Source organism: Blastococcus sp. TF02A-35 (assembly GCF_004571075.1).
Lineage (GTDB): Bacteria > Actinomycetota > Actinomycetes > Mycobacteriales > Geodermatophilaceae > Blastococcus.
In genome coordinates, this window is record NZ_SPQP01000035.1 from 1 (window position 1) to 40,932 (window position 40,932).

General features: G+C 72.3%; 35 protein-coding genes and 1 pseudogene. 14 read left to right on the plus strand and 22 right to left on the minus strand.

What is annotated here, in order from left to right; genetic code table 11:
- Positions 1-268: relaxase domain-containing protein (locus E4P43_RS15260; RefSeq protein ID WP_167759205.1), on the minus strand; the 268-nt coding region annotated here is incomplete at its 3' end.
- A 683-nt stretch (positions 269-951) separates the two neighbouring features.
- On the opposite strand from E4P43_RS15260, the gene E4P43_RS15265 reads away from it, so the two are divergent.
- On the plus strand, positions 952-1,308 hold the full coding sequence (locus E4P43_RS15265) for a VOC family protein (RefSeq protein WP_135146321.1): 357 nt from the start codon (positions 952-954) through the stop codon (positions 1,306-1,308).
- A 152-nt stretch (positions 1,309-1,460) separates the two neighbouring features.
- Here the strand turns inward: E4P43_RS15265 and E4P43_RS15270 are convergent, their stop codons facing one another.
- The 4 genes from E4P43_RS15270 to E4P43_RS15285 all read right to left on the minus strand — a co-directional run bounded on the left by E4P43_RS15270 (position 1,461) and on the right by E4P43_RS15285 (position 4,437).
- Positions 1,461-1,892: a DUF6196 family protein gene (locus tag E4P43_RS15270; RefSeq protein ID WP_135146322.1), complete on the minus strand. Its 432-nt coding sequence runs from the start codon at positions 1,890-1,892 to the stop codon at positions 1,461-1,463.
- Positions 1,893-1,981: 89 nt separating this feature from the next.
- The gene (locus E4P43_RS15275; protein WP_280791007.1) at positions 1,982-2,617 is read right to left on the minus strand and encodes a LysE family translocator; all 636 of its coding nucleotides are present in this window, start codon (positions 2,615-2,617) and stop codon (positions 1,982-1,984) included.
- A gap of 323 nt (positions 2,618-2,940) precedes the next feature.
- Entirely contained in the window at positions 2,941-3,846 is a 906-nt protein-coding gene (locus E4P43_RS15280; RefSeq protein ID WP_135146324.1) for a metallophosphoesterase, read from the minus strand.
- Between the two features lie 63 nt (positions 3,847-3,909).
- Positions 3,910-4,437, minus strand: a complete 528-nt coding sequence (locus tag E4P43_RS15285; RefSeq protein WP_209313902.1) for a hypothetical protein — start codon at positions 4,435-4,437, stop codon at positions 3,910-3,912.
- A gap of 172 nt (positions 4,438-4,609) precedes the next feature.
- Between E4P43_RS15285 and E4P43_RS15290 the strand changes: the two genes are divergently transcribed.
- The gene (locus tag E4P43_RS15290) at positions 4,610-6,031 is read left to right on the plus strand and encodes a PLP-dependent aminotransferase family protein (RefSeq protein WP_135146325.1); all 1,422 of its coding nucleotides are present in this window, start codon (positions 4,610-4,612) and stop codon (positions 6,029-6,031) included.
- 692 nt (positions 6,032-6,723) lie between these two features.
- Here E4P43_RS15290 and E4P43_RS15300 read toward each other — a convergent pair.
- Positions 6,724-7,290 (minus strand): TetR family transcriptional regulator, encoded by a 567-nt coding sequence (locus E4P43_RS15300; protein ID WP_135146326.1) that lies wholly within the window; start codon positions 7,288-7,290, stop codon positions 6,724-6,726.
- A 98-nt stretch (positions 7,291-7,388) separates the two neighbouring features.
- Here E4P43_RS15300 and E4P43_RS15305 point away from each other — a divergent pair, with 98 nt between their 5' ends.
- Positions 7,389-8,042: an HXXEE domain-containing protein gene (locus E4P43_RS15305; protein ID WP_135146327.1), complete on the plus strand. Its 654-nt coding sequence runs from the start codon at positions 7,389-7,391 to the stop codon at positions 8,040-8,042.
- A gap of 420 nt (positions 8,043-8,462) precedes the next feature.
- Here the strand turns inward: E4P43_RS15305 and E4P43_RS15315 are convergent, their stop codons facing one another.
- Complete coding sequence (locus tag E4P43_RS15315) at positions 8,463-8,771, minus strand: chorismate mutase (protein WP_135146329.1); 309 nt, start codon at positions 8,769-8,771, stop codon at positions 8,463-8,465.
- A gap of 514 nt (positions 8,772-9,285) precedes the next feature.
- Between E4P43_RS15315 and E4P43_RS15320 the strand changes: the two genes are divergently transcribed.
- The 7 genes from E4P43_RS15320 (at position 9,286) to E4P43_RS15345 (ending at position 16,574) form a co-directional block, all read left to right on the plus strand.
- The gene (locus E4P43_RS15320; protein WP_245159159.1) at positions 9,286-11,061 is read left to right on the plus strand and encodes an anthranilate synthase family protein; all 1,776 of its coding nucleotides are present in this window, start codon (positions 9,286-9,288) and stop codon (positions 11,059-11,061) included.
- Between the two features lie 400 nt (positions 11,062-11,461).
- Entirely contained in the window at positions 11,462-11,920 is a 459-nt protein-coding gene (locus tag E4P43_RS15325) for a helix-turn-helix domain-containing protein (protein ID WP_135146331.1), read from the plus strand.
- Between the two features lies 1 nt (position 11,921).
- Positions 11,922-12,239 carry a hypothetical protein gene (locus E4P43_RS20255; RefSeq protein WP_209313903.1) on the plus strand — a complete coding sequence of 106 codons (318 nt, stop codon included), beginning with the start codon at positions 11,922-11,924 and terminating at the stop codon, positions 12,237-12,239.
- Positions 12,206-12,475: a hypothetical protein gene (locus E4P43_RS20260; protein WP_209313904.1), complete on the plus strand. Its 270-nt coding sequence runs from the start codon at positions 12,206-12,208 to the stop codon at positions 12,473-12,475. The genes E4P43_RS20255 and E4P43_RS20260 overlap by 34 nt, the downstream gene beginning before the upstream one ends.
- A gap of 368 nt (positions 12,476-12,843) precedes the next feature.
- On the plus strand, positions 12,844-13,083 hold the full coding sequence (locus tag E4P43_RS15335; protein WP_245159160.1) for a hypothetical protein: 240 nt from the start codon (positions 12,844-12,846) through the stop codon (positions 13,081-13,083).
- 2 nt (positions 13,084-13,085) lie between these two features.
- A complete protein-coding gene (yaaA, locus tag E4P43_RS15340) occupies positions 13,086-13,829 on the plus strand; it encodes a peroxide stress protein YaaA (protein ID WP_135146332.1) in 744 nt (247 codons plus the stop codon).
- Positions 13,830-13,970: 141 nt separating this feature from the next.
- Complete coding sequence (locus tag E4P43_RS15345; protein ID WP_135146333.1) at positions 13,971-16,574, plus strand: SpoIIE family protein phosphatase; 2,604 nt, start codon at positions 13,971-13,973, stop codon at positions 16,572-16,574.
- A gap of 31 nt (positions 16,575-16,605) precedes the next feature.
- Here the strand turns inward: E4P43_RS15345 and E4P43_RS15350 are convergent, their stop codons facing one another.
- Complete coding sequence (locus tag E4P43_RS15350) at positions 16,606-18,297, minus strand: DEAD/DEAH box helicase (protein WP_209313905.1); 1,692 nt, start codon at positions 18,295-18,297, stop codon at positions 16,606-16,608.
- Positions 18,298-18,359: 62 nt separating this feature from the next.
- Here E4P43_RS15350 and E4P43_RS15355 point away from each other — a divergent pair, with 62 nt between their 5' ends.
- Positions 18,360-19,775, plus strand: a complete 1,416-nt coding sequence (locus E4P43_RS15355; protein ID WP_135146335.1) for an amidase — start codon at positions 18,360-18,362, stop codon at positions 19,773-19,775.
- Positions 19,776-19,963: 188 nt separating this feature from the next.
- On the opposite strand, the gene E4P43_RS15360 is transcribed toward E4P43_RS15355, so the two are convergent.
- Entirely contained in the window at positions 19,964-24,952 is a 4,989-nt protein-coding gene (locus tag E4P43_RS15360; protein ID WP_135146336.1) for an NAD-glutamate dehydrogenase, read from the minus strand.
- 71 nt (positions 24,953-25,023) lie between these two features.
- Positions 25,024-25,392 carry a phage holin family protein gene (locus E4P43_RS15365; RefSeq protein WP_135146337.1) on the minus strand — a complete coding sequence of 123 codons (369 nt, stop codon included), beginning with the start codon at positions 25,390-25,392 and terminating at the stop codon, positions 25,024-25,026.
- A 160-nt stretch (positions 25,393-25,552) separates the two neighbouring features.
- On the opposite strand from E4P43_RS15365, the gene E4P43_RS15370 reads away from it, so the two are divergent.
- Both E4P43_RS15370 and E4P43_RS15375 read left to right on the plus strand, forming a co-directional pair.
- Positions 25,553-26,746, plus strand: a complete 1,194-nt coding sequence (locus tag E4P43_RS15370) for an ATP-binding protein (protein ID WP_135146338.1) — start codon at positions 25,553-25,555, stop codon at positions 26,744-26,746.
- Between the two features lie 36 nt (positions 26,747-26,782).
- The gene (locus E4P43_RS15375) at positions 26,783-27,532 is read left to right on the plus strand and encodes a ZIP family zinc transporter (RefSeq protein ID WP_135146339.1); all 750 of its coding nucleotides are present in this window, start codon (positions 26,783-26,785) and stop codon (positions 27,530-27,532) included.
- A gap of 10 nt (positions 27,533-27,542) precedes the next feature.
- On the opposite strand, the gene E4P43_RS15380 is transcribed toward E4P43_RS15375, so the two are convergent.
- Complete coding sequence (locus E4P43_RS15380; protein ID WP_167759206.1) at positions 27,543-29,306, minus strand: SpoIIE family protein phosphatase; 1,764 nt, start codon at positions 29,304-29,306, stop codon at positions 27,543-27,545.
- Positions 29,307-29,521: 215 nt separating this feature from the next.
- Between E4P43_RS15380 and E4P43_RS15385 the strand changes: the two genes are divergently transcribed.
- Positions 29,522-29,983, plus strand: coding sequence for an ATP-binding protein (locus E4P43_RS15385; protein ID WP_135146341.1), 462 nt, complete (start codon positions 29,522-29,524; stop codon positions 29,981-29,983).
- An 86-nt stretch (positions 29,984-30,069) separates the two neighbouring features.
- On the opposite strand, the gene E4P43_RS15390 is transcribed toward E4P43_RS15385, so the two are convergent.
- The 11 genes and pseudogenes from E4P43_RS15390 to E4P43_RS15440 all read right to left on the minus strand — a co-directional run.
- The gene (locus E4P43_RS15390; RefSeq protein WP_135146342.1) at positions 30,070-30,561 is read right to left on the minus strand and encodes a hypothetical protein; all 492 of its coding nucleotides are present in this window, start codon (positions 30,559-30,561) and stop codon (positions 30,070-30,072) included.
- A complete protein-coding gene (locus E4P43_RS15395) occupies positions 30,558-30,920 on the minus strand; it encodes a response regulator (protein WP_135146343.1) in 363 nt (120 codons plus the stop codon). The genes E4P43_RS15390 and E4P43_RS15395 overlap by 4 nt, the downstream gene beginning before the upstream one ends.
- Positions 30,921-30,949: 29 nt before the next feature.
- On the minus strand, positions 30,950-31,465 hold the full coding sequence (locus E4P43_RS15400; RefSeq protein ID WP_135146344.1) for a chemotaxis protein CheX: 516 nt from the start codon (positions 31,463-31,465) through the stop codon (positions 30,950-30,952).
- Positions 31,462-31,845 (minus strand): response regulator, encoded by a 384-nt coding sequence (locus tag E4P43_RS15405; RefSeq protein WP_135146345.1) that lies wholly within the window; start codon positions 31,843-31,845, stop codon positions 31,462-31,464. The genes E4P43_RS15400 and E4P43_RS15405 overlap by 4 nt, the downstream gene beginning before the upstream one ends.
- 1 nt (position 31,846) lies before the next feature.
- A complete protein-coding gene (locus tag E4P43_RS15410) occupies positions 31,847-32,671 on the minus strand; it encodes a protein-glutamate O-methyltransferase CheR (RefSeq protein ID WP_135146346.1) in 825 nt (274 codons plus the stop codon).
- Complete coding sequence (locus E4P43_RS15415; protein WP_245159161.1) at positions 32,668-33,753, minus strand: chemotaxis response regulator protein-glutamate methylesterase; 1,086 nt, start codon at positions 33,751-33,753, stop codon at positions 32,668-32,670. Before E4P43_RS15415 ends, E4P43_RS15410 begins: the two co-directional genes overlap by 4 nt.
- 466 nt (positions 33,754-34,219) lie before the next feature.
- Positions 34,220-35,122 carry a hypothetical protein gene (locus tag E4P43_RS15420; protein WP_135146348.1) on the minus strand — a complete coding sequence of 301 codons (903 nt, stop codon included), beginning with the start codon at positions 35,120-35,122 and terminating at the stop codon, positions 34,220-34,222.
- Between the two features lie 161 nt (positions 35,123-35,283).
- On the minus strand, positions 35,284-35,730 hold the full coding sequence (locus tag E4P43_RS15425) for a chemotaxis protein CheW (RefSeq protein ID WP_135146349.1): 447 nt from the start codon (positions 35,728-35,730) through the stop codon (positions 35,284-35,286).
- Between the two features lies 1 nt (position 35,731).
- Positions 35,732-38,164 (minus strand): chemotaxis protein CheA, encoded by a 2,433-nt coding sequence (locus E4P43_RS15430; protein WP_135146350.1) that lies wholly within the window; start codon positions 38,162-38,164, stop codon positions 35,732-35,734.
- 246 nt (positions 38,165-38,410) lie between these two features.
- The gene (locus E4P43_RS15435; protein WP_135146351.1) at positions 38,411-40,027 is read right to left on the minus strand and encodes a methyl-accepting chemotaxis protein; all 1,617 of its coding nucleotides are present in this window, start codon (positions 40,025-40,027) and stop codon (positions 38,411-38,413) included.
- Between the two features lie 244 nt (positions 40,028-40,271).
- A pseudogene (locus tag E4P43_RS15440) lies at positions 40,272-40,673 on the minus strand (methyl-accepting chemotaxis protein); the annotation flags it as partial.
- Positions 40,674-40,932 lie beyond the last annotated feature (259 nt).

Here is a 40,932-nt window from a genome sequence, read left to right on the forward strand (position 1 = left end):
GGCCGTTGACTACCACTTCGACGAAGCGCACCGCCCGCTCGTCGGTGCGCAGCCGCCCCCGTGGGTTGCCGGTGTCCGGGTCGCGGCCGGCCACCCAGGCCTCGTAGCCCTCGCCCGCCAGCGGCGCCCGCTCCGCCACCCGCCCGTCGCAGGCCACGAAGCGGCGGGCCATGCCCGTGCCCTCGGTCAGGTAGTAGTCGTCGGCCCGGCCCCGATCTGCCTCCAGGTACTGTCGCGCAGCGGCTGGCGATCCGGCGTAGACCTTCATTCCACCGCGCATTCTCAACGCCACCCAACAATGACCAACAGGTCACCCCTAGAAACGGCAATGGGCCCCGCGAAGCGAGGCCCGGACTACCCATATTGGTAGCATGCGTGCCGTTCTTAGGTGAAGGCCTGAGCTTGTCAGCAAAAGGCCGGAGTAGCAGGCGTGAAGTCGTCGCAGGCGCCATGGCGTAGACCGTTTATGGCGATTGTCGATTGAGAGAAGGTCGCGTTCTTCCCGGCTAGAGGCGTTGATGACGATCAGCTCCGCGATGCACCGGCTCGCGTCACGCGGCCCCTGCGACACGGTGGCGTGGATGTTGAGCGGCTGCCGGACGACGAGGCTGTCGCCGTCCGGCAGGTTGTCCCGATTGTCCTCCCCGTGCGGGAAGGTTCAACGAGCGAGTCTTACGGGACGGTGGACGAGGGGCACCTGCTCTGTCCTGCGGTGTTCCCGGCTGGGGTTCGGTTTGCGGGACGGGCTCTTGTTGGGAGGTGTCAGAGCACTTGGACCAGGCGGCCCCGTCCGCGCGGAGCGCGCCGCCGTTGGTGGCTGTGGCGACCGGACTGGCGAGGTAGGTGATCAGACTCGCCAGCTCGGCGGGCTGAAGCGCCGGATGAGCGAGGTGATGTTGCCCGTGGCGACGGCGTCCTGCATCTTCTCGACAGCCCCTGCAGCTCCGCGACATGGCGGACGGCGGACGCAACGCCGGGACGTGGCGTGAGGACGAATTCGGCGAAGACGCCGACGACCCCAACGCGCCCGGTGACGAAGAATGCATGATCTTGTCCGGCGACGGCGCCCAACGCCTGCTGCTTATCGAGGTGCCAGACGGCAATCAGATCAGGAACCGTCTGCACCTGGACCTCAAGCCCGCCGAGGGCACCCGCGACGAGGAACTCCAGCGACTGCTGGACCTGGGAGCCCGGACCGTCGCCGACCGCCGCCGCCCCGACGGGTCTGGGTGGGTCGTGCTCGCCGACCCAGAGGGCAACGAGTTCTGCATCCTCCGCAGCGACGCTGAGCGTGCCGCCTCACAGTGAGCGTCGATGACGTGTCACTTGCCGTGCCGATCTGCTGGCGATGACGGGCCACCGTTACCAGTCAGGGATCCCCTGCGAGACACCGGCGACTGGTTGATCCGGTCCGCTTGAACGTCGCCGTAGCGGGTTGGTCCGTTGCACCGAGGGTGGCCCTATTGATCTTGGCGGAGCTCGTCGAGCACCTGCCGAGCCTGATCGCGGAGGTGAGCGGGGCAGCCCCAGTAGTCGTAGATGCCGCCGCGCGCGCTGTTCTGGCCGCAGACGACGAAGACACCGGTGCCCAGGCGGCGTTTGAGCTCGCTGGCGAGCCATCCGACGAATCCGCTGTTGTCGAGGTCGAGCGGGAAGTGGAAAGAGAAGAGCGCGAACGGTTCGGCAGCATCCGCGGCTGCGGGCGCCAGCCATGACCAGCTGTCCCGGTCTCTGACGACGGCAAGCAGATTCGCGCTCAGCGTCGGCGGCTCATCGAGCGGAGCCTCTTGAAAAGACCACGCACCCTCGAGCACCACCACGTCAGACGCCGAGAGGACTGTCTTCAGCCGTCGCTCGGTCTCCTCGGGCGTTTCCTGGCTCACGCTGACCACGTTGCTCCTCCTGTCTGGTGGTAGGGATTGATGCGATGAATACGCAATCCGCTGTGTTGGTCATTGACGGCCTCGCAGCCCCGTGACTGTCAGGTCGTCGCTGGACGCGCCCCGTCGGTGGCGAGCTTCATCGCCAGGGCGGCTAGCACGCCGCCCATGAGATAGCGCTGCATACGCATCCAGGTCGGCCTGGCCGACAAGAATTGGCCGAGGCTACCCGCGAAGACCACGATCACCGCGTTGACGCTGAGCGCGATGACGATCTGCGTGCCGCCGAGCACGAGGCTTTGCAGCACCACTGGCGGACCGCTGGGTTCGATGAACTGCGGCAGCAGCGAGATGTAGAGGATCGCGATCTTGGGGTTGAGCAAATTCGTGAACAGACCCATGGCGAACAATCGACGGGGCCGGTCGATGGGGAGTTCGCGGGGCACGAAGGCGTTTGGGCCGCCGGGCCGCATGGCCTGCCAGGCCAGGTAGAGCAAGTAGGCCGCGCCGGCCAGCTTCAGCACCGTGTAGGCGGCGGGCACGACGACGAAGACCGTGGCCAGTCCGGCGGCGGCCGCGGCGAGGTACACGAGGAAACCAGCCGCCACCCCCAGAAGGGAGATCAGCCCAGCACGCCGGCCCTGGGTGATCGACCTCGACACCAGGTAGATCATGTTCGGGCCTGGAGTGAGGACCAAGCCCAACGCCACGAGCCCGATCCCAAGCACCGCTGACATCGACACCACGTAGCGTTACGTCCTCTCGAGGTTGTGCAGCCGTGTGCAGGAGCAGGCGCCTGCACACGGCTCCAGGCAAGCGATTTTCGCCGCCGAACATGTGGCCGTTCCGGATGTCGACAGCTACACCCGCACACAAGGTGCTTGGAGGGGAAGGGCGCGCGGCCAGTTGTCGGCCGCTGAACGCATCGGCACGAGCTGCGTCCCAGGCGGGCACATCCTGTAGGAGTTCGACGGCTGGATGCATGACCGGCCCGACCGTCTTCGTGGCTGCTTCATCGTCCGAGGACCTCGCCGGGTGGCGTCGGTCAGTGAGAAAGGCCTCAACTGGTCGGTTCGGTGGGCGCTCGCGCGTCATCGGGCTCCTCCTCGTGGTCGAGGTACTGCCAAGTCCGGCCATCGGCGAGGTACACCTCGGCACCGGCGTCGGAATCGCGGCCATGCAGAACGTGGAACATCGGGCCGGCTCGGTCGTCGAGATCTACGACGGTGGCGGACGCGCCGCGCACGGCTCGAACAACTCCGCGCGGTGCGGTGAGATCGATGCGGGTGACGACGCCGGGTGTCACCCAGACCGGGATGCCAGCGAGGAACCCAGCGATTTGTGCGTGGACATGCCCGCACAGGACCGCGCGGACGTCTGAGCCGCGTAGGACGTCGGCCAGTGCCGATGGGTTTCGCAGGCTGGCGGCGGCCCACTCGGGGGACACGCTGAGAGGCGGGTGGTGGAACGTCACGACCGTGCCCGCGGGCGCTGGCTCCACGAGGACGTCTCGCAGCCACTCGAGCTGCACGCGTTCGAGCCGGCCAGCGACCTCGCCGGGGACCAGGCTGTCCAATGTGATCACGCGCAGACCGTCGGTACGGCTGGTGGCCGCGCTGACCTGAGCGGCGGCCGGCGCACGCTGGCCGATGTCGCGGCCGCCGGCGTCGAGGTGTCCTGTGCCGAGCACGGCGGTGAACGCGTCTCTGTCGTCATGGTTCCCGACACACCATGCCTGCGCGGCACTCCGGTCTCTGGCGAAGGCCCCGACCAGGTCCCGGGCGTCGGCGCAGCCCTCGGGAGAACCGTCGTCGGCGATGTCTCCGCTCACGACGATCAGGTCCAGATCGGTCAGGCGGCGGCAATCGCGCAGCAGGTTCTTCAACACCGCTCGGGGGTCCACGCCGTGGGTGTCCGGCCCGGGCTGCCGAGGTATGTGCAGATCGGATAAATGCAGCAGTCGCATGGGTGCTACTCCTACGTGGATGACCGGGTGGCGTGCGCTCGACCGCGCAGCGACGGTGTGGGCTCAGCCTCGCCGGCTCACGGTGAGGACAGGCAGGGAGCGCTGTATCAGCGGGCCGACTCCTACGGCATAGAGCACGGTGCCGGCGCCGACGACTCCTCCAAGCAGCCAGCCGATGGCCAGGACGGTCACTTCCAGGGTGGTGCGGACCGCGCGCACCGACCCGCCGTAGCGGCCAACCCATCCGGTCATGAGACCGTCGCGCGGCCCCGGCCCCAGTCCGGCGCCGATGTAGCAGGCCGAGGCGAGCCCGTTGCCGAGGATCCCGGCCAGCAGGACCGCCCAGCGGACAGGCGATGCATGCGGCTCGGGGAGCAGGACGAGACTGGCGTCGATGGCCACACCAATGACCACGACATTGCTGATCGTGCCGATGCCCGGTTGTTGGCGCAGGGGGATCCATAGCAACAGCACCGCGCCGGCGACGAGGATGGTGATGACTCCCAGGCTCCAGCCCGTCTGCCGCGCAAGACCTTGGTGGAACACGCCCCACGGATTGAGCCCCAGGCCGGCGCGGACCATCAATGCCACGCTCACGCCGTAGAGAACCAGCCCCAGGTACAGCTGCGTTAGCCGTCGACCGAGTCGATGGCTCCCCCCAGGCCGCAACATGGCCTCTACTGAGGCTCTCGGGCTGTACACGTGATGATCTTGCGGCGTATCTGGCCCTCTTTTCCATGGCCATTTGAGCCATAGTGGCTCCATGTTATCGCCGTCGTCTCGTGTATCCGCCGCGGAAGTGGCCCGCTTGCTCGGCGCATGGGAGGGGTCGGGGGCGGCCTACGCCGTCCTAGCTACCCGGCTGCGGGGACTGCTGCTGGACGGCCGCTTGCCGCTGGGTGCCCGGTTGCCCTCGGAACGCGAGCTCACCGCGGCGCTACCAGTGAGCAGGACGACCGTCAGCGCTGCCTATGAGCAGCTGCGCGCAGAGGGAGTGCTGGTCAGCCGTCGCGGCGCGGGGAGCTGGCTCACCCTCCCCGATGGTGTCCGCGGGCTGACCGAGATGACCGACCGACCACGACTGCTCGACTTCAGTCGGGCAGCGCCAACGGCTCCGCTCGGCGTCCTGCACGAGGCCATGACCGCTGCGGTCACAGCCCTGCCGGCCTACCTGCCCGACCCGGGATACGAGCTGGTGGGCCTGCCACAGCTCCGGGCCGCCATCGCCGAGAGCTATCGACGAAGGGGGCTGCCCACCGATGGCGACCAGATTCTGGTCACCAGCGGAGCCCAGCACGGCCTCGCCCTGGTGCTGCGGACCCTGCTCGATGCCGGTGACCGAGTGCTCGTGGACAGCCCCACCTATCCGAATGCGCTGCTCGCTATCGCCCAGGCCGGCGGCCGGACGCTTCCGGTCGCCCTGCCGGCGGACGGCTGGGACTTCGACGCACTCGTTGCCGGCGTCCGTCAAGGGACGCCCAAGCTGGCCTACCTGGTGCCCGACTTCCACAACCCCACCGGAGCGCTCCTCGACGCCGCGGGACGCGCCCGCCTGGTCGAGACATTGCGCGCCACCCGCACCCTGGCGATCGTCGACGAGACCCTGGTCGATCTGCGTCTGGACGGGCCCACCCTGCCGCCACCAGTCGCCGCGCTGGACGACACCGCAATCACGCTCGGCTCGATGAGCAAGAGCTGCTGGGGCGGCCTGCGGATCGGCTGGGTCCGCGCCCAACCAGCGATGATCTCCCGGCTGGCAGCCGCGCGACCCGGCACCGACCTCGGCACACCGGTGCTGGAGCAACTCGCGGCCACCTACCTGCTCGACCGTCTCGACCAGGTCACCGCACCGCACCGCGCAGGACTTCGCGAACGCCGTGACGTCCTCACTCGCCTGCTCACCGCCCACCTGCCCGACTGGCGATGGACCGCTCCGCACGGCGGCCTCGTCCTCTGGGTGCACCTGCCTCTGAGCAGCACCGCGCTGGCCATGGCCGCCCAGCACGGGGGGCTGCTGCTGACACCAGGTACAAAATTCGGGTCAGCAGTGAACCTCGACTCCTGGCTGCGGCTGCCTTTCACTCAACCCATCGACACGCTGCGCGAGGCAGTGGACCGGCTCAGCGGAGCCAGTCGTGGCCTTCCAGAACAAGCCAGCCCGACGGCAGCACCACTCACCATCTGACAAGAGTGGCAAAGCCCGCCGGTGTCTCTCCGTAGGCCTAAACGTTGCCAGGCGTTGGCACACCGTCTCGTCACCGCCTTCGTGGGCCGCGACCCGGGTCAAGTCGCCTTTCCGCCCTACCTTCAGCGCTCGGAGCACTTCCGCGGCCTGTTCTCCTGATCCGGCGGCGGGGGCGTTGCCGGTCGCCCGCGACGTCGCAGGTCGCCCGAGAACGACACCGTCGTCGTGGCGGGTCGAGCCGGGGTGCTGCTGAACTCCGCCACGGAGCGCCACGGGCGCGCCTGAACCCGGAGAGTCAACGAGAACGTCAACCACACCCGAAGGTGCGCCATGAACGGCCGGAAGCTGTCGACATTCGCTGACGGACGCGACATCGCGATGAAGGTGCCGCCGGCGCAGTGGACGGCGACTGTGGCCGTCTACCGGGACACTTTGGGCCCCCAGGAACTGGACGACCCTTTCACCTCCGGCCCCCAGTCGCGGTCGGCTTCGCCTTCGGGTCCAACCGGCTGTGGACCGAACGCGTACCGGGGATGAGTCAAGCCGAACTCTGGCTGCAGGTGACCACTGTCGACGCCGCTGGACAGCGACTCAGCGTTCACGGTCGCCAGCCCGGCCGGCATTGTCCACCTGGGTTCCGAGCCGCACATCGAGTGATGAGCCGCCCGGTCACCCCTCCCGTGCGGAATCGGTCATGGCCGCTTTGCGGTCATGTAGTGCTGCACCGTGGGAGCCAGCCATGCGATGAGCTCGTCCTGACCGATGGCGGTCACCGGACCTAGACGCAGGACAAACCGGGTAAAGGCCGCGCCGAGAATTGTGGCCGCGACCAAGCCCGCGCGGGCGGGCGCCTGCGCGGACACCGGGGCAAACGGGGCAATGACGGGGGCTACCTGCTGCGCGAAGACGGCGCGCATGCGCTCAGCAGCTGACTCGTTCGTTGAGGCCGCGCGCAGCAATGCCGTCAGCGTCTCGTCCTCTTCCCACCGCTGCAGGAAGTGACCGACGAGAATTCGGGCGGCCTGTGCCGCCGCGACCCCGACCAGGTCCGGCAGCCGCAGGTCGAACTCGGCCGCTGCGGCGAATAGGCGCTCCTTGGACCCGTAGTACCGCATCACCATGGCTGGATCGATGTCGGCGTCCGCGGCGATGGCTCGGATGGTGGCCCGCTCGTATCCGTCGGCGGCGAACCGGTCGCGAGCAGCCTCAAGGATCGCGGCACGCGTGGTATCGGAGCGGCGGGGAGCCGGGGATGTCATGGGGTCCAGCCTATGCCAACAGGCGTTGACACGGGGACCATCACTCCATATCGTAGTCAACATCTGTTGGCATACAGCTGTTGACTAGGAGTCCTGACATGTCCGCGCTCGTTCCTCGGTCGCGTTCTGGCCCGCCCTCCGAGGCAGTGCTCGGCCGGCGGGATCTTCTTTCTGCCGCGGTTGTCGCCGTCGCAATCACCGGATTCAGTGGCTGGGTGCTGATGTCGCTGCCTCTGCAGGCCGCCGGCATCCTGGTTGCGGCTTCGTGGCTGGCATTCGCCGGATGGCTGAGGACGACCTATGTGCATCCGGTGCGGTCCCGAAAGGTCATCGCCACCTACCTCTGCGCGGTGGCTTTCCAGCTTGTCCACATGTCCGAGGAGTACCTAGGTGGCTTCCCCCACGAGATCGTCGATCTGTTCGACTCACCGCGGCCGTGGAGTGAGGAGGCCTTCCTGCTCACGTTCGTCTTTGGGTTCGGAGCCCTGTGGTGCCTGGGCGCTGCTGGCGCGCTCTACAGGATCCGCATCGCCAACTACATTCTCTGGTTCTACGCCGTGGGGGCTGGCCTGCTGAATGCCATCTCGCACTTCGTGTTTCCGATGATCCGCGGCGGCTACTTTCCGGGGGTCTACACCGCTGCTGGTCACCTCGTGTTGAGCTTGTTGCTCATCCGCTTCCTGGTGCAGGAGGCTGCGCAGCTGAAGACCGCATCGGTGGCCGAGCCGGCCCAGAAGAGCGCGGACCGTTGAAGATGCTTTCGCAGCGATGCGACGTCGTAGTCGTGGGGGCTGGACCCACGGGGCTCACCCTGGCCTGCACCTTGCGCAGGCCAGGAGTCGATGTCCTGATCCTCGACCGGAGCATCGACAGCACTGCCACGTCGCGGGCAGCGGTCCTCCATGTCCGCACACGAGAGCTTCTTGAAGACCTGCAGGTCAGCCCATAGCTGGTGAAGGAAAGGTCTTGGCCAACCGCGATCAGGCACCATGAATTCTTCTCGTCGAGGAAGCCGGCGGTCGCTTCGCCGATCCCACCGGTGGACGTGCGAGCGATCACGGCCGCAACCTTCATTCCAACGCCATCCTGCACAGCCAGCTACTCGCTTCACTGCACTACCCGGGGCTGGCACCACGGTCCCGATAAACCCAAGGCCGGACCCGTCGCGCGTGTTATCGGCCGCGATTCTCGTGGGCGTGCACCCTGAGCTCAAGTTCAATGAACGCGGTGATCAAGGCACGGTAGGTGCGCTCCACGACCTCGGGCGAAGCCCCAGCCGGCACAGCCAATGCGCGGACCCGCGCGATGACCGCTTCGACCCGAGCTGGTGCACGCACAGCATCCTCGTCCTGATCGCGCTTGAGCCTGCCTGCCCTCGCGACCCACCCTTGACGCTCGCCGATCAGCGCAACGATGCGCTCGTCGAGAACGTTGATCGCCTCGCGAATGTCGGTGAGATCAGGGTTGCGGCTCGTGTCCACGTCCGGAGCCTACGAATCCCTCCGCACGCCACGTAAAGTCCTGGCACCAAGCGCGCGACCGCTCCAGCCGTCCCGAGCACCGCACACCCAGCGGCAGCCACGGCAACGACCGGACGGTCCCGGAGGACGACGTGCACATCCGTAGCAGTTTCACCACTGGCTGCGCGCCACGCCGAACCCGCTGAGGAATCCTTCGGGCGTCCAGCGTGTTGCTCGCTCGGGTGCTCGCGTGCCCTCCGGGATGCGGATGCTGGCGTGCGGCAGTCGGTGCCGTACAGTGCCGACGTGCACACAGCCCAGCTGACCTGGTGGCGCGCCTGCTGAGGCGCCCATCCGCAGACCCCTGCACTTCCGCGGCCGCCTCGTTCGAGGCGGCCGTTCGTGTTCTCCACGGGCTGGCTCGGACGGCGGTCTTCTTCCCTGGAGGACCCCCGTGCCCCGCCTGCTACCCCACCTGCTCCACGACCCCGCCGCGCAACCCTTCGCCATCCTGAAATGCGCAGACGGCCCCGGCGTGAAGGTCCTCACCGGCAATGTCGTCGATGTCGAGCGGCTCGCTGACATCCCGCTGCCCGAACCGAGTCCCAAGGCCCCGGGCCCGCAGGTGCTGGCCGCGGTTCCCTACCGGCAGGTGGCCGAACGCGGCTTCGCCTGCCACGACGACGGCGCGCCGCTGCGCTGCCTGGTGGTACACGACTCCGAGGTGCTGACCCTGGACGAGGCACTGGATCTGCTGCCCAATGAGGACCCCGGGGTCAACGGCGGCGACTTCGACGTCGCTGACGACGCCTACGCCGACCTGGTTCGGCGGGTGGTGGCCGAGGAAATCGGCCGGGGCGAGGGAGCCAACTTCGTGCTGCGCCGCGACCACCTCTCCACCGCCTCGGTCCCGCCGGCAAGCACCGCATTGAGGGTGCTGCGCCGACTGCTGGTGGGCGAGCCGGGCGCCTACTGGGCGTTCGCTCTGCACGCCGGTGACCTGACCATGGTCGGGGCGACTCCGGAGCGGCACGTCAGCTGCGCCGGGGGCGAAGTGGTGATGAACCCGATCAGCGGCACCTACCGCTTCCCACCGTCCGGCCCTACCACCGAGGGGCTGCTCACCTTCCTGGTCGACGACAAGGAGGTCGAGGAGCTGTTCATGGTGGTCGACGAGGAGCTCAAGATGATGAGCCGGGTCTGCTCCCGTGGTGGGCAGGTGATCGGTCCGCAGCTTCGGCAGATGAGCGCGCTGGCCCACACGGAGTACCTGCTGCGCGGGAAGAGTGACCTTGACGTTCGCGACGTGCTGCGCGAGACGATGTTCGCCCCCACCGTCACCGGCTCCCCCGTGCAGAACGCCGCGCGGGTGATCGCCCGCCACGAGACCACCGGCCGCGGCTACTACGCAGGCGTGCTGGCACTGATAGGAACCGACGACGCCGGGGCACGCACGCTCGACGCCCCCATCCTCATCCGGACGGCGTACCTGGAACCCACCGGTGTCGTGCGGGTGCCGGTCGGGGCGACCCTGGTCCGGCACTCGGACCCGATCGCCGAGACCGCCGAGACCCACGCCAAGGCGGCCGGGGTGCTGCGGGCCCTGGGCGTGCTGCCCGCGCCGGAGCACCGCCCGGTCCACCGGTTGGCCGACCAGCCCGGAGTCACCGAGGCGCTCGCCCGACGGAATGAACGGCTCGCCCCGTTCTGGGCGCACCCCCAGCACGACCGGCCGGACCCAACATTGGCCGGGCGCAGCGCCCTGGTGGTCGACGCCGAGGACGCGTGGACCCAGATGCTGGCGCACCTGCTTCGCCGACTGGGGATGATCGCCACCGTTCGCCGCTGGGACGAGATCGACCCCGCGGACGACACCGCCGATCTACTGGTCGCCGGCCCCGGACCCGGTGACCCGCGGAACATCGCCTCCCCCCGGATCGCCGCCCTGCACGCCCTCGTGCGCCGGCGCCTCAACACCGGCCGCCCACTGCTCGCGGTGTGTCTCAGCCACCAGGTCCTGGCCGTTCAGCTCGGGCTCACCGTCGTCCCGTTGCCGGTGCCGCACCAAGGCACGCAGCGCAGCATCGACCTTCACGGCCAGCGGGTGCGGGTCGGCTACTACAACACCTTCGCTGCAGCCGTCCCGCCGTCGGGGCTGCCCGGCGTGCTGGTCGCCGCCGAGCCGGGCACCGGCGAGGTGCACGCCCTCCGCGGGCCGAGCTTCGCCTCGGTGCAGTTTCACCTCGAGTCCCTTCTCTCCCCCGACGGCCTTGACGTGCTCACCGGACTCGCCCTCGAGCTGCTGCCGTGACGACACCGGTGACCGCCACCGGCAACTGCCGTGCGCGACGTCTCGAGGGATGGAGTGGATCAACGAGCAGACGTGACGGCCACGAGGGAGTTGGCCCGCAGCACAGGCGTCGCCGCAACGACCACCCCCGACAGCTAAAGGACGTACGGGTCGCCGCCTATGGCCACGTTGCGTCCGTGCCCACGTCTGGCGACGCCGCTGATGGCGCCTTCACTCCAGCGCGCCCGGTCACCCGGCCGGGTCAAGTAGAAGCTGGATTCGGCCGATAGACGCTGCGAACATTGCGTTTACTGCGACTGCTGCGAATACTGCTGACAGGGGTGTCTGGGGTGCTCTCCGGCGCCGACGCAGCACACAGCTGCGGCTCCGCCAACACATTAGGAAGAAGGAGAGGCTGATCATGACGTCGCTGCTTGACCCACCGATCCAGCCCGACGCGACCGATGTGACGACCGCGGCCGACGCGGTGAAGAGCGTCAAGAACTACCTGCGCACCCACACGCACAAGGACGCCGTGCGCCTGGTCGTCGAGGACGAGCACCGGGACACCCTCGTCGTCCCCCGGGCGGCGGTCGAACTCCTCGCCCAAGTCCTCGCGCACATGGCCGCTGGCGAAGGCGTCTCGGTGGTCCCGTCACACGCCGAACTCACCACTCAGCAAGCCGCCGACATGCTCAACGTGAGCCGTCCGTACCTGATCGGTCTGCTCGACCACAGTGAGATCGAATACCGCAAGGTCGGCAGCCACCGCCGGATCAAGGCGGAGTCTCTGCTGCGGTACATGCGCGAGGACGACCGCAGGCGGCGCGCCGCCGCCGACGAACTGACCGCACTCAGCGAGGAGATGGACCTCCCCTGACGTGGCTTCGTTCACTGTCGTCTACGACGCAAATGTGCTCTACCCCAACCTCCTGCGCGACCTGCTGATCCGGGTTGCGCAGGCAGGGCTGGTCCGTGCCCGATGGACCGACGAGATCCTCGATGAGGTCTTCTGGAGCCTGTCCAAGAGCCGGCCCGACCTCGACCCGGAACGACTCGCGCGCACCCGCACGCTCATGAACGAGGCCATCGAGATGCCCTGGTCACCGGCTACGAGCCGCTCGTTGACGTCCTCGACCTCCCCGACCCCGACGACCGGCACGTCTTGGCCGCCGCGATCAAGGTCGGCGCCCAGATAGTCGTCACCAACGACCTGGGGGACTTCCCAACCGAGGCGCTTGCCCCATGGGACATCGAAGCCCGCAGCGCCGACGAGTTTCTGCTCGCGATGGTCGACTTGAACCCGAAGGTCGTCTTCGGCGAGGTCCAGCGCATCGCTGACAGCAAGCGCCGCCCGCCGATGAGCGTCGACGAAGTGCTCACTGCCCTGAGCAACCAGGGCCTCGTCGAGACGGTGACCGCTCTCCGCTCATGACGCACCGGTCGCGGAGTGGCTGGTGCCGGGCCGAGCAGCGGCGCTGCCCCACCGACGTGCCGGCTGGCGTCCGCGAGGTTGCCCTCCGCCCAGTTCTCCCTGTCCGCCCCCATAACCCGCCCCTCTCCGTCGGTTGCGGCCGGGGGAAGGGTGGGCCGGAGGCCCATCCCCGCAGGGGACGCGTCAGCGCCCTTCCGGCGGCCGCAGCCGACGGACAGAATCCGACGGGCATGGGGCGTCGCCGCGCCTGCCTGTCGCTCGCCTCCATGCACCGCAATCAGGATGGCGCCTCGATGGAGCCGGCTCGCTGGGGCACACTTGGGGCACATGATCTTGCTATTGGTACTGATGGGCACTCATTGATTGCGATGTATTCATGCAGGTCAGGCGGCAACTCGTCGTCTTCACACTGGTCGCGCACGCCCGGTCACACCTACTGGGACTACACGCAGCTGCGCTTCCCGCGCCGCGAGGGCATGCGGATCGACTTCGTGCTCGGCTCCCCCGCCCTCGCCTCCCGCGTGGAGCACGCCTTCATCGACCGCGAGGAGCGCAAGGGCAAGGGCGCCAGCGACCACGCGCCGGTGGTCGTCGACCTGGCGGGCTGACGGTGCTGGTCCTCCTCCCCCCGTCGGAGACGAAGGCCCCCGGTGGGGACGGCGCCCCGCTCGACCTGGCGTCGCTCACCGCCCCCGAGCTGACCGACGTCCGGACCTCCGTCGCCGAGGCCCTGGTGAAGCTGGCCGACGACGTCCCCGCGTCCCGTGCCGCGCTCGGCCTGTCGCCGAAGCAGGACGCCGAGATCGCGCGCAACGCCGAGCTGTGGAGCAGCCCGACCCGCCCGGCGGTCGAGCGCTACACCGGCGTGCTCTACGACGCCCTGGACGTCGGGACGCTCACCCGCGCGCAGCGGGCACGGGCGGACCGCAGGCTGGCGGTGGGCTCGGCGCTGTTCGGGCTGGTGTCCGCCGGTGACCGGATCCCGGCCTACCGGATCTCGGCCGGCTCGACGCTGCCCGGGCTGCCGACCCTGCGGGCGCTCTGGAAGCCCGCCCTGGCGCCCGTGCTGGGCGCGGTCGGGGAGCTGGTGGTCGACCTGCGCAGCGGCTCCTACGCGGCGCTGGCCCCGGTCCCCGGCGCGGTGACGGTCTCGGTGCTCAGCGAGCGGCCCGACGGGACCCGCGCGGTGGTGAGCCACTTCAACAAGGCGCACAAGGGCCGGCTGGCCCGCCTGCTGGCGACCACGACCGCCGAGCCGGACGACGTCGGGCGGCTGCGCACGCTGCTCCGGCGGGCGGGGTTGCACGTGGAACACGACGGCGGCACGGCCCTGACGCTCGTGGTGCCCGCCTGACGCCGAGACATGGCTCGCATTACGACCGGTTGGTTGCGCGCAACCTGCCGGTCGTGACATAACTGCCAGGACAGCGCCACTCGAGCAACCGGGTGCATCCGGTCGAGGGACATCCGGGACGCCCGGAGCAGAAGGGCATCGGTGGACGCATCCACGGACCGCACGGTCGCCGCGGGAGCATCTCCCGCCGATCGCGCGGCGGCCTCCTTGCGTCGCGACCGCGACCGGGTCGATGCCGCGCGCCGGATCCTGCCCGCCGGGCACCGCACGGGGCTCGACCGCCTGGCCGAGCTCGCCGCCCGCCTCCTGGGCACCTCCGGCAGCCAGGTGTCCCTGCTCCTCGACGTCCAGCACGTGACCGCCGGCACGGGCGCCGCCGCGGTGGGCACCAGCGGGCCGCTGGAGGAGTCGCTCTGCACGGTCACCGCCGGCCTCCCGGCCGGTGAGGCGCTGGTGGTGACCGACGCCCAGCACGACGAGCGGGTCAACGGCCTCCCCCCGGTCAAGGCCGGCGTCGTCGGGTCCTACCTGGGTACCTCGCTCGTCGACGGGGACGGCCTCCCCCTCGGGGCGCTCTGCGTGTTCGACGCCGAGCCCCGGCCGTGGGCCCCGTCGGAGATCGCCACCCTCCAGCAGCTGGCCGGCTCGGTGATGACCGAGCTGCAGCTCTCCGCACTGCTGCAGCGCTACGAGGACGACCGCGTGCGCTGGGAGCTGGCCACCGAGGCGGGCGGCGTGGGCACCTGGGACTGGAACCAGGTGACCGGCGAGCTGACGTGGGACGAGCAGCTGATCGCCATGTTCGGCTACGAGCCGGGCAGCTTCGGCCGCACGATCGACGCCTTCGACGCCCGGCTGCACCCCGAGGACGCCGAGTGGGTGAGCGACGCGCTCACCCAGGCCGTCGAGACCGCCGGCGTGTACGACGCCACGTACCGGATCCTGCTGCCCTCCGGGGAGACCCGCTGGATCCACGCCCGGGGCCGGTCGGTCGTCGGCCCCGACGGGAGGACGGCGCGCATCCTCGGCACCGCCGTCGACGTGACCGGCGAGCGCGAGGCCGCCACCCTGGTGACCCGGGTCCTGGAGGCGATGCCGGCCGGCTTCTACAGCCTGGACCACGACTGGCGGTTCACCTACGTCAACGCCGTCGCCGAGCGGCTGCTGCAGACCTCCCGGGAGGCGCTGCTCGGCCGGGTCCTGTGGGAGGCCTTCCCCGCCGCGGTGAACAGCATCTTCGAGGACCGCTACCGCGAGGCGGTGCGCACCGGCGAGTCGATCTCCTTCGACGCCTACTACCCCGCACCGCTGGACGGCTGGTACGAGCTGCGCGCCTGGCGCAGCCCCGACGGGCTGTCGGTGTACTTCCTCGAGGTCACCGAGCGCCGGCGCGTCCAGGAGCAGGCCGAGCACGCCGCCCGGCGCCTGGCCCTGCTCGCCGGCGTCAGCGCCGACCTCGCCGGTGCGCTGGACACCGAGGCGGCCACCGCGCACCTCCCGCAGCTGGTCGTGCCCGCGCTGGCCGACTTCTGCATCGTGACCGTCGTCGACTCCGACGGCCGGGCCCGCGACGTCGGCTGCTGGCACGCCGACGAGGCGATGCGGCCGGTCCTCGAGCGGTACACCCAGCTCCGGCTGGACGCGATGCCGCCGGACTCGCCGGCCGCCGTCGCCCTGCGCACCGGCGAGGCCATCCGCCGCGACGGCCGCGAGGTGTCCTCCCTCCTGGCGCCCGGGGAGGCCCGCGAGCTCGCCGCCCGGCTGGCGCCCCGGGAGGCCATCGTGCTGCCCATGCGCGGCCGGAACCGGACCCTCGGCCTGCTGACCGTCTACTACGCCGACGGCACGCCCGCGCGCGAGGACGACGTCGCCACCGCGCAGGACGTCGCGGAGCGGGTGGGCCTGGCTCTGGACAACGCCCGCCTCTACGGCGCCCAGCAGCAGCTCGCGGAGGGCCTGCAGCGCAGCCTGCTCACCGAGCCGCCGGAGCCCGACCACGCCGAGATCGCCGTCCGCTACCTGCCGGCCGCCGAGGCGGCCCGGGTCGGGGGCGACTGGTACGACGCCTTCATGCAGCCGGGCGGGACGACGATGCTGGTCATCGGCGACGTCGTCGGCCACGACACCGAGGCCGCCGCCGCCATGGGGCAGCTGCGCGGGCTGCTGCGCGGCATCGCGACCTACAGCGACGCCGGGCCGGTCGAGGTGCTGCGCGGCCTGGACACCTCGATGACCACGCTGCAGATGCGGACGCTGGCCACCGCGGCCGTGGCCCGCTTCGAGCAGACGCCCGACGAGCTCGCGCGCGGGCTGACCCGGATGCGCTGGGCCAACGCCGGCCACCTGCCGCCGCTGATCATCAACCCCGACGGCAGCGTCGCGGAGCTCGCGGAGTGGAACGGCGACCTGCTGCTCGGCGTCGACGCGGCCAGCCGGCGCCGCGAGTCGGTGATCACCCTCGACCGCGGGTCCACGGTGCTGCTCTACACCGACGGCCTGGTCGAGCGCCGCGACTCCGACCTGGACGAGGGCATCCACCGGCTGCGCGAGGCGCTGATCGAGCTCGCCGGCCTGCCGCTGCAGGAGCTGCTCGACGAGCTCCTGGAGCGCCTGGTGCACGGCCGCCCGGAGGACGACGTCGCGCTCGTCGCCGTCCGGCTGCACCCCCAGGACCGGCCACGGCCGCCCGAGGCCGGCCCCAACCGGGTGCCGCCCACGGTGCCCCCGGAGATCCTCGCCCCCTGAGCCTGCGAAGGGTGGGGAGGCCGGGGTCCTCTCAGGAGCGGTCCCGCCGGATTGTGGCCTTGCGGCCCTTGATCATCGTGGCCTTGAGGGCCTGGATCACCTCGTCGACCGCCGCCTCCGGCACCTCGACCAGGGCGAACCGCTGGTGGATCTCGATCGACCCGACGTCCCGGCCGGTCAGCCCGGTCTCGCCGGTGATGGCACCGACCAGGTCGCCCGGGCGGATCCCGGCCTCCCGGCCCAGGCCCACGAACAGCCGGCCGGCCGGACCGGAGGAGCGCCGCGGCGCACGCCCGGCATCCCGACCGCCGTCGCGGCTCCCACCACGGGTGTCGGGACGGCCACCGGAGTCCTGCCGGAAGGTGACCTGCGGGATCTCCTCGTCGTCGTCTACCCCGTTGCCGGCCTCGTGCGCGAGCTTGACCGCGGCGAGCGCCACCTCCATGAGGTCGAACTCGTCGGCCAGGCTCTCCACCACCACCCGGAAGCGGTCGAGGTCGTCGGTGAGCAGGCTCTCCCGCAGCGCACCACGGGTGAGGTCCAGCCGGCGCGCGCGGAGGTCGGCGACCGTGGGGACCTTCTCCACGGCGATGGGCGATCCGGCGACCTTCTCGATCGTCTTGAGCATCCGGTGCTCGCGCGGCTCGGCCAGCGTGATGGCCACGCCCTCGCGCCCGGCCCGGCCGACCCGGCCGATGCGGTGCACGTAGGACTCCGGCGCCGAGGGGACGTCGTAGTTCACGACGTGCGTGAGCTGCTCGATGTCCAGGCCGCGCGCGGCGACGTCGGTGGCGACCAGCAGGTCCGCCGTGCCGCTGCGCAGCCGGCCCATGACCTTGTCGCGCTGCTCCTGGCTCATCCCGCCGTGCAGCGGCTCGGCCCGGTAGCCGCGGCCGTTGAGCGTGTCGGTGAGGGTGTCGACCTCCTCGCGGGTGCGGCAGAAGACGATCGCCGCCGTCGGCGCCTCGACGTCGAGGATCCGGCCCAGCGCAGCGGGCTTGGCCCCGCGCGGGACCACGTAGGCGGTCTGCCGGACCCGCGGGGGCTCCCCCGCCGACGCCTTCTCGCGGGCGATGGTGATCCGCACGGGGTCCGACAGGTGCCGCCGGGCCAGCGCGTCCAGCCGGCGCGGCATCGTGGCGGAGAACAGGACGGTCTGGTGCTGCTCCGGCGTCTCGTCGAGGATCGCCTCCAGGTCCTCGGCGAAGCCCATGTCGAGCATCTCGTCGGCCTCGTCGAGCACGACGGTGGCGATGTCACCGAGGTCCAGCGCGCCGCGGTTGACCAGGTCGAGGGCGCGGCCGGGGGTGGCGACGACGACGTCCACCCCGGACTCCAGGCTCCGCAGCTGGCGCACGATCGGCGCCCCGCCGTAGACCGGGAGGACGCGGGCACCGAGGTCGCGGCCGTAGCGGTGCAGCGCCTCGGAGACCTGGACGGCGAGCTCGCGAGTGGGCACGAGCACCAGCGCGACGGGGGGCTTCCCGCGGCGGTGGGCCTCCAGCCGCTGGAGCACCGGCAGGGAGAAAGCCGCCGTCTTGCCGGTGCCGGTGGCTGCCTGCCCGAGCAGGTCGCGGCCCTCGCTCAGGGGCGGGATCGCCTCCTGCTGGATGGGCGTGGGCTCCTCGTAGCCGAGGGCGGACAGCGCCTTCAGCAGCTCCGGGCGCAGGCCCAGGGTCTCGAAGGTGGCGTGCTCGCCGGTCGTCGCTCGTTCGTCGGTCATCGCCTCCATCGTTCACCGGTGACCCGGGTCGCGCGCACCCGGGCTTCTGCGAGGCTGGCCCGGTGACCGCCGACGAGCTGTGCACGCGCCCCGCGACCGAGCTGGCCGGCCTGGTGCGCTCCGGGGAGGTGTCCGCCCGCGAGCTGCTGGAGGCGCACCTGGACCGGATCGAGCGGCTGGGCCCGGCGCTCAACGCCGTCGTGACGCTGGACGCCGAGGGCGCCCGGGCGGCCGCGGACGCCGCCGACGCCGCGCAGGCGGCCGGCGAGCCGCTGGGCCCGCTGCACGGCCTGCCGGTGGCGCACAAGGACACGCACGCGACCGGCGGCATGCGGACCACCTGGGGGTCGCCGCTGCACCGGGACACCGTCCCGCTGCGCGACGAGCTCGTCGTGGCCCGGCTGAGGGCGGCGGGCGCGGTCCGGGTCGGCAAGACGAACGTGCCGGAGTTCGCGGCCGGGTCGCACACGGTGAACCCGGTGTTCGGCGCCACGCACAACCCCTACCGGCACGGCCTGTCCGCGGGCGGGTCGAGCGGCGGCGCGGCGGCGGCGCTCGCGGCGGGGCTGGTGCCGCTGGCCGAGGGCAGCGACATGGGCGGCTCGCTGCGGAACCCGGCGGCGTTCTGCAACGTGGTGGGGCTGCGCCCGACCCCCGGGCGGGTGCCGACGTGGCCGGCGCCGATGGCCTGGTCGACGCTGTCGGTGCAGGGCCCGATGGGCCGCACGGTCGCCGACGTGGCGCTGCAGCTCTCGGTGCTCGCCGGCCCGGACCCGCGCGTGCCGATCTCGCTGGCCGAGGACCCGGCCTCGTTCGCCGCGCCCCTGCCCGAGCGGCTGGACGGGCTGCGGGTCGCGTGGGCGCCCGATCTCGGCGGCCGGGTGACGGTGGACCCGGCGGTCACCGAGGTGCTGACGGCGTCCCTGCCGGTGCTCGAGCAGCTGGGCGCGCGGGTCGAGGAGGCGTGCCCGGACCTCTCCGGCGCCGACGAGGTGTTCGGGACGCTGCGGGCCTGGCTGTTCGACGCCACCTTCTCCGACCTGGTGCGCCGCCACCCCGACCAGGTCAAGGAGACGATCCGCTGGAACGCGGCGCTGGGGGCGCGGCTGACCGGCGCCGACCTGGCGCGGGCCGAGCAGCGGCACACCAGGCTGCACGAGCGGGTGGTCGAGTTCTTCACCCGCTACGACGTCCTGCTGGCGCCCACGACGCAGGTGCTGCCGTTCCCGGTGGAGCTGGAGTACCCGACCGAGATCGCCGGGGTGCCGCAGGAGGACTACCTGGCGTGGATGCGCTCGTGCACGCTGCTCTCCCCCACCGGCTGCCCGGCGCTCTCGGTGCCGGGCGGGTTCACGCCGGGCGGGCTGCCGGTGGGGCTGCAGGTCGTGGGGCCGCCGCGCGCCGACCGGCGGGTGCTCGAGGTGGGGCACGCGTTCGAGCGGGCGACCCGGTTCGGCGAGCGCCGCCCACCCCTCTGACCCCTTCTACACCTCTCTAGCGCATGGGATAGAGAGGTGTAGACGCCGTCATAGCCGTCCCGAGGCGCACGCGAGCGACATCCCCGACCCTCGTTAGGGTCGCCCGCGCGTGCGACCCGCGACGAGTTCTACGAAGTCGTGGCGATCAGCCGCTGATGGCCACGAGTTCGTAGAACTCGTCGGCGGGCCTACTTCTTCTCGTCCCCGGGGCGGGCGACGCGGCGGGCCTGGCGGCGCTTGCGCAGCCCGCGCAGGGTCCGCACCGCCACCAGGAGCTCGGCCAGCTCCTGCCGGTCCCCCGCGGTGATGTCGGCGAGCTGGGCGGCCGCGCGGCGCTGGGCGGTGTCCCAGCCCTCCTCCCAGCGGGCCACCAGGTCCGCGGGCGACTCGTCGTCGGAGGTGCGCAGGCCCAGCACGTCCTCCGTGAGCGAGGACTGCTCCATCCCCAGGTCGTCGCGCAGCGAGGCCCGCGCCATCGCCGGCCAGCGCCGGTCCCGCGGCAGGGCGGTCACCTGGTCGCGCAGCGGGGCCAACCCCAGCCGCTCGGCGAGCCGCTGCATGACCTGGCCCGCCAGCGCCACCGGTGCCCCGGTGCGCTCGGTGACGACGGCGAGGTCGAGGGCCGCCGGCAGCAGCGAGGCGACCGACACCCGTGCGGCCAGCTCCTCGGGCACCCCGGCCTCGCCCAGCCGCGCGGCGCGGGCGGCGTACGCCTCGGCCTCCCGGCCCATCAGCCAGCCGCGCAGCCCCGCCTGGACCTCGGCCACCGAGGCGGCGAAGCGAGCGGTCACGTCGGCGAGCGGCGGCGGGGTGTCGGAGGTGAGGTCGGGCTGGCGCAGCAGCCACCGGGTCGCCCGCTCGGCCAGGCGGGTGGCCTCCGTGCGGATCTCCACCTGGACCGCGGCCGGCACGACGTTGTCCAGCGTCCGTGCGGCGTCCCACATGTCGTCGACGCCGAACACCGCCCGGGCCACCGCGTGCGCCCGCACCACGGCCGGGAGCGGGACGCCGGTCTCCTCGGCCAGCCGGAACAGCCCGGTCACGCCGGCGACGTTCACCGCCCGGTTGGTCAGCGCGGTCGCGATGATCTCCCGGCGCAGCGGGTGCCCGGTGACCGCCGCGGGGAAGCGCTCCCGCAGCGGCGCGGGGAAGTACCCGACCAGCAGCGACTCCAGCGCCGGGTCGTCCGGCAGCGACGACTGCAGCACGGCGTCGCCGGCCTGGAGCTTGGCGTAGGCCAGCAGCACCGACAGCTCGGGGCTGGTGAGCGCGTGCCCGTCCCGGCGCCGCTCGGCCAGGCCGCGGTCGTCCGGCAGGGCCTCGACCGCCCGCAGCAGCCGGCCGGAGCGCTCCAGCGACCGGATGAACCGCTCGTGCGCGTCGAGCAGGCTGCGCGCCGAGGCGGTCTCGGTGGCGAGGGTGGCGTTCTGCGCGTGGTTGTCGGTGAGGACGTCGACGGCGACGTCGTCGGCCATCTCGCCCAGCAGGGCCGCGCGCGCCTCGGCGTCCAGAGCGCCGTCGGCCACCGGCCGGTTCAGCGCGATCTTGATGTTGACCTCGTGGTCGGAGGTGTCCACGCCGGCGGAGTTGTCGATGGCGTCGGTGTTCACGCGACCGCCGGCCAGCGCGTACTCCACGCGTCCGCGCTGGGTCAGCCCGAGGTTGCCGCCCTCGCCGACGACCCGGACGCGCAGCTGCCCGCCGTCGACCCGCAGGGCGTCGTTGGCCTTGTCGCCGACCTCGAGGTGGCTCTCCGACGCCGCCTTCACGTAGGTGCCGATGCCGCCGTTGAACAGCAGGTCCACCGGCGCCAGCAGGACCGCCCGCATGAGGTCGACCGGGCTCAGCGAGGTGACGACGTCGGGGAGGCCGAGCGCGGTCCGCATCTGGTCGGACACCGGGATCGACTTGGCGGTGCGCGGCCAGACGCCACCCCCGGCGCTGATGAGCTGCGGGTCGTAGTCCGCCCAGCTCGACCGGGGCAGCTCGAAGAGCCGCTTGCGCTCGGTGAACGAGGTGGCCGCGTCCGGGGTGGGGTCGACGAAGACGTGCCGGTGGTCGAAGGCGGCGACCAGCCGGATGTGCTCGGACAGCAGCATGCCGTTGCCGAAGACGTCGCCGGACATGTCGCCGACGCCGACGACGGTGAAGTCCTGGCGCTGCACGTCCAGGTCCAGCTCGCGGAAGTGCCGGGTCACCGACTCCCACGCGCCGCGGGCGGTGATGCCCATGGCCTTGTGGTCGTAGCCGACCGAGCCGCCGGAGGCGAAGGCGTCGCCGAGCCAGAAGCCGCGCTCCAGCGCCACCTCGTTGGCCAGGTCGGAGAAGGTCGCCGTCCCCTTGTCCGCGGCGACGACGAGGTAGGAGTCCTCGCCGTCGTGCCGGACGACCTTGCTCGGCGGCACCACCTTTCCGTCGACGAGGTTGTCGGTGAGGGCGAGCAGCGCACCGATGAAGATCCGGTAGCAGGCCTGCCCCTCGGCGAGCACCTCGTCGCGGGTGGCGCCCTCGCCCGGCGGGCGCTTGACGACGAACCCGCCCTTGGCGCCGGTCGGCACGATGACGGTGTTCTTCACCATCTGCGCCTTGACCAGCCCGAGGATCTCGGTGCGCAGGTCCTCGCGCCGGTCGGACCAGCGCAGCCCGCCGCGCGCGACCTTGCCGAACCGCAGGTGGACGCCCATGACGCGCGGGCTGCTCACCCACACCTCGTGCTTCGGCCGCGGGTCGGGCAGGTCGGGCACCTCGGCGGGGTCGAGCTTGAGCGCCAGCGCCGGTCGGGTGGCCAGCGACATGGCGTAGTACGTCGTCCGCTGGGTGGCGGTCACCGCCGCGAGCAGCGAGCTCAGCACCCGGTCGGCGTCCAGCGAGGCCACCTCGCCGATCGAGCGGCGCAGCGCCTCGACCAGGTCAGCCTGCCGGCCCTCCCGGCCGTTGACCCGCCCCGGGGAGAATCGGGTCTCGAACAGCGCGACGAGCCGGGCGACGACGCCCGGGTGCGCGGCGAGGGTCTGCTCCACGTAGGACTGGCTGAACGGCAGCCCCGCCTGGCGCAGCCACTGCACGTAGGCGCGCACCACGGCGACCTGCCGCCAGTTGAGGCCGGCCAGCATCACCAGCGCGCCGAGACCGTCGTCCTCGGCCTCGCCGCGCCACACCGCGCCGACGGCCTCGGTGAACCGCTCCGGCAGCGAGCGCAGCAGCGGCAGCTCGACCGGGGGGACGGCGACGCCGAAGTCGTAGATCCAGGTGGGCGGCGCGCCGATCCGGTCGAGCTCGTAGGGCCGCTCGTCGACGACGTCGACGCCCATGTTCTGCAGCATCGGCAGGATCTGGGAGAGCAGCAGCCGCTCGCCGACGCGGTAGACGGTCAGCCGCCGCTCGCCGGGTGCCGCGCCCGGCGCCGTCCAGAGCCGGAGCGCGAGCCCGCCGGGGGCCAGCTCCTCGAGGCGGACGAGGTCCTCCACCGCGCGGTCGGCCGGGAAGTCGTCCTGGTACGCGGCCGGGAACGCGTCGGCGACCCGCGCGAAGACCTTCTCCGCGTCCGCGCCGAACCGGGCGGCGAGGGCGTCGGCCAGCGCGTCGGTCCAGCTGCGGGCGGCCGCGGCGAGCTCGGCCTGCAGCGCCTCGACGTCCACGGGCACCCGCTGCGGCGAGCCCTTCCGGCCGACCGGGAGCCGGACGACGAAGTGCAGCCGGGCGAGCACCGACTCCGTGGAGCGGGCGGTGAACTCGATGCTGGTGCCGCCGAGCCGCTCGAGCAGCGTCTGCTGCATCGCCAGCCGGACCTCGGTGGTGTACCGGTCGCGGGGCAGGTAGACCAGCGCGGACCAGAACCGCCCGGTCGGGTCCTGGCGGAGGAACAGCCGGGTCTGCCGGCGCTCCTGGAGGTGCAGGACCGCCATGGCGACGGGCAGCAGCTCGTCGGCGTCGACCTGCATGAGCTCGTCGCGGGGGTAGGTCTCGAGGACGTCGAGCAGCTCCTTGCCGGTGTGGCTGTCGGCCGGCACCCCCGACCGGGCGATCACCTCGGCCACCCGCCGCCGCACGACCGGGACGTCGAGCACGCTGCTCGTGTAGGCCGAGGTGGGGAACAGCCCGACGAAGCGGTACTGCCGCCGCGCGCCGGAGGCGTCCGGCGGAGCGGTGACGGTGACCAGGTCCAGCCAGGCCCGCCGGTGAACCGTGGCGCGGGTGTCGGCCTTGGTGACGCTGAGCAGGTGGTCGGCCGGCGCCTGGGCCGCCTCGGGGGTGGCGGTGCCACCGCTCATGTCGGCGTCGCTGCGCAGCACACCGAGGCCCGTGCCGGGCACCGCGCGGACGGCGTCGCCGGTCAGGTCCACCTCGCGCGCACCGAGCAGGACGAAGTTGCCGTCGGCCAGCCAGCGCAGCAGCGCGGCGGCCTCCGCCGGGTCGTCGGAGGGGTGGGCCGCCCCGGCCGGGACCGCCATGTGCTCCAGCCGGGCGGCGAGCTCGCGCACCCGCTCGCGCAGGCGGTCGCTGTCCTCGCACACGGACCGGACGTCGTCGAGCACGGTGCGCAGGCCGGCGACGAGGTCCTCGGCGGCCTCGTCGTCCAGCGGCCCGTCGAGGACCACCGCCATCCACGACTCCGCGACCGCGTCCGCGCCGCAGGCCGGGGCGTCGGCGCTGTCGCAGAAGGCCGTGATGCGGCCGCGCAGGTCGCGTCGGACGACGAGCACCGGGTGCACGATGTGGTCCAGGGCGAAGCCCTGGCGGACGACCTCGGCGGTGACGGAGTCGACCAGGTGCGGCATGTCGTCGGTGACCAGCCGCACGACGGCGCGGGCGCGCTCGCCGCCGGGGTGGTGCACGTCGACGGTGGCCGCACCCTTGGGCCGCACCTCGGCCAGCGCGAGGTGGCCGAGCGCGAGCGCGGCCAGCTGCTCCGGCGGGTGCCCGAGGACCTCCTCGGCGGGCTCGCTCCAGTAGTAGCGCCGCAGGAACGCGGGCACGTCCTCGGAACGGCAGCCGGCGGGCAGCGTGCCGGACGGCGCCAGCCCGGCCACGGCGCCCTCCGCCGCCCGGTCGAGCACCTGCCGCTTCTCGTCGCGGGCGGCCTCGAGCGCGGCGAGCTCGGTCAGCGAGCCGGCCGCGGGGGCGCCGTCCCGGTGGCGCACCGGGATCTCCGGGACCACACCGGTGTCATGGGCCATGAAAGGCCACGCTACTGCCCGCTGAGACACCCGTCACGGCGACGCGGCGGGTCCCGGTGAGGCGGGGGCGGTCAGCCCTTCTCGACGATCTGGTCGGCGGCCCAGCCGCCGATCGCGAGCAGCAGGCCGCCCAGGACGGCGGTCACGAAGCCGTCGACGGTGAGCCGGTCGGTGATCGCGGCGGTGATGCCGAGCAGCGCCGCGTTGATGACCAGCAGGAACAGCCCGAGGGTCACCAGCACGAACGGCAGCGACATCAGCCGCAGGATCGGACCGACGACCGCGTTGACGACGGCGAAGATGAGCGCGATCCAGAGGAACGTGCCGACCTCCCCCAGCGGGGCGTCCGGGTTGCCGACGACGGCGACGCCGTCCAGCACGAGGTCGACCAGGTAGAAGACCCCGGCCATGAGCACGACCTTCAACGCGAACCTGAGCACGGGCCCACGCTAGCGCCCAAGATCGCCCGACCGGCCCATCGCGGCGTCTTCGGTCCTCTAGCGTCGTCGCTAGAGAGGCGCAGAGGAACCTCGCGACACGCGCTAGGTGGTTCTACCGATCTCTACGGTGCGGGCTAGAGAACGCCATACGGTGGTCGACATGGATCCCGTCCGGAACCCCTACGCCCCCGGCGCCGGCCAGCGCCCGCCCGAGCTCGCCGGCCGGGACGGCGAGCTGCAGGCCTTCGACGTGGTCCTCGAGCGGATCGCGCACGGCCGCCCCGAGCGCTCGCTGGTGCTCACCGGGCTGCGCGGCGTCGGGAAGACCGTGCTGCTCAACCAGCTGCGGTCGGCGGCCATCTCCCGCGGCTGGGGCACCGGCAAGATCGAGGCCCGGCCCGAGCAGTCGCTGCGCCGGCCGGTCTCCTCGGCGCTGCACATGGCCCTGCGCGAGCTCGGCCCGCGGCACGGCGACCAGGAGTCGGTGGCCGAGGTGCTCGGCGTGGTGAAGGCCTTCGCCCAGCGGGTGGCGCCGGCCGACGCCAAGGTCCGGGACCGCTGGCAGCCGGGGATCGACGTCCCCGCGGCCAGCGGCCGGGCCGACTCCGGCGACATGGAGATCGACCTGGTGGAGCTGCTCAGCGACGCCGCGGGGGTGGCCGCCGACATCGGCAGCGGGATAGCGCTGTTCATCGACGAGATGCAGGACATCCAGCCCGACGACGTCTCGGCGATCTGCGCCGCCTGCCACGAGCTGTCCCAGCAGGGGGCGCCGCTGATCGTCGTCGGCGCGGGCCTCCCCCACCTGCCCGCCGTGCTGAGCGCCTCGAAGAGCTACTCGGAGCGGCTGTTCCGCTACCTGCGCATCGACCGGCTGGAGCGGGAGGCCGCCGACCGGGCGCTCATCGCCCCGGCGGAGCGGGAGGGCGTCGAGTTCGAGCAGGGGGCGCTGGACGCCCTCTACGAGGCCGCCGACGGGTACCCGTACTTCGTGCAGGCCTACGGCAAGGTCACCTGGGACGTCGCGGCCTCCTCCCCCGTCACCGCCGCCGACGTCGCGATGGCGGCGCCCGTCGCCGAGGCGGAGCTGGCCGTCGGGTTCTTCGGCTCCCGCTACGACCGGGCCACCCCGGCCGAGCGCGAGTACATGCACGCGATGGCCGAGCTCGGCGGTCCGGGCGGCGCGGCGGTGGCGACGTCGGAGGTGGCGGTCTCGCTGGGGCGCAAGCCCGCGTCCCTCTCCCCCGCGCGGGACTCGCTGATCAAGAAGGGGCTGGTCTACTCCGCCGAGCGCGGCCAGATCGCCTTCACCGTCCCGCACTTCGGCCGCTACCTGCTGCGCCACCCCGAGTAGCGGTTCGACCCGCGGCTGCTGGGCACCGCACCGCTCGTGCCGGTGTGGGTGGAAGCAGGGCTGTGGGGCCTCCTGGGCGGGGCCGCGTTGGTGCTGGGCGCTGCGGTCGCCTGGTTCGTGCGGGTGCCGCAGGCGGTGGTCGCCGGGGTGATGGCCTTCGGTTCCGGGGTGCTGATCTCCGCGGTCGCGTTCGACCTGGTGGAGGAGGCTGCCGACACCGGCGGGCTGGGCCCGACGGCGGCCGGGTTCCTGGGCGGGGCGGCCGTCTACCTGGCCGCGAACATCGCGCTGGCGAGGCGGGGCGCGCGGCACCGCAAGCGCTCGGAGGACCAGCAGCCCTCGGAGGAGGAGCAGTCCGGCAGCGGCGCGGCGATCGCGGTCGGGGCGCTGTTGGACGGGGTCCCGGAGTCGGTGGTCCTGGGGCTGGGGCTCCTGGCCGGCGGTGGCGTGAGCACCCCGGTGCTCGCCGCCGTGTTCATCTCCAACGTGCCCGAGGGGCTGTCCTCGGCCGCGGGCATGAAGCGCAGCGGGCGCTCGGCGGCCTACGTCTTCGGCGTCTGGGGCGGCATCGCGGTGGCCAGCGGGCTGTCGGCGCTCGTCGGCTACCTCGCGCTGGGCGACGCACCCCCGGAGGCGGTCGCGGTCATCACCGCTGTCGCCGCCGGGGCGATCCTCACGATGGTCGCGGACACGATGATCCCGGAGGCGTTCGAGCGCACCCGCATCTGGACCGGGCTCATCACGACGCTCGGGTTCCTGGTCGCGTTCGCGATCGAGCGGGCCTGACGTCGTCCCCTCAGCGGGGAAGGGGCGGCAGGACCTCCGGACCGGCCTCGGCGGGGCGCTCGCCGACCTGGGGGTGCGCCCGCACCGCGAGCACGGCGACGTCGTCCTCGACGCCCTCGCCCAGCATCTCCGCGAGGAGCCGGTCGCACAGCTCGGTCAGCGTGCAGCCGGCCGAGCGCTCCAGGACGGCGCGCACCTGCGCGCGGCCGTCGTCCAGCGGCAGCCCGCGGCGCTCGAAGAGCCCGTCGGTGAACAGCACCAGCGTGCTGCCGTCGGGCATGGCCGCCACGCCGTCGGCGCGCTGCCCGGACCAGCCGATGCCCAGCGGGGGGCCCACCTGCGCGCTCAGGTCCTCGACCCGGCCGTCGGGGAGCAGCAGCAGCGGGTCCGGATGGCCGGCCGACGCCCAGTTCAGCCGGCGCACACCGGCGGCGCGGTCGGAGTCGTCCTGCTGCACCCGGCAGACCAGCGCGGTGGCCATGGCCGGCACCGCCAGCCCGACGAGCGCGTGGTCGACCCGGCCCAGCAGGGCGGCCGGCTCCTCCTGCCGGTCGAAGGCGATCCCCCGGACCAGGGTCTTGACCTGGCCCATCGCGGCGGCGGCCTCGATGTCGTGGCCCATCACGTCGCCGATCACGACGACGGTGTCGCCGTCGGGCTGCAGGAACGCGTCGTACCAGTCCCCGCCGATCGAGACGCCCTGCGTCGCGGGCCGGTAGCGCACCGCCAGCTCGAGGTGGTCGGGCTGGACCGGCGGCGAGAGCAGGCTCAGCTGCAGCCGCTCGGCGACCTGGTGGTTGAGCGAGACCAGGCGCGCGTTGTCCAGGGCCTGCGCCGCCCGGCGGGCGGCGATCTGCGCCGTCCGCAGCTCCGCCTCCGTGTGCGGGCCGCGGTCGGCCCCGTTCACCAGCGTGAAGGCGCCCAGCACCTCGCCGCGGGCGACGAGCGGGAAGGTGGCCACCGCCGACGGCGCGAGCGGGGCCAGCGCCTCGCGGCTCTCCTCGCCGTCGATCATCGTCTCGAGGTGGTGCTCGGTGAGCCGCTCGATGACCACCGGCTCCGCGCTGCGCATCGCCGTCGGGACCGGCGCCTCCACGCTGTTCGACGCGACCCGGGCGTCGGCGTACCGGTGCATGGCCTCGACCATGGCGGGGTCGCGGTGCGCGCGGCCGACGTCGCGACGGCGCCCATCGCGGTCGACGACGCTGACCAGGCACCAGTCGGCGAGCAGGGGCACCACGCGGGCGGCGAAGCGGCCCGCGGCAACCTCGTGGTCCAGGGTCGAGGTCATCTCCTGGCTGATGTCGCCGAGGAGCATCAGGTGGCGTCCGGCCTCCTCGGCCCGGCGGGCCTCGCGGGCGGCCTCGGCGGCGGCCTGCTCCCGGGCGGCCACGGCGGCCGCGCGCTCGTCGTCGGCCCGCCGGCGCTCGGTGACGTCGTCGTAGCTGACCACCAGGCCGGCGTCGGTGAGGAAGGCGTCGGCGCGGAACCACTTCTCCAGCGGCCCAAACCAGGCCTCGGTGCTGCCGGCGCGTCCCGAGCTCCGGACCGAGCGGTACAGCTGCTCGAAGGGACCGCCCACGGCCTCGGGGAACTCCACCCAGATGTCGCGGCCCAGCAGGTCTCCGACCGTGCGGTCGAGCACCTGGGCGCCGGCCGGGTTCACGTACGCGAAGAGCCAGTCCTCGTCGAGCACGAAGAGCGGGCGGTCCATGCCCTCGACGGCCTGGAGCAGGAGGTCGGCACGCAGGAGCGCCGTGTCGTCCCGCCCCATGCCCGCTTCGCTCCAGCCACTCGGCCGCGCAGTGGCAGCAGTCCACCCAGCCTGGCGGCTCACCGGACGGAAAGCAATGCGGACGCCTCGGGGTGCCCCTCTCACCGGTGACGTGACGCTGACCACAGCACAGGGGTCTCGGCCGCCCGCGGGGGTTGACACGCGGCCGGACGGGGCACCACGGAGATGTCCACGTCCCGAGCCGAGGGGGAGGCATGGCCCGACTCGCATGGCCCGTGCGCCGGCTGCCCGACGGTCGCGGCGAGGTCTGGCGCTGGCGGCTCAGCGGCCTCGGCGAGCTCGCGGCGGCGCGGGCGACCCTGCGGTCCCGCCTCTGCCGCGTCGGCCACCCGCCCGAGGGCGACGACCCGTCCAGCGAGCAGCTCGTCCTCGCGTTCGACGAGCTGGCCTCCAACGCCCTGCGCCACGGCGAGCGGCCCGTCGTCGCCACCGTCGTGGCCGGCAGCGGCGGCTGGCTGCTGGACGTCAGCGACAGGTCGCCGGAGACCATGCCCGCGCCCACCGTCGACCGGGACCCCGCCCAGGGCGGGATGGGGCTGCAGCTCGTCGCCCGCCTGTCGGTCGCGCACGGCTGGTACGTCGACGACGACTGCAAGCACGTCTGGGCCTGCCTGCCCACGGAGGCCGACGACCGGCGGGCCGCCGCCTCGGCCTGACCGGCCCCACCTGTTCCACGTGCAACACGCCACGACCCCCGTCGCCGGTGGGCGACAGGGGTCGTGGCGTGGTGCTGCGGTGCGCGTCAGGGGACGACGAAGGAGAGCGCACCCTTGCCGTAGGTCGGGACCTCGATGTTGAGGTCGATCCGGTTGAAGGCAGAGAGCATGCCGGCCAGGTCGCCGGGCACCTCCTCGCCGGGGGCGTACAGCTTGTGCAGCTTGGAGTGCGGGGCACCCGGGACGTTGAACAGCGCGGAGAGCACGTTCACGACCTCGTACAGCGCCTCGACCTGCATGCCGGAGAGCTCGCCGTCCTCCTCGACCGCGTCCTGGGCCCCGCCGGGAGGCAGGAGCGCCAGGGCGGAGCCGGTGTAGGCCGACGCCCCCAGGTCCATGAGGCACAGGGCGTTGACGTTCATCTGCGGGTCCACGTACACGGCCACGGACACCGGGCGCTCCGGCGTCGGGGTCACCGGCGCGCCGGGGGAGACGGCGACCGGCTTGCCGACCAGGCCGGTCAGCATGTCGCGGATGTCCTTCGAGGCGGGCAGCTGCACGCCGGTCGGGGCGGTCACGCGATCACCCCGTCCAGGTGCTCCTTGAAGGTGTCCTCGTTGAAGGGCTTGGCGATGAGGAACATCGCGCCGGCGTTGGCGGCCTTCTCCCGCATCTCCGGGGAGCCCTCCGAGGTCACGAAGCCGAACGGGACCTGCGAGCCCTGGGCGCGCAGCGCCTGCAGGCACTCGATGCCGGTCATGTTCGGCATGTTCCAGTCGGACAGGACCAGGTCCGGGCTCTCCGAGCCCACCTTGGCCAGCGCGTCCGCGCCGTCCTCGGCCTCCACGATGTCGTGGTCGTCGTACCCCGCCTGACGCAGGGTGCGGATGACGATCTGCCGCATCACGCGGCTGTCATCGGCGATCAGGATCTTCACAGTGGCACCTCGTTCTTCGCGCAGTGGGTTCAGTGGGAAACCGGCAGCGGCGGGAGCGCGCCCTGCACGGAGATGGTGAGCGGCTCGCCGCGCCAGAGGACGTCGACCCGGCAGACGTCGCCGGGGTTGCGCACCAGCGGGGCGTGGCCGACCTGGGGCAGGCTCAGGGCCGAGGGGCCCGGGAGCGCGGCCTTGACGCTGCCACCGACGACGTTGGCGATCTCGCCGAACGCGTCCTCGATGTCCTCGAGCTCGAGCACCTCGGGAGCGGCCTCGCGCAGCAGCGCGCGGGAGAGCGCCTCGGCAGTGGCCCGGCCGGTGGTCAGGACGACGCTGCCGGTCCACGGGCCGACGACGTCGACCCAGCTGGACAGGACGTCCCCGGGCAGGTCGCCCGGCAGCGGCACGAGGACCTCCTCCTCGCCGACGAGGGAGATCCAGGCCTCCTCGGCGACGGACAGGATGGTGGCCTCGTCCATGAGGTCGGTGATGACCGGGCGTGAGTCGCTCAGGCGACGGCGCTGTCCGGTGTCGGTGCTGGTCACAGGGCAACCTCCTGCGGGAGCAGGCCGAGCAGGGCGAGCTTGTCGCGGAACGCGTCGGCGGTGAACGGCTTGATCATGTACTCGTGGGCGCCGGCGGCCAGCGCGCGGACGATCTGGGTGTGCTCGCTCTCCGAGGTCACCATCATCATCGTCATCCGGCGCCAGGCCGGGTTGGACCGGACGGCGGAGACGAACTGCAGCCCGTCCATGACCGGCATGTTCCAGTCGATGGTGGCCAGGTCGGGGAGCCAGCCCTCGTTGAGGACCTCGAGCGCCTCACCGCCGTGGCCGGCGTCGCGGACCTCGTACCCGAGGTCGGTGAGGATGCTGGTGACGATCCGGCGCATCGCGCGCGAGTCGTCGATCACCAAGGCACGCATGTCAGGCCCCCTTCAGTGGGCGGTAGGCGGAGCTGCGGCCGATGACGACCCGCTCCCAGGAGTCGTCGACGCCGAGGGTGGTCTCGGCGGCGCCGAGGAAGAGCCACCCGTCGGGTCGCATGAGGTCCCGCACACGGCGGAGGATCGACTGCTTGGTGGGCAGGTCGAAGTAGATGAGCACGTTGCGCAGGTAGACCACGTCGAACGGGCCCATCCGGGGCAGCGGCGCAGCGAGGTTGCACTCGCTGGCGGTGACCATGCGGCGGAGGTTGGGCGAGACCTCCCACTCGGTGCCCGACCGCTGGAAGTGGCGGACGAGCATCGGGGCGGGCAGGCCGCGGTTGACCTCGAGCTGGCTGAACTTGCCGGCCCGGGTCCGCTGCACCATCTCGCGGGAGAGGTCGGTCGCGGTGATCGAGACGCGGGAGGCCGCGTTCGGCAGCGCGTCGTCCAGGAGCATCGCGATCGTGTACGGCTCCTGCCCGCTCGAGGAGGCCGCCGACCAGATCTGCAGGCGCTCGTTGGACCCGCGGGCCGAGAGCAGCGCCGGCAGCACGGTCGAGGTGAGGGCGGTGAACGGGTCGCCGTCACGGAACCACGAGGTCTCGTTCGTGGTGAGGGCCTCGACGATCCGCCGGGTGTTCTCGGGGTCCGGGCGGGTGCGCACCGTCTCCACCAGCTTGGTGACGTCGGGCAGGCCCATCTGCCGGGCGATCGGCAGGAGGCGCGCCTCCACCAGGTACTCCTTGCCCGGCTGGAGAACGATGGCGCTCTCCTTGCGGACGAGTTCTCGGACCCAGTCGAAACTGGTCGCGGTCAGGCTCATCGACGACCTCCCACGGCCATGGTTGTTGCGGAGTTGAGGACTGCGGCACCGGCGAGGTGCCGCTGGATCGCCTCGGCGATCCGGTCGAGCGGCAGGACCTCGTCGGCGTAGCCGGCCTGCGTGACGGCGCCCGGCATGCCCCAGACGACCGAGGTCGCCTGGTCCTGCACGACGACGGTGCCGCCTGCGTTGCGGATCTCGCCACACCCGTTGCGGCCGTCGGCACCCATGCCGGTCAGGACGACGCCCAGGACGGCGCCGTCGTAGGCCGCCACGGCGGAGCGGAAGAGCGGGTCGACCGCCGGCCGGCAGAAGTTCTCCGGCGGGCTCTGGTTGAGCGAGGTGGTGAACGCCGCGCGGGCGTTGGCGCGCACCACGAGGTGGTGATCGCCCGGGGCGAGGTGCACGGTGCCCGGCACCAACGGGGTCCCGTCCACGGCCTCGACGACGCGCAGGGCGCACAGCCGGTCCAGCCGCTGGGCGAACTGCCGGGTGAAGACCGGCGGCATGTGCTGGGCCAGCAGGACCGGCACGGGCAGGTTCGCCGGCAGCGCAGGCAGCACCCGGGCGAGCGCCTCGGGCCCGCCCGTGGAGGAGCCGATGACCAGGACGGCCGGCTTCTTGCCGGGGCCGGTCCGCGGCGCAGCGGGCCGCGGCGGCGGGGCCGCGGCGCCGCGCGGCGGCGTGACCGGCCGGCCGAGGAGGGCCTTGATCTTGGGGATGAGCTGCTGGCGCACGCTCTCCATCGACTGCGCGACGCTGCCCACGTTCGCCGGCTTGGTGACGTAGTCGTTCGCGCCGGCCGACAGCGCGTCCAGGGTGGCCGTGGCGCCGCGCTCGGTCAGCGTGCTGAACATGATGATCGGCACCCGGGAGCGGGTGCCGCGGATGGCGCGCACCGCCTCGATGCCGTTCATCTCCGGCATCTCGATGTCCATCGTGATGAGGTCGGGCTTGAGCTGCTCGAGCTTGCCCACGGCCACCTTGCCGTTGACGGCGGTGCCGACGACCTCGATCCCCGGGTCCTCGGAGAGCACATCGGTGACGATCTTGCGGACGACGACCGAGTCGTCGACCACCATCACCCTGATCGGATTCAACGCGTACCCTCCCCCGCTGCCCGCCACGGTTCGGCGCGCTGTTCGATTGGTGTATCGGCACCAATTCCCGATGCTTGAGCGGGATTGATTGTGCACATCCGGATAGTTCGCGGGCCGCTGCCCGACGTCCCATCCGCACCAGAAGCATCGACTGTCACAGGGCGGTTGTGAAGGCGCCGCGCACACTCGTTATGCAATTTCCGATGACCGTCACCGGGCCTGTCGAATTGACAATTCGGCCATTTGTCGACACGGGCGGGAAATGGTCGCTCCCCCGGTCCGGGCACACCGCCGCGACCTGCGGTTTCCCGCGTCCGGCAGCGGGACGGCGTCCGGCGCGCGCCGGACGCCGGGCTGCCGGAGGGGTGCGGCGCACGCGCGGGACCGACGGTCGTCGTCCCGGCGGGGAGGTCCGAGGGGGACCGGGCGGGCGGGGGCCCGCGGGTGGTCAGGCCCCCGAGACGCGCACCGCGGGCGCGCGGAGCACGGCGGCGGAGTCGTCGCCGAGCAGGTCGTCGAGCACGATGGCCTGCACGCACCCGGCGACGGCGTTCCAGACGCCGGCCGCGCCGTCGCGCAGGTCGAAGCCGCCGTCGAGGAAGGCCTGGACGGCGAGCAGCTGGGCCGCGGCCAGCGCCCGGGTGCGCCCGGAGACGTGGGCGGCCCACGACGCCTCGTGCATGGCGGTGGCCCAGGGGCGGTGCGCGGCACGGCCCTCGTCGACGGCCAGCCGCCAGCGGGTGCGGCCCAGGTCGTCCAGGTCGCGGACCGCGTCCAGGAAGGTGGTGAGCTCCGCCTCGGCCGGACCGAGCCCCCAGCGCGCCGGGGCGGCCAGGGGCCCGGCGTCCTGCGCGCGGTCGAAGGCGGCGGTCAGCTCGCGCCGCACCAGCGGCGGGAGCACGCCGGCGGCCCAGAAGCCGACGGCGGCGTCGGCCAGCACCTCGGTGGCCTCGTCCCACTGGTCCACGTCGACGTCGGCGCGGAGCGCGTGCTCGCGGCCGAGGACGTCCTCGCGCAGCAGGCGCTCCAGGGTGGGGGCATCCCCGATCGTGCCCTGCTCGAGCTGGGCGACGAGGAGGGCGGTGCGGTCACCGGCGCCGCCCGCGGCGTCGGCGGCCGACCGCATGTGCGGGACCCCGGCGGCCATCTCGCGGGCCCGCCGGGACCGGACGACGCGGACACCGCGCTGCTCGCGGTCCAACCCCCGGGCGGGGTGGACGGCGGCCAGGCGGGCGAAGGCGGCCTCGTCGGCGCCCAGCCCGGTGAGGAGGACCTCGGCGACCGCGCGGCCGGCGGGCAGCCGGACCAGGTCGAAGCCCAGGGTGGCGGCACTGACCAGCGAGTAGGGCATGGCAGCGCCTCCAGCGTTCCGGGACCGGGTCGGTCGTCCCATGCTGGTGCCCCCGGCCCTGGAATGCCACGCGGCCGTCACCCCATCGCAGGAGAGCGAGGGGATGACGGCCGCGTGTCTGGGTGAGCTGTGTCAGTACGCGATTACGTGGAGTGACCAGATCAGGCGCTGACGGCCTTCTGGACGTCCAGCGCGAGCAGCAGCTGCCCGTCGAGCTTGTAGGCGCCGCGGATCAGGTCGCGAGCCTGGCCCTCCAGCGTGTCCGGCGGCGCCTCGAAGTCGCTGGCGTCCACGTCGACGACGTCGGCGATCGAGTCCACCAGCAGGCTCACGGCCTCGCCGTGCAGGCGCACGACGATGACGACGGCGTCGGTGCCCTCAGGGCGCGGGGGCCGGCCGAGCCGCTCGCGCAGCTCGATCGCGGTCACCACCTGGCCGCGCAGGTTGATCAGCCCGGCAACGGCGGTGGGGGCCAGCGGCACCCGGGTCAGCTGCTGGCTGCGGAGCACCTCCTGCACGTGCTCCACCTCGACCCCGTACAGGTCGCCGTCGAGCCGGAAGGTGGCCAGCTGCCCGCTGGTGGCGGGCGCTGCGGTCGGGGCGGTCATGTCAGACCTCCAGCAGGGAGTCGGGGACGCCGGCCGGCGTCGTGGTGGGGTGCGAGTAGAACGCCGGGTCGGCGGCCAGGATCGCGGCGCGGACGTCGAGCAGCTCCGTGACCTTGTCGCCGAGGACGGCCGAGCCGAGCAGGCCCATGTCGTCGATGTCGCTGCGGACCGCGGCCTCGCCGTCGACGATGTCGAGGATCTCCTCGACCACGATCGCGACGCTGCGGCCGTGGTCGGCGTAGACGATGACCTCGAGGACCTCGTGGTCGGTCTCGCCGTAGGCACCCAGGTGCCGGTCGAGCCGGACGATCGGGAGGATCGCGCCGCGGTACTGCACGACCTCGCGGTTGCCGACCTTCTCCACCGACTCGGTGCGCACCTGCTCCAGGCGGGTGACGGTGTCGAGCGGGATGGCCACCCGGCGGCCGCCACCGATCGAGGCGAGCAGCATCCGCTGGCGCTCGGTCTCGGCCGCGGTGACCTGGCCGACCGACGCGCGGGACTCCTGCCGGTCGAGGCTCTCGGTGCGCAGGGCGCGCCGCGCCAGGGCCTGGACGTCGAGGATGAGGGCGACGGTGCCGTCGCCCAGCACCGTGGCGCCGGAGTAGAGGCCGATGGACTTCAGCTGCCCGCCGACCGCCTTGACGACGATCTCCTCGGTGTTGATGACCCGGTCCACGACCAGGCCGAAGCGCCGGCCCTCCGAGCGCAGCACCGCGATGACCACGTGGCCGTCGTGCCGCTCGGAGGTGATGCCCAGGACGTCGGTGAGCCGCACGAGGGGGAGGAGCTCGCCGCGCAGGCGGTAGACCTGCGCGCCGCCGACCTCCTCGACGGCGTTGGCAGCCTTCTCCGCATCCAGGCTGACCAGCTCCTGCAGGCTGATCTGCGGGATGGCGTAGCGGTCGGTGGCGCACTCGACGGTGAGCGCCGGGACGATCGCCAGGGTCAGCGGGATGCGCAGGCGGCAGACGGTGCCGACGCCGGCCTCCGACTCCACCTCGATGGTGCCGCCGATGGCCTCGATGTTCGTCTTGACCACGTCCATGCCGACGCCACGGCCGGACACGTTGGTGACCGCCGCCGCGGTGGAGAAGCCGGGCAGGAAGATCAGCTGCAGGATGTCGGCCGGGCTCATGCGGGACAGCGCGTCCTGGGTGAGCAGGCCGCGCTGAACGGCCTTGGCCCCGAGCTTGGCGGGGTCGATGCCCGCGCCGTCGTCGGCGACCTCGACCACGACCTGGCCGCTCTCGTGACGGGCGCGCAGGGTGAGGACGCCCTCGGCCGGCTTGCCGGCCTTCTTGCGGTCCTCGGGGGACTCGATGCCGTGGTCGACGCCGTTGCGGACCAGGTGGGTCAACGGGTCCTTGACCGCCTCGAGGAGGGTCTTGTCGAGCTCGGTCTCCCGGCCCTCCATCTCCAGGCGGATCGACTTCTTCAGCTGCAGGCCCAGGTCGCGGACGACGCGGGGGAGCTTGGACCAGATGTGGTCGATGGGCTGCATGCGCGTCTTCATGACGCCCTCCTGCAGCTCGCTGGCGATGAGGTTCAGCCGCTGGGAGGCGCGCAGCAGGTCGGTGTCGTTGGAGCGGCCGACGTACTGGACGATCTGGTTGCGGGTGAGGACCAGCTCGCCGACCAGCAGCATCAGCTCGTCGAGCAGGTCGACGTCGACGCGGATCGTGCTGTCGGCGACGGCGCGGCGGGCCTGGCCACCGGCGGCGTCGGGGTTCGCGGTCTCACCCTCGGGGTGATCGGCGACGGCGGGCTCGGACACCGGGTGCTCCTCGGCGACGACGGCCGGCACGGCCGGCTCCACGGGCAGGTCTGCGACGGGCTCGGCCACCGACTCCTCGACGACCGGAGCGGGGGCGGGGGCGGCCTTGGCGCGGGTGGCGCGCTTGGCCGGGGCGGCCTTGGCGGGGGCCTTCTTGGCGGCAGCCCTGGCGGGGGCCTTCGCGGGCGCCTCCGGGGCGGCGGCGGGAGCCGGTGCCTCGGCGGCGGGGGCGGCAGGAGCGGCGGCGGGCGCCTCGGCGGCCGGGCCGTCACCGTTCTCCATGGCGGCGCTGATGTCGGCGACGACGGCGGAGACGTCGACGCCGCCCTCCCCGCCGCTGGCCTCGATCGTGGTCAGCAGCGAGCGCACGGTGTCGACCATCTGCAGCAGCACGCTGGTGCGGTGGGGGGTCAGCTCCAGCTCGCCGTCGCGCAGCCGGGACAGCATGTTCTCGCCGACGTGCGTGACCTCCTCCAGCCGGTTGAAGGCGAGGAAGCCGCTCGTGCCCTTGATGGTGTGGATGGTCCGGAAGATGCTCGACAGCCGCTCGCGCGAGTCGGGCTCCTTCTCGAGAGCGACCAGGTCTGCATCCAGCTGGTCGAGGTTCTCGTGGCTCTCGACGAGGAACTCCTCGACGATGTCGTCCAGACCGTCCACTGCTGCCTTCTCTCTGCTTTGCGGGAGCGCGGTCGGCCCCGGTGTGTCATCGGCGGGCGCTGGGCGGAGTCAAGGTGAACCCGCCGCGCCGGCGCTGTCAGTGCTGTTATCGGCAGTCCGTCGCCCACAACCGACCGTCCGCGGCCGGAAAAGGCCCGGAACCGGGGGAGGGGCGGGCCGGTGGCCTGCTGCGCCGTGTCGACCCGTGCCGGTGGCGGCCCCGGAGGGCCGCCACCGGCACGTCGGTCAGTAGGTGAACCGGCCCACCGTGGTGCGGAGGTCGGCGGCCATGCGGGAGAGCTCGTCGACGGCGACGCGGGTCTGCCCCAGGGCCTGGGTGGTGGAGTCGGCGGCGCCGGAGACGTTGGTGATGTTCGCCGCGATCTGGCCGGTGCCACCGGCGGCCTCCTGGACCGACCGGGACATCTCGTTGGTGGTGGCGGTCTGCTCCTCCACCGCGCTGGCGATCGTGGTCTGGCGGTCGGAGATCTGGGCGACGATCGCCGAGATCTCCTCGATCGCCCCGACGGCGGCACCGGTGTCCTTCTGGATCGCCTCGACCCGGCGGGCGATGTCCTCGGTGGCCTTCGCCGTCTCCTGCGCCAGCTCCTTGACCTCGTTGGCCACGACGGCGAAGCCCTTGCCCGCCTCACCGGCGCGGGCCGCCTCGATGGTGGCGTTCAGCGCCAGCAGGTTGGTCTGCTCGGCGATCGAGGTGATGACCTTGACGACGTTGCCGATCTCGGCCGAGGACTCCCCCAGCTTCGCCACGGTGGCCGTCGTCGTCGCGGCGGCCTCGACCGCCCGGTGGGCGACCTCGCTGGCCTCGGCCGCGTTCGTGGCGATCTCCCGGATGCTCGCGCCCATCTCCTCCGCGCCCGCGGCGACGGTCTGCACGCTGCGGGACACCTCCTCCGCGGCACCGGCGACGACGCCGGACTGGGCCGAGGTCTCCTGCGCCGACGCGGCGATCTGCGCCGACGAGGCCGACAGCTCCTCCGAGCTCGCCGCCACCGCGTCGGCGGACGAGACGACGGAGCTGAGCACCTCGCGCAGGCTCGCCTGCGCGCTGTCCAGCGCCCGGGCCATGCGGCCCAGCTCGTCGGCGCTGGTCACGTCGGTCGAGGTGGTGAGGTCGCCGGCGGCCATGGCCTCCGCGGTCACCTGCACGGCGCGGACGGTGCGGGTGATCCGGCGGACCACGAGGACGGTGAGACCGACGGCGGCCAGGCCGGCGGCGATCGAGACGACGAGCAGCAGCTCGGTCGCCGACGTCGCGTCCTCCGATGCCTCGGCGTTGCGGGCGGCGGCCTCGTCGGCCTGCGCCACGCCCTCCTCCTCGAGCGCGTCCGCGATGTCGCTGAGCAGCGGGCTGGAGACCTCGCGGTAGACCTGGGCGTACGCGGCCAGGTTGCCGGCGTCGGCGGCCGGGAAGAGCTGCGTGGCGTTGCTGGCCAGGAACTGGTCGCGCGAGGTCAGGTACTTCTCGATCGCCGCCTGGTCGATGATGAACGGCTCGTACTCGGCGAGGGCGGCCTCCACGTCGGCCTGCTTCTCCTCCATCTCACCCAGGAGCTCGACGCGGCGGGCCTGGTCGGAGACGGCGTACTCGAGCACGCGGGCGCGGTGTGCGGCGGTCGCCCGCTGCACGGCGGAGAGGGCGTTGAGCGGCTTGAGGTTCTCGTCGTAGATCCGCTCCTGGTCGGCGCTCATCTCGCTCATGCGCGAGATGGCCACCGCGTCGGCACCGGCGAGGACCGCGAGGAGCAGCACGACGACCGCGCCAATGCGGACGCCGATGGGCCGGTCGGCGAACCAGCTCCGACCTCCCACCGGGGGTGCCGCGGACGAACGAGTGCTCATGACTGCTCCAGTGCTGTGAATTGGGCCGAGTGTGAGAGCCGCTGTCCCGCACCGGCTCGGGTGAAAGAATTGCGCACCGCCGACTTGCTGGAGCGGCTCTACCGTGGCGTGTCGCGCGCCTCGGAGGAATTGTTCGGCGACCGCCATTCCCGAGTCGACATGGCAACGCGCGCACGCGGGCGAGAAATGCGGAACGGGGCGGTGGAATGGTCCACCGCCCCGTTCCCTCCCCCGGCCGGGCCCGTCAGTAGGTGAACCGGCCGACGGTGGTGCGCAGGTCGGCGGCCATGCGGGAGAGCTCGTCGACGGCGACGCGGGTCTGGGTCAGGGCCTCGGTCGTGGACTCGGCCGCGGTCGACACCCCGGTGATGTTCTCGGCGATCTGCGTGGAGCCGCCGGCGGCCTCCTGGACCGACCGGGACATCTCGTTCGTGGTGGCGGTCTGCTCCTCCACGGCGCTGGCGATCGTGGTCTGCCGGTCGGAGATCTGCGCGACGATCGCCGAGATCTCCTCGATCGCCTCGACCGCGGCACCGGTGTCGTGCTGGATCGCCTCGACCCGGCGGGCGATGTCCTCGGTGGCCTTCGCCGTCTCCTGCGCCAGCTCTTTGACCTCGTTGGCCACCACGGCGAAGTCTCGGAATGCCGGTGTGTCGCGGCCCCCCGGAAAACCGGTGGATGACCACCTGCACCGCTGTCGACATGGCGTCACACCCGCACCGCCGCACCCGGGAACGCCGAGCGCCGGTGGTGACCGGACCCGGTCACCACCGGCGCTCGCCGGTACTCCTCGCGTCAGTAGCTGAAGCGCCCCACCGTGGTGCGCAGGTCGGCAGCCATCCGGGACAGCTCGTCGACGGCGGTGCGGGTCTGCGTCAGGGCCTGCGTGGTGGAGTCGGCCGCGC

Bases quoted from the DNA above. Each gene is read 5' to 3' on its own strand.
- E4P43_RS15335 (WP_245159160.1), top strand. From the start codon at position 12,844: ATGTATTCATGCAGGTCAGGCGGCAACTCGTCGTCTTCACACTGGTCG.
- E4P43_RS15425 (WP_135146349.1), bottom strand. From the start codon at position 35,730: ATGACCGCCCCGACCGCAGCGCCCGCCACCAGCGGGCAGCTGGCCACC.
- E4P43_RS15410 (WP_135146346.1), bottom strand. From the start codon at position 32,671: ATGAGCCTGACCGCGACCAGTTTCGACTGGGTCCGAGAACTCGTCCGC.
- E4P43_RS15415 (WP_245159161.1), bottom strand. From the start codon at position 33,753: ATGGTGGTCGACGACTCGGTCGTCGTCCGCAAGATCGTCACCGATGTG.
- E4P43_RS15275 (WP_280791007.1), bottom strand. From the start codon at position 2,617: ATGTCAGCGGTGCTTGGGATCGGGCTCGTGGCGTTGGGCTTGGTCCTC.
- E4P43_RS15370 (WP_135146338.1), top strand. From the start codon at position 25,553: ATGGATCCCGTCCGGAACCCCTACGCCCCCGGCGCCGGCCAGCGCCCG.
- E4P43_RS15380 (WP_167759206.1), bottom strand. From the start codon at position 29,306: ATGGGGCGGGACGACACGGCGCTCCTGCGTGCCGACCTCCTGCTCCAG.
- E4P43_RS15300 (WP_135146326.1), bottom strand. From the start codon at position 7,290: ATGACATCCCCGGCTCCCCGCCGCTCCGATACCACGCGTGCCGCGATC.
- E4P43_RS15420 (WP_135146348.1), bottom strand. From the start codon at position 35,122: ATGCCCTACTCGCTGGTCAGTGCCGCCACCCTGGGCTTCGACCTGGTC.
- E4P43_RS15360 (WP_135146336.1), bottom strand. From the start codon at position 24,952: ATGGCCCATGACACCGGTGTGGTCCCGGAGATCCCGGTGCGCCACCGG.
- E4P43_RS15350 (WP_209313905.1), bottom strand. From the start codon at position 18,297: ATGACCGACGAACGAGCGACGACCGGCGAGCACGCCACCTTCGAGACC.
- E4P43_RS15325 (WP_135146331.1), top strand. From the start codon at position 11,462: ATGACGTCGCTGCTTGACCCACCGATCCAGCCCGACGCGACCGATGTG.
- E4P43_RS15385 (WP_135146341.1), top strand. From the start codon at position 29,522: ATGGCCCGACTCGCATGGCCCGTGCGCCGGCTGCCCGACGGTCGCGGC.
- E4P43_RS15290 (WP_135146325.1), top strand. From the start codon at position 4,610: ATGTTATCGCCGTCGTCTCGTGTATCCGCCGCGGAAGTGGCCCGCTTG.
- E4P43_RS15435 (WP_135146351.1), bottom strand. From the start codon at position 40,027: ATGAGCACTCGTTCGTCCGCGGCACCCCCGGTGGGAGGTCGGAGCTGG.
- E4P43_RS15305 (WP_135146327.1), top strand. From the start codon at position 7,389: ATGTCCGCGCTCGTTCCTCGGTCGCGTTCTGGCCCGCCCTCCGAGGCA.
- E4P43_RS15265 (WP_135146321.1), top strand. From the start codon at position 952: ATGGCGGACGGCGGACGCAACGCCGGGACGTGGCGTGAGGACGAATTC.
- E4P43_RS15405 (WP_135146345.1), bottom strand. From the start codon at position 31,845: ATGCGTGCCTTGGTGATCGACGACTCGCGCGCGATGCGCCGGATCGTC.
- E4P43_RS15280 (WP_135146324.1), bottom strand. From the start codon at position 3,846: ATGCGACTGCTGCATTTATCCGATCTGCACATACCTCGGCAGCCCGGG.